This window comes from Natranaerovirga pectinivora, from assembly GCF_004342165.1.
Lineage (GTDB): Bacteria > Bacillota > Clostridia > Lachnospirales > DSM-24629 > Natranaerovirga > Natranaerovirga pectinivora.
In genome coordinates, this window is sequence record NZ_SMAL01000001.1 from 461,373 (window position 1) to 517,412 (window position 56,040).

The 56,040-nt window shown below is 29.9% G+C and carries 78 protein-coding genes and 1 pseudogene (2 of these 79 running past the window's edge); 40 read left to right on the plus strand and 39 right to left on the minus strand.

The genetic code is table 11. From position 1 onward, the window contains the following. From EDC18_RS02210 to EDC18_RS02310, 22 genes are all read left to right on the plus strand, one after another. A protein-coding gene (locus EDC18_RS02210; protein ID WP_132249811.1) for a glycosyl hydrolase family 18 protein crosses the window boundary here: on the plus strand, positions 1-44 show its end. Its footprint begins 1,237 nt before the window's first position; the window shows 44 of its 1,281 coding nt (coding positions 1,238-1,281); its start codon lies beyond the left edge, outside the window; the stop codon is at positions 42-44. A 282-nt stretch (positions 45-326) separates the two neighbouring features. After that, complete coding sequence (locus EDC18_RS02215; RefSeq protein ID WP_132249813.1) at positions 327-1,199, plus strand: metallophosphoesterase; 873 nt, start codon at positions 327-329, stop codon at positions 1,197-1,199. Positions 1,200-1,306: 107 nt separating this feature from the next. Beyond that, the gene (locus tag EDC18_RS02220; RefSeq protein ID WP_132249815.1) at positions 1,307-2,395 is read left to right on the plus strand and encodes a linear amide C-N hydrolase; all 1,089 of its coding nucleotides are present in this window, start codon (positions 1,307-1,309) and stop codon (positions 2,393-2,395) included. Positions 2,396-2,793: 398 nt separating this feature from the next. Next, on the plus strand, positions 2,794-3,618 hold the full coding sequence (locus EDC18_RS02225; RefSeq protein WP_165878433.1) for a PHP domain-containing protein: 825 nt from the start codon (positions 2,794-2,796) through the stop codon (positions 3,616-3,618). 25 nt (positions 3,619-3,643) lie between these two features. Then, positions 3,644-4,261: a zinc ribbon domain-containing protein gene (locus tag EDC18_RS02230; protein ID WP_132249819.1), complete on the plus strand. Its 618-nt coding sequence runs from the start codon at positions 3,644-3,646 to the stop codon at positions 4,259-4,261. Between the two features lie 54 nt (positions 4,262-4,315). Beyond that, a complete protein-coding gene (locus EDC18_RS14455; protein ID WP_165878434.1) occupies positions 4,316-4,930 on the plus strand; it encodes a hypothetical protein in 615 nt (204 codons plus the stop codon). Positions 4,931-4,956: 26 nt separating this feature from the next. Continuing rightward, positions 4,957-5,574: a hypothetical protein gene (locus EDC18_RS02240; RefSeq protein ID WP_132249823.1), complete on the plus strand. Its 618-nt coding sequence runs from the start codon at positions 4,957-4,959 to the stop codon at positions 5,572-5,574. 38 nt (positions 5,575-5,612) lie between these two features. Continuing rightward, positions 5,613-8,048 carry a beta-glucosidase gene (locus EDC18_RS02245; protein ID WP_243115038.1) on the plus strand — a complete coding sequence of 812 codons (2,436 nt, stop codon included), beginning with the start codon at positions 5,613-5,615 and terminating at the stop codon, positions 8,046-8,048. Positions 8,049-8,077: 29 nt separating this feature from the next. Next, complete coding sequence (locus EDC18_RS02250; protein WP_132249827.1) at positions 8,078-8,320, plus strand: hypothetical protein; 243 nt, start codon at positions 8,078-8,080, stop codon at positions 8,318-8,320. A gap of 60 nt (positions 8,321-8,380) precedes the next feature. Further along, on the plus strand, positions 8,381-9,784 hold the full coding sequence (locus EDC18_RS02255; protein WP_165878435.1) for a VanZ family protein: 1,404 nt from the start codon (positions 8,381-8,383) through the stop codon (positions 9,782-9,784). Between the two features lie 107 nt (positions 9,785-9,891). Beyond that, positions 9,892-10,173 (plus strand): SPASM domain-containing protein, encoded by a 282-nt coding sequence (locus EDC18_RS02260; RefSeq protein WP_279230892.1) that lies wholly within the window; start codon positions 9,892-9,894, stop codon positions 10,171-10,173. A 20-nt stretch (positions 10,174-10,193) separates the two neighbouring features. Continuing rightward, positions 10,194-10,331, plus strand: a complete 138-nt coding sequence (locus tag EDC18_RS14460) for a hypothetical protein (protein ID WP_165878437.1) — start codon at positions 10,194-10,196, stop codon at positions 10,329-10,331. 110 nt (positions 10,332-10,441) lie between these two features. Further along, positions 10,442-10,867 (plus strand): C-GCAxxG-C-C family protein, encoded by a 426-nt coding sequence (locus EDC18_RS02265; RefSeq protein ID WP_132249833.1) that lies wholly within the window; start codon positions 10,442-10,444, stop codon positions 10,865-10,867. A 261-nt stretch (positions 10,868-11,128) separates the two neighbouring features. Next, positions 11,129-11,890 (plus strand): HAD family hydrolase, encoded by a 762-nt coding sequence (locus EDC18_RS02270; RefSeq protein WP_132249835.1) that lies wholly within the window; start codon positions 11,129-11,131, stop codon positions 11,888-11,890. A 24-nt stretch (positions 11,891-11,914) separates the two neighbouring features. Continuing rightward, complete coding sequence (locus tag EDC18_RS02275) at positions 11,915-12,526, plus strand: nucleoside/nucleotide kinase family protein (RefSeq protein WP_132249837.1); 612 nt, start codon at positions 11,915-11,917, stop codon at positions 12,524-12,526. Between the two features lie 63 nt (positions 12,527-12,589). Continuing rightward, positions 12,590-13,042, plus strand: a complete 453-nt coding sequence (locus EDC18_RS02280) for a GNAT family N-acetyltransferase (RefSeq protein ID WP_132249839.1) — start codon at positions 12,590-12,592, stop codon at positions 13,040-13,042. Positions 13,043-13,058: 16 nt separating this feature from the next. Beyond that, positions 13,059-13,556: a hypothetical protein gene (locus tag EDC18_RS02285; RefSeq protein ID WP_132249841.1), complete on the plus strand. Its 498-nt coding sequence runs from the start codon at positions 13,059-13,061 to the stop codon at positions 13,554-13,556. A 27-nt stretch (positions 13,557-13,583) separates the two neighbouring features. Further along, positions 13,584-14,045: a hypothetical protein gene (locus EDC18_RS02290; RefSeq protein ID WP_132249843.1), complete on the plus strand. Its 462-nt coding sequence runs from the start codon at positions 13,584-13,586 to the stop codon at positions 14,043-14,045. Positions 14,046-14,190: 145 nt separating this feature from the next. Next, positions 14,191-14,682: an NUDIX hydrolase gene (locus EDC18_RS02295; protein WP_132249845.1), complete on the plus strand. Its 492-nt coding sequence runs from the start codon at positions 14,191-14,193 to the stop codon at positions 14,680-14,682. A gap of 25 nt (positions 14,683-14,707) precedes the next feature. Next, entirely contained in the window at positions 14,708-15,397 is a 690-nt protein-coding gene (locus tag EDC18_RS02300; protein ID WP_132249847.1) for a hypothetical protein, read from the plus strand. Positions 15,398-15,419: 22 nt separating this feature from the next. Then, positions 15,420-15,911, plus strand: a complete 492-nt coding sequence (locus EDC18_RS02305; protein WP_132249849.1) for a hypothetical protein — start codon at positions 15,420-15,422, stop codon at positions 15,909-15,911. 131 nt (positions 15,912-16,042) lie between these two features. Next, on the plus strand, positions 16,043-17,212 hold the full coding sequence (locus EDC18_RS02310; protein WP_132249851.1) for an MFS transporter: 1,170 nt from the start codon (positions 16,043-16,045) through the stop codon (positions 17,210-17,212). A gap of 44 nt (positions 17,213-17,256) precedes the next feature. Here EDC18_RS02310 and EDC18_RS02315 read toward each other — a convergent pair whose 3' ends face one another. Further along, entirely contained in the window at positions 17,257-18,015 is a 759-nt protein-coding gene (locus EDC18_RS02315; RefSeq protein ID WP_132249853.1) for an exonuclease domain-containing protein, read from the minus strand. Positions 18,016-18,325: 310 nt separating this feature from the next. On the opposite strand from EDC18_RS02315, the gene EDC18_RS02320 reads away from it, so the two are divergent. From EDC18_RS02320 to EDC18_RS02330, 3 genes are all read left to right on the plus strand, one after another. Beyond that, entirely contained in the window at positions 18,326-18,892 is a 567-nt protein-coding gene (locus EDC18_RS02320; protein WP_132249855.1) for a sigma-70 family RNA polymerase sigma factor, read from the plus strand. After that, the gene (locus EDC18_RS02325) at positions 18,885-20,192 is read left to right on the plus strand and encodes a hypothetical protein (protein ID WP_132249857.1); all 1,308 of its coding nucleotides are present in this window, start codon (positions 18,885-18,887) and stop codon (positions 20,190-20,192) included. Before EDC18_RS02320 ends, EDC18_RS02325 begins: the two co-directional genes overlap by 8 nt. 142 nt (positions 20,193-20,334) lie before the next feature. After that, positions 20,335-20,664, plus strand: a complete 330-nt coding sequence (locus EDC18_RS02330; RefSeq protein WP_132249859.1) for a DUF6054 family protein — start codon at positions 20,335-20,337, stop codon at positions 20,662-20,664. 79 nt (positions 20,665-20,743) lie between these two features. Here the strand turns inward: EDC18_RS02330 and EDC18_RS02335 are convergent, their stop codons facing one another. Further along, positions 20,744-21,094 carry a PepSY domain-containing protein gene (locus EDC18_RS02335; RefSeq protein WP_132249861.1) on the minus strand — a complete coding sequence of 117 codons (351 nt, stop codon included), beginning with the start codon at positions 21,092-21,094 and terminating at the stop codon, positions 20,744-20,746. Positions 21,095-21,285: 191 nt separating this feature from the next. On the opposite strand from EDC18_RS02335, the gene EDC18_RS02340 reads away from it, so the two are divergent. From EDC18_RS02340 to EDC18_RS02355, 5 genes are all read left to right on the plus strand, one after another. Then, on the plus strand, positions 21,286-22,389 hold the full coding sequence (locus EDC18_RS02340; protein WP_132249863.1) for a serine hydrolase domain-containing protein: 1,104 nt from the start codon (positions 21,286-21,288) through the stop codon (positions 22,387-22,389). Positions 22,390-22,417: 28 nt separating this feature from the next. After that, entirely contained in the window at positions 22,418-22,585 is a 168-nt protein-coding gene (locus tag EDC18_RS14465; protein ID WP_165878438.1) for a hypothetical protein, read from the plus strand. A 26-nt stretch (positions 22,586-22,611) separates the two neighbouring features. After that, positions 22,612-22,800, plus strand: a complete 189-nt coding sequence (locus EDC18_RS02345; protein ID WP_132249865.1) for a hypothetical protein — start codon at positions 22,612-22,614, stop codon at positions 22,798-22,800. A gap of 143 nt (positions 22,801-22,943) precedes the next feature. Then, complete coding sequence (locus EDC18_RS02350) at positions 22,944-23,546, plus strand: hypothetical protein (RefSeq protein WP_132249867.1); 603 nt, start codon at positions 22,944-22,946, stop codon at positions 23,544-23,546. An 87-nt stretch (positions 23,547-23,633) separates the two neighbouring features. Further along, positions 23,634-24,503: an SPL family radical SAM protein gene (locus tag EDC18_RS02355; protein WP_132250004.1), complete on the plus strand. Its 870-nt coding sequence runs from the start codon at positions 23,634-23,636 to the stop codon at positions 24,501-24,503. Positions 24,504-24,551: 48 nt separating this feature from the next. On the opposite strand, the gene EDC18_RS02360 is transcribed toward EDC18_RS02355, so the two are convergent. Together EDC18_RS02360 and EDC18_RS02365 are read right to left on the minus strand one after the other, a co-directional pair. Further along, on the minus strand, positions 24,552-26,333 hold the full coding sequence (locus EDC18_RS02360) for an ABC transporter ATP-binding protein (protein WP_132249869.1): 1,782 nt from the start codon (positions 26,331-26,333) through the stop codon (positions 24,552-24,554). After that, complete coding sequence (locus EDC18_RS02365; protein WP_243115039.1) at positions 26,330-28,132, minus strand: ABC transporter ATP-binding protein; 1,803 nt, start codon at positions 28,130-28,132, stop codon at positions 26,330-26,332. Before EDC18_RS02365 ends, EDC18_RS02360 begins: the two co-directional genes overlap by 4 nt. 215 nt (positions 28,133-28,347) lie before the next feature. Between EDC18_RS02365 and EDC18_RS02370 the strand changes: the two genes are divergently transcribed. The 10 genes and pseudogenes from EDC18_RS02370 to EDC18_RS02415 all read left to right on the plus strand — a co-directional run bounded on the left by EDC18_RS02370 (position 28,348) and on the right by EDC18_RS02415 (position 34,395). Then, entirely contained in the window at positions 28,348-29,190 is an 843-nt protein-coding gene (locus EDC18_RS02370; protein WP_132249871.1) for an MBL fold metallo-hydrolase, read from the plus strand. A gap of 113 nt (positions 29,191-29,303) precedes the next feature. Then, positions 29,304-29,602: pseudogene (locus EDC18_RS14975) on the plus strand (NUDIX domain-containing protein); the annotation flags it as partial. Between the two features lie 95 nt (positions 29,603-29,697). After that, complete coding sequence (locus tag EDC18_RS02380) at positions 29,698-29,973, plus strand: GNAT family N-acetyltransferase (protein WP_132249873.1); 276 nt, start codon at positions 29,698-29,700, stop codon at positions 29,971-29,973. Positions 29,974-29,979: 6 nt separating this feature from the next. After that, the gene (locus EDC18_RS02385; RefSeq protein ID WP_132249875.1) at positions 29,980-30,399 is read left to right on the plus strand and encodes a nucleoside 2-deoxyribosyltransferase; all 420 of its coding nucleotides are present in this window, start codon (positions 29,980-29,982) and stop codon (positions 30,397-30,399) included. Positions 30,400-30,516: 117 nt separating this feature from the next. Then, positions 30,517-30,828, plus strand: coding sequence for a DUF3784 domain-containing protein (locus EDC18_RS02390; protein WP_243115040.1), 312 nt, complete (start codon positions 30,517-30,519; stop codon positions 30,826-30,828). An 83-nt stretch (positions 30,829-30,911) separates the two neighbouring features. Beyond that, the gene (locus EDC18_RS02395) at positions 30,912-31,448 is read left to right on the plus strand and encodes a GNAT family N-acetyltransferase (protein ID WP_132249877.1); all 537 of its coding nucleotides are present in this window, start codon (positions 30,912-30,914) and stop codon (positions 31,446-31,448) included. 93 nt (positions 31,449-31,541) lie between these two features. Next, the gene (locus EDC18_RS02400) at positions 31,542-32,456 is read left to right on the plus strand and encodes an aminoglycoside phosphotransferase family protein (RefSeq protein WP_132249879.1); all 915 of its coding nucleotides are present in this window, start codon (positions 31,542-31,544) and stop codon (positions 32,454-32,456) included. Between the two features lie 155 nt (positions 32,457-32,611). Next, positions 32,612-33,313, plus strand: coding sequence for a lysophospholipid acyltransferase family protein (locus EDC18_RS02405; RefSeq protein ID WP_132249881.1), 702 nt, complete (start codon positions 32,612-32,614; stop codon positions 33,311-33,313). Positions 33,314-33,559: 246 nt separating this feature from the next. Then, on the plus strand, positions 33,560-34,132 hold the full coding sequence (locus EDC18_RS02410; RefSeq protein WP_132249883.1) for a GNAT family N-acetyltransferase: 573 nt from the start codon (positions 33,560-33,562) through the stop codon (positions 34,130-34,132). A gap of 38 nt (positions 34,133-34,170) precedes the next feature. Then, positions 34,171-34,395: a hypothetical protein gene (locus EDC18_RS02415; RefSeq protein ID WP_132249885.1), complete on the plus strand. Its 225-nt coding sequence runs from the start codon at positions 34,171-34,173 to the stop codon at positions 34,393-34,395. 189 nt (positions 34,396-34,584) lie between these two features. Here the strand turns inward: EDC18_RS02415 and EDC18_RS14470 are convergent, their stop codons facing one another. The 35 genes from EDC18_RS14470 to EDC18_RS14985 all read right to left on the minus strand — a co-directional run. Further along, a complete protein-coding gene (locus EDC18_RS14470; RefSeq protein ID WP_165878439.1) occupies positions 34,585-34,947 on the minus strand; it encodes a hypothetical protein in 363 nt (120 codons plus the stop codon). 179 nt (positions 34,948-35,126) lie between these two features. Next, positions 35,127-35,792 carry a hypothetical protein gene (locus EDC18_RS02420; RefSeq protein ID WP_132249887.1) on the minus strand — a complete coding sequence of 222 codons (666 nt, stop codon included), beginning with the start codon at positions 35,790-35,792 and terminating at the stop codon, positions 35,127-35,129. A gap of 185 nt (positions 35,793-35,977) precedes the next feature. Further along, positions 35,978-36,409: a GNAT family N-acetyltransferase gene (locus tag EDC18_RS02425; protein WP_132249889.1), complete on the minus strand. Its 432-nt coding sequence runs from the start codon at positions 36,407-36,409 to the stop codon at positions 35,978-35,980. 46 nt (positions 36,410-36,455) lie between these two features. Then, entirely contained in the window at positions 36,456-36,659 is a 204-nt protein-coding gene (locus EDC18_RS02430; protein ID WP_132249891.1) for a hypothetical protein, read from the minus strand. Continuing rightward, positions 36,656-37,066: an NUDIX hydrolase gene (locus EDC18_RS02435; protein WP_132249893.1), complete on the minus strand. Its 411-nt coding sequence runs from the start codon at positions 37,064-37,066 to the stop codon at positions 36,656-36,658. Before EDC18_RS02435 ends, EDC18_RS02430 begins: the two co-directional genes overlap by 4 nt. A gap of 37 nt (positions 37,067-37,103) precedes the next feature. After that, positions 37,104-37,463: a hypothetical protein gene (locus EDC18_RS02440; protein ID WP_132249895.1), complete on the minus strand. Its 360-nt coding sequence runs from the start codon at positions 37,461-37,463 to the stop codon at positions 37,104-37,106. A gap of 144 nt (positions 37,464-37,607) precedes the next feature. After that, positions 37,608-38,156, minus strand: a complete 549-nt coding sequence (locus EDC18_RS02445) for a hypothetical protein (protein ID WP_132249897.1) — start codon at positions 38,154-38,156, stop codon at positions 37,608-37,610. Between the two features lie 104 nt (positions 38,157-38,260). Then, a complete protein-coding gene (locus EDC18_RS02450; RefSeq protein WP_132249899.1) occupies positions 38,261-38,914 on the minus strand; it encodes a hypothetical protein in 654 nt (217 codons plus the stop codon). 98 nt (positions 38,915-39,012) lie between these two features. Further along, positions 39,013-39,738, minus strand: a complete 726-nt coding sequence (locus tag EDC18_RS02455; protein WP_132249901.1) for a DUF4085 family protein — start codon at positions 39,736-39,738, stop codon at positions 39,013-39,015. 28 nt (positions 39,739-39,766) lie between these two features. Further along, complete coding sequence (locus EDC18_RS02460; RefSeq protein ID WP_132249903.1) at positions 39,767-40,864, minus strand: alpha/beta hydrolase; 1,098 nt, start codon at positions 40,862-40,864, stop codon at positions 39,767-39,769. 42 nt (positions 40,865-40,906) lie between these two features. Continuing rightward, positions 40,907-41,692, minus strand: coding sequence for an HAD-IIA family hydrolase (locus tag EDC18_RS02465; RefSeq protein WP_132249905.1), 786 nt, complete (start codon positions 41,690-41,692; stop codon positions 40,907-40,909). Between the two features lie 62 nt (positions 41,693-41,754). Then, complete coding sequence (locus tag EDC18_RS02470) at positions 41,755-42,018, minus strand: hypothetical protein (RefSeq protein ID WP_132249907.1); 264 nt, start codon at positions 42,016-42,018, stop codon at positions 41,755-41,757. 66 nt (positions 42,019-42,084) lie between these two features. Further along, positions 42,085-42,762 (minus strand): HAD family hydrolase, encoded by a 678-nt coding sequence (locus EDC18_RS02475; RefSeq protein ID WP_132249909.1) that lies wholly within the window; start codon positions 42,760-42,762, stop codon positions 42,085-42,087. 239 nt (positions 42,763-43,001) lie between these two features. Beyond that, complete coding sequence (locus EDC18_RS02480; protein ID WP_132249911.1) at positions 43,002-43,466, minus strand: hypothetical protein; 465 nt, start codon at positions 43,464-43,466, stop codon at positions 43,002-43,004. 75 nt (positions 43,467-43,541) lie between these two features. Beyond that, entirely contained in the window at positions 43,542-44,027 is a 486-nt protein-coding gene (locus EDC18_RS02485; protein WP_132249913.1) for an NUDIX domain-containing protein, read from the minus strand. Positions 44,028-44,063: 36 nt separating this feature from the next. Beyond that, the gene (locus EDC18_RS02490) at positions 44,064-44,477 is read right to left on the minus strand and encodes a hypothetical protein (protein WP_132249915.1); all 414 of its coding nucleotides are present in this window, start codon (positions 44,475-44,477) and stop codon (positions 44,064-44,066) included. Further along, the gene (locus EDC18_RS02495; RefSeq protein ID WP_132249917.1) at positions 44,474-44,716 is read right to left on the minus strand and encodes a hypothetical protein; all 243 of its coding nucleotides are present in this window, start codon (positions 44,714-44,716) and stop codon (positions 44,474-44,476) included. Before EDC18_RS02495 ends, EDC18_RS02490 begins: the two co-directional genes overlap by 4 nt. 37 nt (positions 44,717-44,753) lie before the next feature. Continuing rightward, positions 44,754-45,362, minus strand: a complete 609-nt coding sequence (locus tag EDC18_RS02500; RefSeq protein WP_132249919.1) for a DUF3137 domain-containing protein — start codon at positions 45,360-45,362, stop codon at positions 44,754-44,756. 207 nt (positions 45,363-45,569) lie between these two features. Further along, positions 45,570-46,034: a class I SAM-dependent methyltransferase gene (locus EDC18_RS02505; RefSeq protein WP_132249921.1), complete on the minus strand. Its 465-nt coding sequence runs from the start codon at positions 46,032-46,034 to the stop codon at positions 45,570-45,572. Positions 46,035-46,140: 106 nt separating this feature from the next. Further along, positions 46,141-46,725 (minus strand): hypothetical protein, encoded by a 585-nt coding sequence (locus EDC18_RS02510; protein WP_132249923.1) that lies wholly within the window; start codon positions 46,723-46,725, stop codon positions 46,141-46,143. Positions 46,726-46,804: 79 nt separating this feature from the next. Further along, on the minus strand, positions 46,805-47,341 hold the full coding sequence (locus EDC18_RS02515; protein ID WP_132249925.1) for a CDP-alcohol phosphatidyltransferase family protein: 537 nt from the start codon (positions 47,339-47,341) through the stop codon (positions 46,805-46,807). Positions 47,342-47,406: 65 nt separating this feature from the next. Then, positions 47,407-47,931 carry a hypothetical protein gene (locus tag EDC18_RS02520; protein WP_132249927.1) on the minus strand — a complete coding sequence of 175 codons (525 nt, stop codon included), beginning with the start codon at positions 47,929-47,931 and terminating at the stop codon, positions 47,407-47,409. Between the two features lie 159 nt (positions 47,932-48,090). Further along, positions 48,091-48,330, minus strand: coding sequence for a hypothetical protein (locus EDC18_RS02525; RefSeq protein ID WP_132249929.1), 240 nt, complete (start codon positions 48,328-48,330; stop codon positions 48,091-48,093). A 71-nt stretch (positions 48,331-48,401) separates the two neighbouring features. Next, positions 48,402-48,755: an HDIG domain-containing metalloprotein gene (locus EDC18_RS02530; RefSeq protein WP_132249931.1), complete on the minus strand. Its 354-nt coding sequence runs from the start codon at positions 48,753-48,755 to the stop codon at positions 48,402-48,404. Positions 48,756-48,772: 17 nt separating this feature from the next. Beyond that, positions 48,773-49,384, minus strand: coding sequence for a transglutaminase-like domain-containing protein (locus EDC18_RS02535; RefSeq protein ID WP_243115041.1), 612 nt, complete (start codon positions 49,382-49,384; stop codon positions 48,773-48,775). Positions 49,385-49,566: 182 nt separating this feature from the next. After that, positions 49,567-50,208 carry a histidine phosphatase family protein gene (locus EDC18_RS02540; protein WP_132249933.1) on the minus strand — a complete coding sequence of 214 codons (642 nt, stop codon included), beginning with the start codon at positions 50,206-50,208 and terminating at the stop codon, positions 49,567-49,569. 304 nt (positions 50,209-50,512) lie between these two features. Then, positions 50,513-51,307 (minus strand): alpha/beta fold hydrolase, encoded by a 795-nt coding sequence (locus EDC18_RS02545; protein WP_132249934.1) that lies wholly within the window; start codon positions 51,305-51,307, stop codon positions 50,513-50,515. Positions 51,308-52,079: 772 nt separating this feature from the next. Beyond that, on the minus strand, positions 52,080-52,685 hold the full coding sequence (locus EDC18_RS02555; RefSeq protein ID WP_132249938.1) for a hypothetical protein: 606 nt from the start codon (positions 52,683-52,685) through the stop codon (positions 52,080-52,082). A 348-nt stretch (positions 52,686-53,033) separates the two neighbouring features. Further along, a complete protein-coding gene (locus tag EDC18_RS02560) occupies positions 53,034-53,540 on the minus strand; it encodes a GNAT family N-acetyltransferase (protein WP_132249940.1) in 507 nt (168 codons plus the stop codon). A gap of 67 nt (positions 53,541-53,607) precedes the next feature. Further along, entirely contained in the window at positions 53,608-53,778 is a 171-nt protein-coding gene (locus tag EDC18_RS14475; RefSeq protein WP_165878440.1) for a hypothetical protein, read from the minus strand. A 145-nt stretch (positions 53,779-53,923) separates the two neighbouring features. Continuing rightward, positions 53,924-54,376, minus strand: a complete 453-nt coding sequence (locus tag EDC18_RS02565; protein ID WP_132249942.1) for a GNAT family N-acetyltransferase — start codon at positions 54,374-54,376, stop codon at positions 53,924-53,926. An 81-nt stretch (positions 54,377-54,457) separates the two neighbouring features. Then, on the minus strand, positions 54,458-54,583 hold the full coding sequence (locus tag EDC18_RS14825) for a hypothetical protein (RefSeq protein WP_279230889.1): 126 nt from the start codon (positions 54,581-54,583) through the stop codon (positions 54,458-54,460). Between the two features lie 202 nt (positions 54,584-54,785). Continuing rightward, the gene (locus EDC18_RS02570; RefSeq protein WP_132249944.1) at positions 54,786-55,268 is read right to left on the minus strand and encodes a hypothetical protein; all 483 of its coding nucleotides are present in this window, start codon (positions 55,266-55,268) and stop codon (positions 54,786-54,788) included. Between the two features lie 385 nt (positions 55,269-55,653). Next, on the minus strand, positions 55,654-55,890 hold the full coding sequence (locus EDC18_RS14980; RefSeq protein ID WP_442929338.1) for a methyltransferase family protein: 237 nt from the start codon (positions 55,888-55,890) through the stop codon (positions 55,654-55,656). A 141-nt stretch (positions 55,891-56,031) separates the two neighbouring features. After that, positions 56,032-56,040, minus strand: the end of a protein-coding gene (locus tag EDC18_RS14985; RefSeq protein WP_442929339.1) for a hypothetical protein. It continues 132 nt past the right edge of the window; the window shows 9 of its 141 coding nt (coding positions 133-141); its start codon lies beyond the right edge, outside the window — the gene reads right to left on this strand; the stop codon is at positions 56,032-56,034.

The window sequence follows — 56,040 nt, forward strand, 5'->3', positions numbered from 1 at the left end:
GGTTGTTAGTTGATGAAAATTTTATCGTTCGTAAAAACGTTTAGTTGTACCGATAAAATAAATAATCCAAAAAAACATGTGCTACCCGTAGTCTAGTATTACGGGGCTTATGAATATTAAAGGTGGACAAGATAACTTTGTGATGGCATCTGTCATAAGGGTTTTACTTGACTTTTACCAAACAATATTTTTATTAATCTAATGTTTTGAAATACTTTTAAAATTGCATTTATATATGGTACAATATTATGTGTTTTAATTTTATAATAACATTTTTTTGTAATCCTAAAATATTTGTATCAATATAAAGATAAGAGGTCAATTATATGGTTTTAAGAATGAACAAGAACAATACAAAAAAGGCTATACTAAGCATTTTATTAGTATTTATATTACTAATATTCTTTTTTATCTGGCAAAATAATTCTATTGTTATAACCCATATAAATTATACCAATATAAAAATACCAACAGAATTTTATGAGTATACCATTGTCCAAATTTCTGATTTGCATAACAAGAATTTTGGAAAAAATCAAATCAAGTTACTTAATAAAATTAAAGAAATAGGTCCAGATATCATTGTAGTAACAGGGGATATAATTGATGCTAGACATACTGATATAGATATAGCAATGACTTTTATTTATGGTGGGGTAAAAATTGCACCAATTTACTATGTATCAGGAAACCATGAAGCCAGATCTGGTGTTTACAATACCTTAAGAGAACAGTTAGAAGATGCGGGGGTTACTATTCTAGATGATAACGCCCTAGAGTTAGTATTAAATGATTCATCTATTCAATTACTAGGCCTATCTGATCCAGCATTTATTCCATTTAGTTATATGGATAATCCTATTAATGATGTTATTGGTCGAAGATTAAATGAGCTAAATAGCCCTAGTGAAAACAATACATTTAAAATACTGCTTTCTCACAGACCTGAATTATTAGAGATATATGTAGATAACAAGGTAGATTTAGTATTCACAGGACACGCTCATGGAGGACAATTTAGACTGCCTTTTATAGGTGGATTATTTGCACCAAATCAAGGATTTTTCCCAAAATACACAAGTGGGGCTCATAGTGTAGAAGAAACAACAATGATTGTTAGTAGAGGGTTAGGGAATAGTATTTTTCCCTTGAGAATTTTTAATAGACCAGAGATAATTGTTGTAAAATTAAATAATTGATATACCAATTGTAATTGATGTTTTTTAGCTACTAAGACGATTGACAACTATGTATTACTGTTGTAATATATAAGTAGTATTACAAATGTAGTTTTAAGGGGGATTTTATGAGCAAGGATATTAGGTTAAATTCGAATAACAAGAAAAAAGTGTTTAAACGAACCATTATAACTACTGTAAGTCTAATATTAGTAATAGTATTATTAATAGGTGTACTATTTCATAATGAAATTGCAACGATTGCATCCATAAAAAAAATTAATGATCGTCCAGTGTATGAAATGACCTATTATGGTGATTATGCTTTTGACAAATTCCTTGAAACAGGAGCATCCAGTGCAGAAGAATTAGAATTATTTTTAAGAAAAAGCCTTGCCCGTGGGATAATGAGTATTGGTATAAAGGAAAACCCGGATAGAGGTTGTTCAGCCTTCATTGCTAAAACACCTGAGGGTGATGTAATATTTGCAAGAAATTTAGACTATAGCTATACCGTCCCAATGATCTTAGAAACAAAAGCAAAGTCCAGTTATAGATCACTCTCTATAGCTAATATTTTGCATACTGAGAATGCTGAGTGGATTAATGATAAGTATGAATTTAAAATGACCCCTACTTTGAGACTGAAATCCCTGGCGTTACCTTATTTAATTTTCGATGGCATGAATGAACACGGATTGGCTGTAGCAGTGTTTGCATTAATTGGATCAAAATCTACAATAGAAGAAAATAAAACTACACTTTATGACACAACCGTAATAAGGTTAATGCTGGATAAAGCTAAAAATGTAGAAGAAGCTATAAATTTAATATCGCAGTACAATGTGGCCTTTATTCCTAAATCAGAAGTACATTTTATGTTTGCAGATGCTGATGGTAATTCAGCCATAGTTGAATATATCAGAGGAGAAGAAGTTGTTATACCTAAAGAGGGAGACTATCAAATTATTAGTAATTTCAGAATCCATGAAAACCGGAGTTTACAAGGTTTCGGAAGTGATCGATATTTAGCTTATGATGCTGTTCTTTCTGAATCTGGAGGCATTATTACTACTGAAGATGCTCTAAAATTATTGCAAGAAAATACCATTCCAGGAGATGAACAATGGTCTGTGGTATACAATTTAACTCAAAAAACAGTTTCTCTAACTATATATGACGATTATGATACATTATATTTTTATGAATTAGATTAATATAAAAGACAAATCTGCAAACTTGCTAGCAAGGATTTGGAGATTTGTCTTTCAACAAAGCTTGTGTCTCTTACGAAGGAAGAGTCATCGGCTTCGTTAATACGATTTAATATTTGTAAACAGATTAAGAAACCAATTAATCTGTTTTTTTATTTTTCGAAATAATGTTCCAATTGTAGGCAATTATGGTATAATAATCATACTACTGTGTTAAATATTATAATTTGTAATAAAATAGGAGAGATTTATTAGAGTACTTCACTGAAGATATACTTAAGGGTAAATTTGGTGATATGCCATATGTGTATATTGATGGGAATTTAATATTTAACAAAAGGGCCTTTGAAGAATGGTTATATGAACTAGCCATTGAAGAAAAATAAGAAAGAGTGATTATCTTGAATTTGAACAATCTAAAAATAGACTTGCACATACACACCAATGCTTCTGATGGCACTTGGTCAAATGTAGAACTACTAAAAAATATTTATGAGAAAAACATAAAAATCTTTTCCATTACGGATCACGATACCATTACAAATAGTATAAAAATGATCTCTATGGTGCCTGATGACCTTTATTTTATTGTAGGTGTAGAGATCACCTGTACTTTAGATGGTAAGGAGTTTCATATTCTAGGTTATGATTTTGATATTCATAACAAAGCATTAAATAATTTATTAGTCTTTAACCGAATACAACGAGAAGAATCTAATAAAAAAGTGATTCAATATGCTTATGATACGAATATGTTAGATACCATAGAAAATTATAGTACCTATGAATATGACAAAGCTCGTGGTGGTTGGGAATCTTTAAATTACCTATATGACAATAAGGTTATTAGCAATTTAAAAGATTACTTCCAATTGGCCAAATCATCAAATGAATTTTTGGTTTTAAAGGAGCCACAAGAAGTTATTGAGATTATTAAAGATGCAGGGGGTTATGCCTTTTTAGCCCATCCTAGTGGGTATACGAATGGCAGTAATTTATCTATAGAATGCCTAGAAAGGTTTAAGAATTTTGGCATTTCTGGGATAGAGTGTTACTCTCCATATCTAAAGAGTTTAGAGGATGCAGCTTATTATATTAATTTTTGCAAAGAAAATGATTTGATGATCTCTGCTGGTTCCGATTGTCATGGGGGATTTACCAATAGAGACTTGGGTAGTCCAGAAGTTAACTTAAATCAATTGGATTTAAGATTTATAAAAATATAAATTTATTTAAAAGGGGTTTTTTAAAATGAATGGAAAGATGGATCAAGATCATCTTAAAAAGAGAGCTATATTAAGAACTGTAGGGCCAATAGTGCTTATAATTGGCATAATTTTTTTGATAATAGGAATAGCAGATTTCTTCTCAGTTCCTAAATCACCCTTTGGGGGTTCAATCTCTCAGACACCTTTTGGTGGAAGTAATGATTTCTTTTCATCCACTCAAAACTTTGGTGGGGGACCTGATTTGTTTTGGTGCTTTTTTATTGCATTTCCTTTAATAGCAATTGGTATTGGTATGACATCCGCTGGTTATATGGGTGCAATGGCTAGGTATCAAGCTAATGAGATTGCACCAGTAGGCAAAGATGTATTTAATTATATGGCAGATGGTACAAGTGAAGGTGTTAAGAATATTTCTAAAGCAATTCATAGCGGTGTTACTGAAAGCAAGAATGGCATTAGAAAAAATGAAATTAGTAAAAATGTTAAGTGTACCCACTGTAGTACACCCAATACAGATAATGCAAAATTCTGTAATAACTGTGGTCAAAAAATACGTCTTATCTCTACTTGTTATTCTTGTGGGCAAGAAAATGATGTGAATGCAAAGTTCTGTAACCATTGTGGTTCTTCATTGATTTAGAACTGGAAAGTAAAGGATAGGGATTAAATATTAGGAAATTATAGGTGATATTGTATGAAGAGTTTAATTAGGAGTTGGGAAAGTTGGTTGTTTTCAGCATTGTTTTATGCTTATTTTTTATTAGTTCACTGGAGTTTTAGAAATAATTTACCCCTTCAGCAGAATGACATTCTTTCACCACAATTATATAGATTTCTTGTTTTTGTCTACCTAGGTATATGGGTTTATTATATAAGTATTTTTGCACAAGAATATCTACTTTATAAAAGGATAAATTCTGAGCCTTATAGGAAATTGTATACACCCAAAAAGAGTCTCTTTATATTTAGAATAATTATTATGGTAATCTGTCATATAATTTGTTGGTTTGTATTTTACTCTTGGAACTATTATATATGGATGCCATTAGTTATTATAATAGCGGCATTTGCCCCACCAAAAGTCATAGAACCCTCTATATATGAAACAGATCATTATATAATTTGCTCAGGTTACAAGATATATTTTAATGACATAGAATCTTTTAGAGATGAATTTGGCTATAAAATTGATTTAATAATAAAAGGAAAGCCTTTTACACTTAAGTGTGGTAATGGAAAGAAGTACGATATTGTACTTAAAAGGCTAGAGTATTGGCTAAATTCGAGAGAAAATACTGTGTTGAAGTAGTTTAATTATAAAAAGGAGACTAAAGTATGATTAAAATAATAGAAAGTGAAACAAATAAAGGTAAATTAATCATATATAGACTTAAAGAATATAAAAACCAATTAGAACCCTTTGAAGTTTTTATTAACAATAATAAGGAAGTATTAATTTATGAAGGTATGCAAATAGACATTTCCCTACAAGAAGGAGAATATCAAATATATATTAAATGTAATGATTATATTACTCCTGCTATCACTGTTAACATTAAAAAGAATAAAGAAAGTACAATTGTAACAAAATCAAATAAAGCTATATTTTCTAAACAACATGTTTTTTTGTACGACAACTATAATCTTTCTCCAAAAGAGAAGAGAGAATGTATTAATCCTAAAACGAATCCTTTAAAATCAATAGAAATTGTACCCTTATTATATTCCTCTGTTTTAGCTGGATTAAAATATTTCACACCTGTTTTTTTAGTTGTCTCATTAGTTATACGATTGATTCGGGGACCAGAACCTTTTTCCTTATCGTTGCTTTTTAGTGTTATTCCTCTTAGTATAGCAACAGGTATATTATGGGGTATTTATAATACTATACTTTGTTATACAACACTAAATAAAGAGTTGAAGAAGTATCAAACTGTAATTAAAAATAAATAAGCAGATATAAGAAATACAGATTGTAAAGAGGGATTAATATGAATATAAAAGAACTTATAAAATCTATGACTTTAGAAGAAAAGGCCGCCCTTTGTTCAGGGAAGAATTTTTGGAGTCTTGAATCAATAGAGAGATTAAATATTCCTTCAATTATGATGACGGATGGTCCTCATGGCCTTAGAAAACAAGCCAGTAACGCAGATCATATGGGATTGAATAAAAGTGTTCCTGCTACATGTTTTCCAACGGCTGTAACAACAGCAAGTTCTTGGGATAGAGAGCTATTACAAGAAATAGGAGAGGCACTAGGAGAAGAATGTTTGCAAGAAGGGGTTTCGGTTATATTAGGTCCTGGAGCAAATATAAAACGATCACCTCTATGTGGCAGAAATTTCGAATACATATCAGAAGACCCTTATCTTACAGGTGAAATGGCTGCTGCTATGATTACCGGTATTCAGTCAAAAGGTATTGGAACTTCTTTAAAGCATTATGCCGTTAACAATCAAGAAAAAAGACGAATGGTAATAGATTCAATTGTTGATGAACGTACACTAAGAGAGATTTATTTATCAGGCTTTGAGACCGCTGTAAAAAAATCACAACCCTGGACAGTTATGGGTGCCTATAATAAGCTATACGGTACCTATTGTTGTGAAAACAAGAAATTATTAAAGGATGTTCTTAGAGATGAATGGGGCTATGATGGTTTGGTACTTACTGACTGGGGCGCTTGTAATGATAGAGTAGAAGGTTTAAAAGTAGGTCTTGACTTGGAAATGCCTTCTTCTAACGGCTTATACGATAAGCAAATAACTCAAGCTGTTAAAAATAGTCAATTAGATGAAAAGATACTTAATAGAACTGTAGAGCGTATTCTCAATTTAATATTCAAATGTATAGAAAACAAATATACTAATTATAAGTATGATAGTGACGCACATCATACACTTGCTATAAAAGCAGCAGCTCAATCTATGGTTTTACTTAAGAACGATGACAGTATTTTACCTCTATCGAAAGATTGTAAGCTGGCTATAATAGGCGAATTTGCCAAATCTCCTAGATATCAAGGTGCAGGTAGTTCTCGTATCAATCCAACAAAGTTAGAGAATGTATTTGATGAACTTACGCATAGAGGCATTAATTTTGCCTATTCAAAAGGATATGACTGTCAGGAAGATACACCTAATGAAGAACTTATAAATGAAGCTTGCAAGGTTGCAGCGGAAGCCAGTACAGTTGTCATATTTGCAGGCTTAACAGATAGATACGAATCTGAAGGCTTTGATCGAGAGCATATGAGAATGCCAGAATCTCATAATCACCTTATCAAAAGGATTGCTAAAGAGAATCAAAATGTCATTGTGGTTTTATCTGGAGGATCGCCTGTTGAAATGCCGTGGTTTGAAGATATTCAAGGACTAGTTAACACCTATTTATCAGGCCAAGGTGGTGCATCAGCAGTCCTAGATGTTCTATTTGGTGATGTGAATCCATCAGGAAAGCTGGCTGAAACGTATCCTATAAATTTATCGGATACTCCTTCCTACCATTATTTTGCAAAAGGCAGAAAAACTGCTGAGTATCGTGAAAGTATCTATGTAGGGTATAGGTATTATGATACAGCGTATAAGGATGTACTTTTCCCCTTCGGCTTTGGATTAAGTTATACTCAATTCCAATACTCAGATATGACTATATCAAAAGATACAATGATTGATACTGAAGGAGTTACCCTAAGTCTTAAAGTGAAAAATGTAGGGAAGGTAGCTGGTGCAGAGGTTATACAACTATATATAAAAGACCAAGAATCAACCATTTTTAGACCTGAAAAAGAACTTAAAGGTTTTGTAAAAGTCTATCTAGAACCAGGTATGGATAAAACAATTCACTTTGTACTTAATAAGAGGTCATTTGCTTACTATAACATAAACATTAAGGACTGGCATGTAGAAGAAGGTTTCTTTGATATTCTAATAGGTGCATCCTCAAGAGATATTAGATTAAAGGAAAAGATTTTTGTTAGGTCAAGTCAACCAAATGTTCTAATACCTGATTATAGAAGTAGTGCAAGCGTTTATTATAATCTAAAAAACAAAGATCTAGAAATTTCACATACTGACTTTGAATCTCTTTACGGTAAACCATTGCCACCATCTGACTTGACTGAAGGGGAATATACCATTAATTCTAGTTTAGAAGATGTTAGCGAAACTTTTTTTGGTAAAATCTTAGTTAGAAGTATAAAAAGAAAAATCAAAGAAGTAGCCAATACAAAAGATGAGAATGACGTTACTTTTAGAATGATGTGGCTTTCAATCTTTGAATCACCCCTTAGAACAATGGTGCAAATGGGCGACGGAGCTTTGTCTATGGATCTATTAAATGGCCTTTTAAAACTTATAAATAGAAAATATTTCAAAGGTTTTTTTATGCTATTATGCGCCTCATTTAAAAAAAATGGACTATGAATCACTATTTTTAAGGAGGTAATGATGAGATGTCATATATTGATTTTTTATTAATGCTTTTATATTTAACATTATTACCTTTAGGGGTCTTAGGAATTTTATATGTAGATGTCATTATAACAACAATGAATAAAGTATATGAAAAGTTCAATCTATTTAACGTACCACTGCAACCTTATTGGTGGTCTAAAACAGTTTATTTAATCATGAGTTTAATTAGTATATTAATAGGAACTGTTGCTTTACTGTCAGTTGTATTATATTTTATATAGTGTTTATAAAATTTTAATGTTTAAGAATAAATTCAAATAATAAAAATGGGGGGATATAAAATGAGTTTACAAGAGATAACAGGAATACTTAGAAATTATTTTCATCTAGGGATTATAAGACTGGTTTTATTAGGTCTAATCATATGTTTTAGTTACTTTGTAGTATATAAGAAAATTTTAGGGGGCAATAAAAAACCTTCAAAAAAACAAATTGTGGTTGGTGGCTTATTGATTATATATCTTATTATGGTTCTTGGCGTTACCTTTTTAAGCCGTGGACATTACTACCAAGGGAATATGAATCTTCACTTTTTATACTCCTACAGACAAGCATGGAATACATTTAACATTAGAAACTGGCAATTTGTTATACTGAATATCTTTATGTTTGTACCTTTAGGATTTCTTCTTCCACTTTACCATGATAAATTCCTTAAAAAGCGATGGACTTTAGGTGCTGGTTTGTTATTTACTTTAACCATTGAAACACTTCAGCTTATTACAGGCCGTGGTCTTTTTGTTTTAGACGATATTTTTAATAATTTTCTTGGTGCAGTAATTGGTTATGGGCTTATTATGGGATTGAAAACCTTATTCAATAGTCGTAGAAAAAGAGTAGCCCTTTCGGTGGCATATTTTTCACCATTATTGATTGTCATATTGGTTTTTGTAAGTATATTTGCTTATTATCATTCTAAGGAATTTGGCAATTTACATCTAAATTATAATTACAAGATAAATATGAAAAATACAACAACTGTTTTAAATGCCAAATTAAATGACCAAAGAAAATCTTTTCCTATATATCAAGCACCTACTTATACAAAAACTACTGCAACTGATTTCGCAAAAGATTTTTTTAGCAATATCCAAGTAGATATAGAAGAATTAGAAGTTATACCATACAGTATTGCCGCCGTTTATAGGGTAAGAGACCATTATAACACTTATAATATGCGAGTAAATTTCTTAGATGGTTCTTATAGTTTTACAGATTTTTCTATGCATGAACCAGACCTCATCCCTATGGAAACTGAAGAAGCTGTATTAATTCAGTCTCTTGATAATTTTGGTATTATTATTCCAGAAGGTGCATCATTTTTTGGATATGGGAACGGAAACTATGCTTGGAATGCAACAGAATACAGTGATGACTTTATAATAGATGGTAGTTTGAATGTAGTCTACTATAATGATAATACCATTAAACATATAAGTAATAGTCTGGTAACCTATAAAAAGGTAAGAGATGTTCTACTTAAAAGTGAAGAAGAGGCTTATAAGGAAATCTTAGCTGGAAAATTTCAATATTTATACTTTGGTAACACTATTAATTCTATTGCCATTCATGGTGTAGAGTTAAGTTATCAATTAGACTCTAAAGGGTTTTACCAACCTGTTTATATGTTTAAGTGTACTATTAATGATATGGAAACAAGAATTTATATTCCTGCTTTATTATAATTTGTAAAATAAGAATGTTAGAAGGAGTTCATTATGAATAAATATATTGATTTAAACCGTTTAGAATTCTTTGTAACAAACAAATGCAATTCAAATTGCAAACATTGATGCCTTATACGGAACCCCTTGATTCTATTCGTTCAGTTAGTATTAAACCTAATGGGGAGGTTATGGTCTGTAAAGATTTTTCTATAGGTAACATAAAAGAAAGTGATATTTTAGAAATTATAAACAACTATGACCCATATAATAATTTATATATGGATATAATTTTAAAAGATGGTATACAAGGCTTATTAAAAAAGGCTGAAGACAAAGGTGTCTTTATAGAAGAAAAAGAATTTTTTTCCACTTGTGATATGTGTGTCTATTTAAGAAAAATTGTATAATGATTTAGGAGGTGTTATTTATGACAATCTTTGATATACTTTTTGATATTTCAGAAGCTGTAATTAAGAACTGGGAAAAACATAAAAAGAAAGTTAAATACCCATTATTTGCTGTTGCAGTTGGGAGTATAATCGCTTTTTTTCACTTTGCAAAGTAGTATACCACTAAAGCCGATTGGGTGACTTATAGAATCATACAATCGGCTTTTTTTGCATAATAAATATATAGTCAACAGAAATTTAAGCAATCATTATAAGGGGGAATTGTATGGGCGATAGAGTAAAAGAAGCCATAGAATTATTTGAAAAGGGTTTTAGTTGTTCACAATCTGTTTTTACAGCATATTCTGATTTGTTTGGATTGGATAAAGATATAGCCCTTAAATTAAGCAATGGATTTGGTGGTGGGATAGCAAGACGGCAAGAAATTTGTGGCGCTGTAACAGGGGCGGTAATGCTCATTGGCCTAAAAGAAGGAAAAATCATACCTTCTGATACCGTAGCCCATGAAAAAACATATGAAATGATCAATTGCTTTTGCCAAAAGTTTATAGAAAAAAATAACAGCCTCAACTGTTCTGAACTATTAGGGTGTGATCTTGCTCTAGCAAGTGAAAAAAGACTATTTGCAACTATGTGTAAAGGATATGTTCAAGATGCTGCAGAAATCATTAATAATCTATTAGACGAGTGATTAATACATAAGAGTAAAATCGATAGTGGTCGTAAGATTACATATCGATTTTTTTATCTGAAAAATGCTTATCTATTTTATGTAAATTCAATACAATTAATAATGTTTATGGTATAATTATCCTAATTAATTTATTTCTTTTGAATCAAATACTTAATAATTAGAAAAAAGCACACCTATCCCAAAATAGACCATAGATATATTTTCATTTAAACCAAAAGATAAGCGATAGAAAAACAAACAAAAGGACGTGTACAAAAAATGAACACTATAATACTAGACTTAGACGGAACTTTCTTAAGAAGTGACAAGACCATATCACAACAGAATATTAATACAATCAAAAAATTAATAGATTTAAATAAAGATATTATTATTGCAACGGCTAGACCTCCAAGAAGAGTGTATAATCAACTTCCTTGTGAACTACATAATAATAAAATCATTTTCTTAAATGGGGCTGTAATTCATCACAATGGCAAACCCATTTTTAATAAACATATTGCTGTAGATGATTTTACGACCATTTATAACTTAGTAAGAAAATACCCTGATAAAGGGGTAATTGCTGTTGAGTATGATCAATTGTATGCCATGGGCAATTTTGAATCTCATATTCCTAAAGTGTTTTATACTGAAGTAGATGAATTAGAGTATAAAGAAACACCTAAAATTCTTGTCAAAGTTTTAGATGATACCTTTAGAGAAGAATTGCTTTATCATTTACCACCAAACTGTAATATCGTTTTTACTGATAATGGTACTTTGGCTCATATAATGCATCAATCTGTTTCAAAAAGAAATGCTGTTCAATATTTATTTGACACCTACGGCGGTCATTTTAAGAATACCATTTGTTTTGGTGATGATTATAACGATATGGAACTGTTTAAAGAGTGTAAGGTAAGTGTTGCAATGAAGAATGCCATAAGTGAATTAAAAGAAATTTCTACCCATATAACCAGTTCCAACGATGAAGATGGTGTAAGTGAATTTATAAATACTTATTACAGTCTTATATAAAACTCTGTTTAAGAAGGTGTTCAATTGGATTTTTTAATCTCTGACATACAAAAGAATCTTATCGCTAATAAAAATAATATCATTGGCATAGATGGTGGTACTGGCGCAGGAAAATCTACTATTTTAACAGAATTACAATTAAAGCTAGAATCTTTAGGGTTAAGGGTTATTCCTTTAAGCATAGATGATTTCATTCATAAAAGAGCCATTCGATATGATACATCACAAGAGGAGTGGTACTGTTTTTACAAATTACAATGGCGTTACAATTATTTGATAAATGAAATACTAGCTCCTGCTAAAGCTCAGGAAAAACTTGATAAACAAATTGAACTTTATGACAAAGAAAAGGATCAATACAATATGGTTCCTCTTAATGCTAACACGCCATATATTATTTTATTAGAGGGTATGTTCCTCCAGCGGAATACATTGAAAAGATATTTTGATTACATTAGCTTTATGGATGTACCAAAAGAAGACAGAGTTGAAAGGGTTTTAAGACGGGATACCTATATTGGAAATGAAGCTGAGATTTATAATAAATATGAAAGTAGATACTTCCCTGCCGAGGACTATTACTTTAAAAGGTATACACCACTAAAAAAAGCGCATTCTGTCATAAGATCTGAATAAAATTACTATGTGACGCCAGTGGATTTATTCAATTAACTTGGTAATTATAAGGGGGTTCAAAACTTGAACACTGATGTAAAAATAAGATTAATCACAAAAGATGAATTAAATCAATTAATAAATTTATACAAACATTTACATACGGACGACCCTGATATTGAAAACACTGAATCTATTCAAGAACTATGGTATAGCATATACAATGATCCAAGCATATATTGCATAGTAGCAGAACAAAAAGGCCTTCTTATTTCAACTTGTAATATTACAATCATTAAAAACTTAACCAGAAATGCACGGCCTTATGGATTAATCGAAAATGTTGTAACCCACTCTGATTATAGAAATCTTGGTCTTGGGAAAAAGGTATTACAAAAAGCCATTGATATTGCAAAAGAAAATAACTGTTATAAAGTAATGTTGCTCACTGGTTCTAAAAAAGAGGAAACCCTTCATTTCTATAGAAGTGTAGGCTTTAAAGACGATATAAAAAAAGGATTTATTATAAATTTTTAATCTAACGGGGGGCGTTATGTGTACAGAAAATGAAATTTACAAACTCATACGAGTTTCAAATATAAAAAGAGTTATTCATTTGGTTATAGCGATACTAAATATATTTGTTGCCTTTTCCCTTATTTTTTTAAAATATAGAGAGTATCTATTTGTACTTAGAATACAGTTGATTCAACTGATAATACCTGCTTTATTTGGTTTATTATTTTACTTTTATAAAAAAGCGCACCAAAAAGGAAGCACCTATAAGATTAATGGGCCATATTTACAATATATTAATTTCGATACAAACCAATTTTATCGAATAAGTTATTCGGATATTAGTGAAATAAGACAAAAAAACGATACACTAGAAATATATTTGATAGAAAAGCCGTTGTATACTATTTGGAATAAAAAACGAAAAAACAAATTGATTGTCTCATCTGATTCTAGTGCTATTTATTCAGATCTTAAAGACTTATATGGATGGGATTCTAAACTTAAAGTTAATACAGTCTTAAATAGCAGTTAATAAAGTTTTTAGGTCCAAGGAGGTATTATGAATACTCAAGAAATGATTCAGCAGATTAAATATTTAAAAGCAATAGAAGCTAAGAGCAAGCGTAAAAATTATGATTTCGACTTACTTGAAAGAATGATTATTAAGCTAGTTTCTTTCACGGATTGTAATGAATGCAAAGAATTGTTAGGTGAATTAACACCCGTTCTTAAAGAAATAGAAAATAGTGTAATAACGAAAACAAATAAAGCGTACTCGACAATTATAGATAAATTAAAAACCCATCTAAGAGAGCAACATAACTTAGTTACCCCTAATTACTATGCAGAAACTTATATGTTGTATGGCCTTTCATTTGGATCGGCTATTGGTATAATAATTTCCATGAGTCTTAATCAAATGGCATTTATAGGTTTTGGTTTACCTATTGGTATGCTCTTTGGGCAATCAATTGGTGCAATACAAGATGAAAAAGCTAAAAAAGATGGGACTGTCATTTAATACCCTATAGAAATATACTATTTATTTTATCCGGATGAAATATCGGAGTATTTGAGAGATAATATGCATAAAATGAGTAGAACTAAAAAACCTAGAAACAATACAAATCATACTTTTTATATATACTTTTACTAAGGAGACTGCTATGGAATTATGGGATATACTTGATAAAGACAGAAATAAAACAGGAAAACTCATTGAACGGGGTCAGCATTTGAAAACAGGTGAGTATCATCTCGTGGTATTTGCTTTTATAAAAAACTCAAAAGGAGAATTGCTTATTTCTAAACGCACACCCAATAAGACTTATCCTAATACCTGGGAGATAACAGGGGGAGCTGCTGTAACAGGAGATACTAGCTTAACTGCAATTATTAGGGAAGCAAAAGAAGAACTAGGCATTAATTTAGAGATTGATAAAGGGAAAATCATAAAAAGTTTTAGATGTGATGTCAATCATTCTTACTTTGCTGATGTTTGGTTATTCGAGCAAGATATCAATTTTGATAATATCGTCTGTCAACCTGAAGAAGTAAGTGAAGCAGCATTGGTGACTAAAGAAGAACTTATTGCACTAATAAAGAACAATATGTTTATTCAAAATGATTATGTTCTAGAATGTTTAGAGTTACTATGAAACTGAGAATTTAAAGGTGGTTATAATGAATAAAGAAAGTAAAAAATTATTGAAGAGTTTAGGATTTATATTTATAGGGTTATTATTAACAACAAAGCTCCCCTATGATTCTTATTCCATAATCCAATATGTAATTAGACCTCTAACTTATAACAATACAACTCTTTACTTGTCAGGTATTGTGCCTTTTTTTTTAATTATAGTTGGATTGACGCGGTTATTTGAAGTAGAGTACTTTTCACAAGTTAATAAAATTGCAATATTTTTATTAATGGTAATTATTATAATGCCCACGATGAATAGCACCATCAACACCGTTAGAGCTTCTATTTTTCGTGTAATCAATGATGAACTAAAATCCCTAGATTTAGTTGAAAGCAATCTAAGTATAAATTCTGGGAATGCAAGTGATTCAATTCATTTTATAGTTAAATTAAAAATTATTGATTATAGTAACTTTCCTAGCAATTTTAACATTAGAATGCATATACCTAAAAATTTAAAACCCTATTTTGATACGGATTATCTGGAATTTGATGACAGCTACCAAACATACGGGAACAAACAAATATTAACTATCCACCAAAGGTTTACCTTACCAGCTGAAAGAGTATATGGAAGAGATAATAACTTTGATAACTATTGGAAAGAATCATTTGAATTGGAATTATATAATGAAAATGGTAGCGTAATTTTATTGCATCGAGGACGTTAATATAAATGGGAGGATTAAATAAATGAAAGCTTCTATAATCAAACTATTGCTTCTTATAGTAATTGTTTTTTCACTAGTTGGTTGTGAAGAACAGGGAAAAACAAGTAAAGGCGAAGTAAGAATTAAATCTTACTATGAAAAACCAGCCTCTCTAGATGACGAAAGCACAATTTTAATTAAAGGCTTATTAGAAGGCGAGGAGTATATAGAAATTATTATTAATGGTGAAATAAGGGACTTTGAACAGTATTCATTAATATGGTCTGGTAACGATATTGAGGAAGATGAATTAATAACCCATTATGAACGCATACAAGACAAAATAGTCGTTATTAAAACTTATCAACCAGAAGGTATTCCTATGGAGAAAATCAAATGGAAAAATATATTAGGGGATGAATATGAATACATCATTCAAGAGAGAGCTCTAGGACCTAATAGTAACACGACATTAATATATGATTTAGAAAACAATGAAAACATTAGTGAAGAAATAGAGACCATACAGGATTGAGCATATAATTGAATACAATTATTTAAGAGAAAGCGCGTAAAACTGCTTTCTCTTGCATTTTGTCTTGAATAATAGTATTATAACTTAGTATGCCATCTGGCAAACAAAAAACAAACTCGAGGTAGATTAAAGTGAATCCAAAAAATAAAGTTATATCACAAACATTTTATACCTTCTTCGTAAATGGACTTATGGCCCTTATGATTGGATCTGTTATGCCATTTATCATTGAAGAATATGTACTTAGTTACGCCGTTGCAGGACTTTTAATTTCATTGCATTCCTTTGGGAATCTATCAGCTAGTTTTATAGCAGGTTTTAGCATTTATCGTTTTGGTAGAAAAAAATCCATTGTATGTTTATCATCCCTTATTGCCATCGCATTTACTGGCATTATTCTAACCAATAATATTCCACTTCTATATGTTTTGTTTTATTTAACAGGACTGGGTAGAGGTAGTATAAGTAATGTAAACAATGGTATTATAAATGATATTGCCGTTGGAAAATCAGGAATGCTTAACTTATTACATACGTTTTTTGCCGTTGGGGCTTTTATCACGCCCATAGTTGCATCATTTATTACTGGAATGGGTTATAGCTGGAAATATGTGGTTATAATGGGTGTGTTTTTTGCTGTTTCAAGTGTGATTGTATATTCTATAATGAGAATGGAACTTATTAATGAAACTGACAAAGAATCAGAAGAAGAGGTGGTGGAGAGTAATCCCGTTCCTTTTTATAAGAACTTTGATTTTTATTTAGCTGGCGCATTGGTATTCTTTTATCTTGGAGCAGAGAATTCCGTAAATGGTTGGTTAGTAACCTACTTTAGCGATATTGGTATTATGAGTACTGCTTATGCTCAAAGGTTATTGTCTCTATTATGGGTCGTTATTATAATAGGTAGATTAACAACAGCTTACTTATCAAGAAACTTAAAAGCCAAAAGCTTAATTCTTATAAACTCTATTGGCGCTACAGTATTCTTTATTATTTTAGTTCTAAGTAGAGACCTTTTAATCATTACTGTTTCTCTTATAGCCTTTGGATTCTTTTTGGCAGGGGTTTATCCTACGACTATATCATCAGTAGGTAGAATCGTTAAAGGATCTAGTGCAGGAATCGCTGTTCTTCTTGCCTTTGCTGGCGTTGGTGGAACTATTTTACCAGCTCTTACAGGTGCAGTTGCAGAGAAATTTGGAATGGCAGGCGGTATGATATTAATTGCAGTTGATATTATTCTTATGCTAATTTTAGCAGTTATGATTAGATTAAGAGGGAATAAAGTTATTGTATAATATAACAAAAGAAGAAGTTGTGATTGCTCATAGCTTCCTCTTTTTTATTTTGGTTTATCAATTTTTTGAAATTGTCCTGTCATACCCATCTTAAAAGCAAGTATAATTATTGCTTTTTCTTCCTCAGAAATTTCTCGGTCATACATTTTTTCAAATTGAGCAATAAGCCCTTTGTAATTGATTTTCTTTTTTGGTTTTCTTTTAATAGTTGTTTTAGTTAAATTATAACTATAAATCTTTGGCTTCATTTTATTAATTTCTAATATTTTAAAAACTTCTTTTGTAAAATAGGCATCATTAAACGCATCATGTAATGATTTATCAATTGGTATATTTAAAAATTCAACGGCATTTCTTAGCCCAATTAAGTTGCCTGAAGGTAATTGAAAATGTTTAGAAGCATATCTTTGAATATTAATGTATCTTTCAATATGGAATTCCTTCTTAAAGCCATGAAAAATAACATTTCTATACAATTCTTTTAAATCCCCCATACCCCAAACACAATAAATATTCTCTGTATCACCAATAAACTCTAAAAAGTCTTGAAAAATTTCCTTAAACGGCTTTGCCATATCCAGTTGTTCTTGTTTTATATTTGTTAGCTCCCCAATAAATGGATGCATTTTAGGGTATAATGTAGGCTTGATAATGGCATCAAATGTACCTACTTCCTGTAGAGCCTCATCAAGTTTATAAGCACCAATTTGAATGATTTCAAAAGGACACTTTTCATTTTTAGGATTTTTAAGAGCCTCACCAAAAGCTTGATTAAACTCTAGATCAAATATTAGATAGTACATATTTTCAGCTCCGTTCCTTTAGTGTTCAAGTAACTCAGCTTACGGCTCTTACTACTTATTAGCACAAGCTTTATTTGAATGTAGTATGCTCAAATCCTTACAGCAAAACTTAAGAATACTACTCTCATAATATATATTATATAGTTAAGTATTGAATATATCCATTTATTTAAATAATTTTATAATAATTTTTGATAAAATAAAAGGTTGCAATTAAGTATTATGTTATTATATATATAAATTTGGGAGATAATTCATCTTTTGGTTGTAGTAATAGATGAGGAGATTATTTTAATAAAGGAGGTATTAAATGGAGCCTGATATTAGCAAACTCATTCTTTTAATCAAGAAGAAAAAACCTAGTGCTTTAGAAAAAATTATGAACTTGTATATGAACTCTGTTTACGGCATAGCAAAAAGTATTATAGGGACCATTGGGTCAGAAGAAGATATTGAAGAATGTGTTCAAGATGTTTTTATAGATGTATGGGATAACATAGATAAATACGACGCAGAGAGAGGCGCCTTTAAGACTTGGATTTTTATTTTATGTAAGTATAAAGCCTTGAATAAGAAAAAATCAATTGAACCCACTTTACAAACCGTAGCCATAAATGAAACACATTTTAGTTCTGACTCATTAGAAAAAAGTCTTTTATCCAAAGAAGCAAAAAGCGAAATAATTGATGCAATCAAATCACTTGGAAAAATTGATAGAGAAGTATTTGTAAGAAGATTTCTATTAGAAGAAAGCATTAATGAGATTTGTGAATTTATGAATCTAAGCAGACAGGCCGTAGACAATCGATTATGGAGAGGTAAGAAACTAATTAGAGCGATTTTGAATTCTAAGGAAAGGGGACATTTTTATGGATAAAAATGATAAAGAAATTCTCAATATCCTTAAAGAATTTTCTCAAGAAGAGTGTGTTCACCTAATGGAAAACTTATTCGAGGACGGTATGGATATTAATGATTTGCAACAACGAAGAATGGGAAAAAAAGTTTTAAAAAGCATTAAGCCCACAAAACCAATTTATCAGAAAAAATTTATCGCCGCATTATGTATGAGTTTTATTATATTATTTATGACCTTAACGTCTTTCGGTCAAAAAATCATTGCTGAAATAGGCAAACGTTTTTATTTTATACCAGGCATAGGTACCTTAGTAGAAACAGATTTAGATAACATTTATATTCTTTCAAGACCAGTTGTAAGTAAAAAAGGAGATACTGAAATTACTGTTATATCGGCCCAAAAAGAAGGAAATCGATTAATACTTTTTCTTAGAGGAAAAGGTATTGGATACTCATTTGCAAGAGAAATATATATTGTTAAAGAAAATGGCGAGAAAATACCAAATGACCATTTTATTTGGGGTAGCGGTGATAAAACCTCAAGTGGTTATTTTACTTATTATAATCTACCTAATGACTTAACGACATTTGATCTGCAAATTAATGATTTTATAATTCCAATAGAACTAGAAACGGGTGCTGGATATCAAGATTACTCCAGTATGGGGCCTACAGATATAAACAATGGTTTAGGGATTACTTTAGTTCCAGTTAAAATCAATAATATGATTCATTTTTCTCTAGTAGATCATATTTATGATGGAAGGTCCATCTATCTTTACGGAAAAGTAGATAAAAATCATAATAGTGATACAAATATATTAATAGAGGATGAACATAATGTATCTTATTCTTATAATGAAACTCCTGATATTTGGCCAAAATCTAATTTTGAGTTCCAACCCTCAGTGACTGGAAAGAACTATCATATTACAATTCCTGAAGTGACATTACAGTATAAAGTTAATCACGAAGTAAGTATTCCTGTTCCAACTGAAGGAGAAACAAAGATTAATAAAAAAGTTAGGCTTTTAGATTTTGAATTTGAGATTATTAAATCAATCAGAAACGAAGACACCATAAGAGTTTTTATAAATACCAAATATAATGAAAACAAATCAGAAAACTTAAGCTTGCTACATTTTAACACGTATCCAATTGACGGTGGATATGGATGGACTTTTGATGACACTACATCAGTTGAGTACTATGATATACCTATACTTTCTGATGAGAGTGAAATAATAATACAATTTACAAGCATAATAACAAATTTAGAAGGTCCTTGGGCCTTTGAGATAGATATTGATACTCTATAAATAAATTATGTGAAGCAACTATTAAATTCTCTTAATAGTTTTGTTTCACATAATTTTTTTATTTCTTACTATTATGTATGGAATATGATATAATATTAATGAATTTTTAAAGCAAATAATATTCTTAAAAGGAATGGTATCTATGAGTTCTTATAATTTTAAAGTCAAGCAAACACCTTTAGAAGCATTAAATTTTCTAAAAGAGGGTATGGATTATGATTTAATTCACGAAAAAGTACATACCTTAGACAACGGTATGTATTCTATTATTGTGGTATACGAAAAATACTTTATGAGAAATAGCAGTAGAGCTGCATTAACTGTGACCATTAATAACTTTTATGGTGATACTGAGATTGAATCTGTTTCAGCAGGAGCATCCCAAGGGATGTTTTTTAGAATCGACTGGGGCGCAAATGATGAGTTTGCTAATTCTGTGAAATATTTATTCAGAGAGCATATTATAAATTAACAAGAAAAAATAAATAAGTATTCAAATATTAACAAGGTATTTGAATACTTATTTATTAACAGTGGATAACTAATGAATTTTACATTTGGATATTTTCAATATTTTGAACGTCTAAAATAACGCCGGTAGTAGCATTAATATCAACAATATACACCTCGTAAGGCGTAAGTACAATAACTTCATAAATGAACATATCCTCATCAGGGAATAATTCAGCCTTGAATACTTGACCTTGGACATGGTCTCTAGCAATTTGAATGGCTCTTTCAATAGATATTATATCATTGTCTAGATCCCAATTGTTATTGTCGTCCCAGTCATTATCCCAATTTTCGTTATTGTTCCAAATATTGTTGTTGTCCCAGTCGTTATTATCTTCCCAGTTATTATTGTTCCAATTATCATTGTTATTCCAGTTGTTGTCTGCCATTATCATTCACTCCTTCTTTTACTATTTCATTATATGTAAGAAGGAAGGAGAATGTTATTACTAAGGGATTATAATATCAATAGGCGTTTATTATTATTGAATAGTTGATATAGTAAATCATTAATTAAAGAGGGCGTAATAGAGTGCTAAATTCATTTAATAAAAAAATTAACTAATTATAGGAGAAGTCTATGAAAAAGAATAGAAAAATAATAACAATCATTATTTCTATATTTGCCATTATGGCTTTAGGAATAGGTGCATTTGCTTTAATCATTTCATATAGAATGAGTTTAATACCTTCTATGACTTTTGAAGAGATGCTTAACTACACCACTAAAGATAATGAAGATGCAATTATAACAGTAGGCATTATGAAGAATGGTGAGATAGATTTTACTGTGTACGGTGAAAATTCAACAATTCTACCTCAAAATGAATTCCAATATGAAATAGGTTCTCTAACAAAAACTTTTACTAGTTCTTTATTATGTAAAGCAATTGATGAAGGTAATATTACCCTTTCAGATTCAATTGATCAATATATGGATCTTCCAGCAAAAGATTATTACCCTAATTTGAAAGACCTTGTGACGCATACTTCAGGGTATAAAAATTACTACTTTCATTGGAAGATGGCAACTAACTTTCTAAAAAGAGAAAAGAACGATTATTATAGCATCAGCACTGAAAGCCTTAATAACAAATTAGGAAAAGAATCTATTAAAGAAAAAGAACACCCTTTTAAATACTCTAATTTTGGTATATCGGTTGTAGGAAGTGTTTTAGCTGAAGCATATGACAGTGATTTTACAACACTTATGACTGAATTTATTCAAACTGAGTTAAATCTTGAAAACACAACAATATCAAAGGGTGTAGGAGATATGAATGGATACTGGAATTGGCGAGATGATGATGCTTATATTCCTGCGGGTGGTATTATTTCTACCATTACCGATATGATGACATACCTAAATATACATATGACAGAAGAATTGCCCTACCTATCATTAGGACACGAACCACTAGCTCAAGTTTTAGCCACTACAAAGCAGTATGAAAAAATGGGAATCCGAATAGACGCTGTTGGTATAAGTTGGATGATTGATGCTGAGAATAATCTTATTTGGCACAATGGTGGTACCAGTAATTTCAATAGTTATATGGCTTTTGACAAAGAGCTTCAGGTTGGCGTGGTAATTCTTTCGAACTTACCTCCAAAATATAGAATTCCAGCCACTGTAATGGGTGTAAAATTGATTACAAGCTTACAAAATGATGATGATAACTAAAATAAATAATTTAGGGAGGGAGTAGTCTATGGAAGCAATTGCATTTCTATTTATTGGTGGTTTAGCTTTGTTCATTATAATCCTTCTTGCAGTTAAGATGGCTATGAAAGAAGCGTTACAAGAATTTAAAGATGAAATCATAAAAGAATTTAATTTAAAGAAAGAAGTAGAAGATAGTGACAACAGCCCGATATAAAAATACAAATCAGGAGAATATTTTCTATGAAAGAGAAGGAATTCATACAATACATAGGTGACTATAGGGTGCATGATGGGGTTATAAAAGAAATAATCGAGATAGAAGAATCTGTAGAGGTTTTAATAAAAAGTCTTGATAATGAATTATTTAAACTAATTTTTAATGGTGTTAAAGAAATTAAAGCAAATAAAGCTAAGGGAAGGATGAACTAGAGGATGCTTACTTTGAGATCATTGGAAAAAGTTATACACTACAAGAGATTTCGCATAAGATTTAATGAAACAGGTTAAGCGTATTAAGGCTAGTTTTTAACAAGACTCCATAGCATTAATTTAAGGGGAAATGGGGAATAATAATGAAATTTATGCCATTACGTGTACTATATATGTTCTTAGGGTTATTCATAATATCATTACTTCTATTATACAGATGGAATAAAATACCACCATCGATGGATATCAATAATATTCAAATTACCTGTGTAGTGGAACAAGATAATGATATTCTAGATACATATTTTAAAACATGGGACCATTATAAGTATGGGTATACCTTCTCCATACAACTTAACAGTGATCAACCAATTATTGGAGATACCTATAATACTGATATATATTTACTCATTAAAGATTATCCAGCAAATCTAATTTGGTTTAAAGGAGAAGTTCCAAAAGGAATCAGTAGAGGAATTAATCTAAGAGACTTTAAATATGCCATAGAAAAATTATATGATGAAAGAGTAATTTCATTAGAAGAAAAAGAAAATAATTTAGCAGGATATTATTATCAAGGATTTTCTTTTGTTAGAGATGAATTTCCAGTAAATATGCGACTACTTTCTATATCAGAAAAGGAGATAATTTTTAATGAAGCATATATAGTAATATCATATTATGAGAAGAAGCCACTCAAGGAATTTCAAATTACTAAAACTATTCCAATTGACATTGATTTTTAATCGTATCACTAAAATTCCACTATGAAGGATGGACTTTTAAATAAGAGTTTGTGAAAATTTTTGGGTCACATAGAAAGGAAAAGAAACATGCATTATAAAGAAGCTAAGTCTATCTTGTCTCCAAGAAATGGCATGAATATATATCGTGGATGTACTCACGGTTGTATCTACTGCGACAGCAGGAGTACTTGTTACAATATGCAACACGATTTTGAGGATATTGAGGTAAAGAGGAACGCTCCTGAATTGTTAGAAGTCACACTTAGGAAAAAACGTAATAAGTGTATGATTGGTACAGGGGCCATGTGTGATCCCTATATGCATATTGAAGCGGATATTAACCATACGAGAAAGTGCCTTGAAATAATTAATAAATACGGTTTTGGACTTTCTATCCAAACAAAATCAAACCGTATTTTAAGCGATTTAGACCTACTTAAAAGTATCAATGAAAAAAGCAAATGTGTTGTTCAAATGACACTCACAACTTATGATGAGCATTTGTGTAAAATTATAGAACCAGCAGTTTCTACCACAAAAGAACGCTTTGAGGTATTAAAAATCATGCGTGATAATAATATCCCAACAGTTGTATGGCTAGACCCTATTTTGCCCTTTATTAATGATACAGAAGATAATCTAATGGGCATTCTGGATTACTGTACCAAGGCCAATGTATACGGTATAATTTGTTTCGGTATGTGCTTAACATTACGAGATGGCAATAGAGAATATTTTTATTCAAAGCTTGATGATCATTTTCCTGGACTTAAACAAAAGTATCAAAAGAAGTATGGTTACAGCTATGAACTAAAAAGTGACAACCATGAAAAGCTAATGAATCTATTTTATAGTGAGTGTAAAAAGCATAACATTCTCTGTGACAATAAAGAAATATTTAGATACCTTCATAGATTTGAAGAAAAAGAGCAACTAGAACAGTTAACTTTATTTTAATAAGTTTATAGGATATAAAAAAAGCCCAAATTTATGGGCTTTTTTTTATTACGCATACCATTTTGCTTGAAATTCATACATTGTCTTATAAAGTCCTTCTTTATCTATAAGTTCATCATGTGTTCCTATATCTATAATATTGCCATGGCTCATTACGATAATTCTATCCGCGATTTTAGCTGAGCCAAGTCTATGGGTTACAATTATAGAAGTTTTTCCCTTTGACATCTCTGCAAACTGAGTATAAATTCTAGTTTCTTCAATAGGGTCAATTGCAGCTGTCGGTTCATCTAATACAAGTAAATTATGAGTTCTGTAAAAACCTCTCCCAATGGCTATCTTTTGCCATTGTCCACCTGAAATATCTATACCACCAAATTCTCTAGATAGCATCGTATTAAGACCTTCTGTATAACTTCTATCAGATAAATCAATTTCAGACTTTTTAATAGCACTATTAAGATGTTCTTCATGATTGTCTCGATTGCTTTGGCTTATGATAAGATTATCTTTTAAGGGCATTTTATACTTTTGAAAACGTTGAAACACCCCTGAAATATGTTTGTATATAGAAGCAGGAGCAATGGTTTTAGTATCAATTCCATCAATAAAAATACTGCCTTCATCAGGAAGATATAGCCCAGTAATTAATTTAACTAGAGTTGATTTTCCAGAGCCATTTACACCTACAATTGCAAGAGTTTCTCCATCCTTTATATCCAAGTTAATATTATTTAATGACAGTTTGTTGGTGTTGGGATAAGAAAAAGAAACATTTTTAAGAGCTATTTCTTTAAGTTTTAAGTCTTGCTCCTTCCCAGTTCTTTCAGGTAACTCTAGAAAAAACATATAATTTTGTACCAATCCCATACCTTCAGTAATATTCATAACTCTACGACTTACAGCGTATTCCATAAAGTCAAATAGCTGATCCACAGTAGAAAAAACCGCGGCAAACATACCTATACTAATTTCTCCACGAATTAAGTAAATATAGGTTAAATAAATAGTACCTAAGTAACCTATAAGCAAAAAGAATCTAATTTTAAGTTCCATTAACTCTAAACGTCTATTGGTATTCCAAGTTGTTTTACAGGTAAGTTCAAGGGCTGTAGTGTATAATGTTCTAAAAAACCAAAAACCACCTATTAAACGGGTTTCCTTAGAATACTCTCTATCATTAATACATTGTTCGTAATATTCATATTTTCTACGCAAAGGGGCAACTTCATTTTCAAGATTGGCATATGCTTTGAATCGAATTATTTGACCAATAAAACTCGGCACAAAAGCGAATAAAATACATAGAATTAAGATTGGTTTCACATAGTATAGATAAATAGCCATAAAGATAAAATAAGGCACAGAATATACGACAATATTCAAAAAAGCACTATACATTAAACCAGCACTTTTAATGCCTTTATTTGCTTTATTAATTTTATCTAATATTGCTTTGTTTTCAAAACAAATAGGTTCAACTTTTGAAGCTTTTTCATTTAGATTCATACCCAAAGCACCTTGGAGCCTTAACATCAAATTGTTTTTCATAATATCAGACATTCCCATTAAAAATAGAACAACAACCATTACTATAGACATTAAAACACCATAAAACAAGGGGCTATTAATAGAGCCAGTAGAAGTGGTAGCTTGGTTAACTGAATCAAAGAACAGCTGTTTAAATAATGCAATGGCAGCAGTAGAAAACCCTGCAAGTGCGTTTATTAGGATTACAAAAGCAAAGTAGATAGGGAAATTCTTCCAAGATACTTCTGTAAAATGCTTAATCATTTTAGTAAATCCAGCTTTTGGAGGATTGTTTATCATTGATACCAACTCCTTTGACTTTCAAACATAGTATAATAAATCCCTTTTTGGTCAATTAATTTTTTATGTGAACCTTCTTCAGCGATTCTGCCTTTTTCTAAAACAAATATTTTGTCAGCAATCTTTGTTGATCCTAGTCTATGGCTAATAAAAATAGAGGTTTTACCTTTGCTAATTTTTTCAAACTCTTCATAAAGCTTACTTTCACTAATAGGATCGAGAGCAGCAGTAGGTTCATCTAGGATTTTAACAGGAGCAGGACTCATAAGGGCTCGACTCATTGCTATTCTTTGCCATTGCCCACCTGATAAATCAACACTTTCTTCATCTAGTTTTCCTAAAGGTGTTTGAAACCCTTTTGGAAGGGAAGATAAAGCTTCATAAATATCTAAATCCTTTGTAATATGTATCATTTTTTCTTTAGAATCATTATTATTTAAGCTATTTATATTTCCTATAAGAATATTTTCCTCAGCACTAATATGGTATTTTGCAAAATCTTGATAGATGCCTGAGAACATGGCTTTAAGTTCTTTTTGTTTATATGCTTTAATGGACTTTTCATTAATCAATATTTCGCCTTCAAAGTTAGTATATAGACCTGTGATTAATTTAGTAACTGTGGTTTTGCCAGCACCATTAGCACCAACAAACGCGTAATGAATACCATTTTCTAATACCATATTCATATCTTTTAATATATAGGTATCTGTACCAGGGTACTTAAAACTTACATTCTTAAACTCTAAGGTTTTAAAAACTTGTTGTTCTGTAGTAGGTAAATCCGTAACACCTTCAACTTCTTCAATGTTTGCAAGAATCGTAAACTCCTTTATGTACTCATTATATTTAGACAGTTGAGATACAACTCGTGTCATTTCTTCCCCCATAAGCTTTATAAGGTCATATACAGCAGTAGCAATTGCAATGAACATCCCTTGACTTAATTCACCTGAAACAGTAGGGAAAATTAGTGCTAAAATGATAACAGAGGATAAAATATTTGTGATAGCACTCCCACCATACATATTAAGGCTTCTTCTTATCTCTGCTTTTAAATTTATTATTCTAGACTGTTCAAACTGTTCATGCCAATACTGGTTTAAATGATTAGTAAAAGCAAATAGAGTTCTTTCATCAGCAGCTTCACGCCCAGATAGTACTTCGGAAATATACTGATAGCGCCTGTCGTATTGTGCAGCTGATTTAGTTGCAGTATAAGCAGTTTTACCACCTTTGAGTGAAATAGGAATTAAAGGAATGGTAAGAAGGGTTATAAGAATACCAACCCACCAAATCTGAGTAAAGATTATAAGTAGTACACCTGTGATTCTAATTAAATACAACATAAAATTAAAAGTTCTTTGGAGCATCTCACTAACATGGATCTCAATATTTTTACACACACGATTGACAAGATCCCAAGTTTCTGGATTTTCAACTTGGCTGTACACCATACGTGCCCGTTTATCTGTAAACTCCTTTGATAGTTGCTCTTCGACCCTTATTTGTATTTTTTTAACAAAGTACTTGCCAATGTTAAAAGAGACTCTTTTCCATCCAACCAAAGCCATTAATAAAGCAAGCCAAGGCAAAACTTCAGTAGAAGTAAGTTCACCCTGTGCAACAAGAATAGCTGAATCAATAAATTTGGCAATAACTAAAACTTGAAATACATTGGTAAGAGCAGTACATAATTTCTGAATGCCTAATGCTATTGTTCCTATTGGGTCGCATTGGTAAGGTATAATAATAAAGTGCTTCCAATTATACACTTGAGCTTTTAACTTGAATTTCAAAAAAATTCCCCCCGTTTTATATGAAATTGTATCTTCTGTCACAAAAAAAATAATAGATATAATTATATTACAAAGAAATATAATTATCAAATATTTTTTAAAATTAATACGGTATATTTCATAACTCTTTAAAATGTAGTATAATTAATTATTAAAGAAATCCGTTTAGTAAGTATAAGCGGTACAAGAATGAACACTTTTGGAGTTGATACAATTTGAAATTTCTTATATTAGGAAGTGGTGGATGTGTGGCATTACCTAAACCATTATGCCATTGTAAAATATGCAAAGAGGCAAGAGAAAAAGGTAAGCCATATTCAAGATTTGGTTGCAGCCTTTATTTAGAAGATATAGGCTTGTTAATAGATACTCCAGAAGATATTGTGCATGCACTTAATTACTCTAATGTTTCACAAGTTAATTCTGTAATGTTTAGTCATATGGATCCAGATCACACTCTTGGTATGCGCGTTTTTGAACATATGAGATTAAATTGGTTAAATGTTTCAGAAGGGATCGAATGCCAGGATCCCATAAATGTGTTTGCAATGGAACATGTTATGTGCGACATTAATTCTATAGGCTCTGTAAGGGGCTCCTTTCTAGATTACTATGAAGAAACTAGGAATTTAATAAGAAGAAATAGTGTAAGAGATCAGGTTTATTTAAATAATATAAAGATTACATTTATTAAAATTGATTCTTCTACAGTATTTGTTTTTGAAGATGGAAATAGTAAATTGATATATGCGCCTTGCGATACTAAACCTTTCCCACAAAATGATTTATTTAATAATGCAGACGTATTGATTATTGGAAATACTTTTGTTGGTGAAGTATTAAAAAATGATTATGTTTTAAGTGAAGAAAATATATTACGCAAAGAATTGTTTAGTATGGATGAAATCCAAGATTTAAAGAATAACTATAATATTTGCAAGGTCATTATAACTCATATCGAAGAAGACTGGGGAAAATCATACGATGATTATTTGCATTTGCAAAGTAACTATAATCAAATATATTTTGCATATGATGGTATGAAAGTTATAGTATAAATATAAAGATAATCTTTGATAAGTACAGTTGTATCTGACAAATTTTTACTACATTAAAATGCATAAAGAAGGGATAAAACAATGATACATGATATTGATCCAAGAATATTTAACAAAAAAAATACCCAACAATATCTCCTTGTGTAATTGTAGCTGTTCATGATGGAATCGCCTTCTATTACCTAAGTATGCAGGGCGAGCACATACAAATTATGCACTCATAGCTGGTTTTTTAGAAATAGGAGAGAGTTTTGAACAAGCTGTTTACAGAGAAGTAATGGAGGAAGTAGGACTAAAAGTTAAAAACTTAAAGTTCTATAAAAGTCAACCTTGGCCGTTCACAGATACAATCCTCGCAGGTTTTTACGCTGAACTTGATGGTCCAAATACCATAATACTTAAGGATCATAAAAAGAGTAGTAGTTTTATTTTAGAGTAATTAGAAAAGTAAGAAGTGTACATTGCAAAAGATGAAAATTAAAAGGACCGTAGGAATTATGAGGATTTATGAGGATTGATGATGTGTGTATGTTTTCAAAGTTTCCTTTATTGCGATTAATAGCAGTAAATAAAGCATACAGACGTAAAGGATTTGGTACAGAAATACTTAAGATTTATGAATCTAAATATAAAGGTAAAGTTGACAGAATTTTTTTGTGTGTCAGTAGCTTCAATGATAAAGCAAAAGCATTATATTTGTTAGTTGGTTTTAAAGAGGTTGGGAAAATAGATGGTTTATATCCATGCAAACGGGCCTCCCCGTTACATAATAAAAGGAGATAGGTATAAATGAAAGCTTATATTGCAATAAAATATCATATTAATCTAGAGAATAAAGAGTTAATTGAAGAAATATCAAACGCTCTTGAGGTAAATAAAATTAAATCCTGTTGTATAATAAGGGATAAAGAAGAGTGGGGTAGGAAAACATTTTCTGTTGAAGAATTAATGAGTATTTCTTTTAAAGAGATAGAAATAAGTGATTTTATAGTTGTTGATTTAAGCGAGAAAGGGGTAGGCCTTGGTATAGAAGCAGGATATGCATACGCAAAAGGAATCCCTATTATTACAATAGCCAAAGAAGGAAAAGATATATCAAACACTTTAAAAGGAATTTCTAAAAAAATATATACTTATGAAGAAAGCAGTGATTTAGTCAATTATTTTAAGCGCCTAAAAGAGACAAGTATAATCCACAATAGTATTTAATTGCGAAGTACTATAAATTAAAGAGGGATTGTGGGAAGTGGATTGTAAAAATTGACAAGAGATTTAACTATTTAACTATAGAGATTAAGGATTTATTTATTAAGGAGTGTGAAATCTGTGATTATATTAAGTTTGATGGCAATTTTGGGCATGATATTTATATTTATAGGTTGGCGTATATGGAAGAAGGAACAAATTTCACTTATACATTCGTATCATTATACAAGAGTTTCTGAAAATGATAAAAAACCGTATGCTGAAAAAATGGGTAAAGCATTTATTCTTATGGGTATAGGAATGATATTGACAGAAATAGTTAATTTTGTGACAAAGACAACTTATGGTTGGGTAATTTTTGTTATATCCTTTGTCTGGGGAACGGTAATGTTTTTTAAAGCACAAAAAAAATATAACAATGGGGTATTATAACTTTATAGATGCCCCGTTCGAAGGCATCTATAAAGTGAAAGTTATATGAAATTCCACATATAAGTAATACTAGGAGGAAGTATATGAAAATAGTCGTTGATAAAGACATAGTTTTAGAAACTTTAAAGGAAAAGGATGTTCAAGAGAGTTTTGAATTAGTAGATCGTAATAGAGGCTATTTGCGTGAATGGTTACATTGGGTTGATAAAACTAAAAGTGTAGAAGATAGGATGAAGTATATTAATTATGCTCTAAATAAACAAAACAATAACGAAGGTTTAGACTTTAAAATAAAGTATTGTGATACATTGATTGGATCCATTGGTTATGACTTAGGAGATTTTAAATCTGCAGAAATAGGATACTGGATAGAAAAACAATATTCCGGTAAAGGTATAGTAACTAAATGTTGCGAAAGGCTAATAGAATATTTATTTAAGGAATTAAAAGTACATAGAATCGTCATTAAAGTTGCTGAAAAAAATATAAAAAGCAGAAAAATACCCGAAAGATTAGGGTTTAAGCAGGAAGGCATTTTAAGAGATGTAGATATATTACATGGACAATATCATAGTGATGTAATATATGGTATTTTAGAAAATGAGTACAATAAGAAGTGACTTTTGACAGCCTAATCGATCACTCTAAAGTTCTGGAATATTGGAGATGCATAAGTTTGGTGACATTACACTAGGTACGAGAAAGGAATTCAGATGAACGATAAATTTAAAGATATAACTGGTTCAGATAATTGGAAGAATATTGTATTAATTGATAAAGGTTGGTCAAGTGACAAAAAGTACTATATTAATACTAATAATGGCGAACAGTTTTTACTTAGATTATCCAACATATCAGAGTATCATACTAAAAAAGATGATTATGAATTGCTAAAACAACTTGATGAACTTCCAGTGATAATGTCTAGACCATTAGCCTTCGATGTATGTAATGATGGTAATGACGTCTATACTTTATTTACCTGGGTAGATGGTAAAGATGCAGAACGTATTATTCCTATGCTAAGTGATATAGAACAGTATAAGATAGGGGTTCAGGCTGGGGAAATTTTAAGAAAGATTCATGAAACTAAAGTTCGGCATAACCTACCAGAGTGGTCACACCGCTTTAATAATAAAATTAATCGAAAAATAGCAGCATATGAGGCATGTTCTATAAAATTCGAGGGTTCTGATTCGATTATTAATTATATTAATGAAAACCGATTTCTTTTAGAAAATAGGCCCCAAGTTTTTCAACATGGAGACTATCATATTGGCAATATGACAATATCGGAAAAAGGTGATTTAGGCATAATAGATTTCAACAGACTTGATTTTGGAGATCCTTGGGAAGAATTTAATCGAATCACCTTTTGTGCTGGGGTTAGTAAGTTTTTTGCCTCTGGGCGCATTAATGGTTACTTTGATAATAATGTTCCAGACACTTTTTTTAGGTTGTTAGCGTTATACATAGGTTGTAATCAACTTAGTTCAATTCCTTGGGCTATACCATTTGGTCAAGATGATATTAATTATATGCTTAAACAAGCCATGAATGTCCTCGAGTGGTACAAGGGCTTTAAAACTTATATACCTAGTTGGTATATTTTTAATAATGAAATTTAATTATGTTATTCAAAGACTATTTCGTGCAAAGGAAAAGTACATGAAAGCATTTATTTTATATTAGTAGGTTGTTCTTTAGCAGGATAAAGTCTTACATAAAGTTAAAAACTTACAATATTTATTATGAATAAAAATTAATTGAGAGGAGTAAGCAAATGATATCCACTGCAACAGCAAAAATTATTAATATTTTACCGGATAGATTTGTCACATACATATCTAAAAAAGTTGTTAATAAACTCCTAAAAAAATATGCCACTATAAATATAGAGGGAAGTGAAAATTTAAAAGAAATTAAAACGCCAACTATTTTTATATGCAATCACTTAAGCAATTCTGATGGATTGGTTTTAGACAAGGCACTAAAAGAGATTGATCCAACTTTTGTAGCAGGTGTAAAGCTGTCCAATAATGCTGTTACAAGTATAGGGATTAATGCAATTAAGACTACAAACATAAAACCGAATACTGCTGATAATGAGGGTCTTAAGAAAATTATTAACCTTGTTAAACAAGGGGAAAGTTTATTGATTTTTCCAGAAGGAACTAGAAGTAGAGTTGGTAGTTTAATAGAAGCAAAGAGAGGAACCCTTCTAATTGCAAGGATGACAGGAGCTCCTATTGTACCTATTGGTTTATATGGTACAGAAAAACTCTTACCAATAAAAAAAGAAGGCGATATGAGTGGGGAAACCTTTAATCATGCCGATGTGTATATCAACATTGGAAAACAATTTGAATTTCCCAAGAGATCAAAAGAGCAAGACAAAAAAGAATACGATGACTTTACCACAAACTACATAATGAAAAAAATAGCAGAATTATTACCTGAGAATTATAGGGGGGTATATAAATAAGTCGACTGGAAACAATAATCGAACATAATTTATACTGTTATTATATAAAAATTTATTAATAGTTATAGGGAAGTAATTTACTCCTTTATTTCATTGCTGGGAGTAGACTAAGTAGATAACAAGGGGGAGCAGTTTAATGAAGTTAAATATTGAACAGAAATGGGATCAAATGGAGAAATAGAAGAGGCTGTTAACTTTCAAGAAAAATTTTTTAACAGCTGGATTGAAATGTAAAGGAGCATGAAAATGATTAAAGGTCAACAGATTATTTTAAAACCATCCAAACTAAGTGACAAAAGAAAAATATATGAATGGTTGTGTTTATCAGAAACAGCTAGAAGCCATATGGGTCCCCCTAATTTTGAGGATACACCTATACCAAGTTGGGAAGAATACTGTGAGGATTTTGAAGATTATTATTTTGACGGCTCAAAACCAGAGTGTGGTCAACTATGGATAATAAGCTACGAGAACGAAGAAATAGGCGCTATATGCTATTCTTCCTTTCATTTAAAAGGTAAGAGTGCAGAGCTTGATATATGGATGTCAACTGAAAAGCACTGTGGAAAAGGATTCGGATCTGAGTCTATTAAGGTTTTTTGTGACTATTTAATTCAAATTCTTGGTATTGAACGATTTATTATTAGACCATCAAAAAGAAATACACGGGCTGTTAGAGCATATGAAAAAGGCGGTTTTGTAAAAGTTTTAGATGAAGATAAGCAAAAAGTTGTAAAAGAATTTCTACTAGATGAATATTTAGACGTTTATGGACAGGGTGATTATGGAATAGGTGACGATGTTGTATTAATAATGTAAGCAACCATAGAATTTTTAGTGATTAAAGGAGGAATACAATGAATTGTAAAAATTGTAACAGTACCAGAATAGAGGACAGCATTGCAATAGGTCTTTCTGCTAAGACAGGTAATATTGGACCAAAGTCTACAAAAATTTTGGATTATGTGTCTCAAATGTACTGTGACATGTGCCTGGATTGTGGAGAAATTCTACGTTTCTATATCAAAGACGATACTAATAGAAAATGGATAAAAAAACCAGGTTCTTTTGGTACTAAATAGATGATTATTATTTATTAAGAGTGGAGTGCAATTTCTAGTAATCTAAGGAACATAAAATAAAAAACTATATTTTTTCTCATACATTCAACTATTCGCTAAACACAACTTTAACGAAAAGATAGTCGTAAATTCTACCTTTGAATCCAAAACGTATATTACGACTATCGATCATTTATTTCTATTTTAAAATTAATTTTTATTAATATTTTTAATCTCATTAAATAAATGTCTTCTTTTGTATATTCCAAGTACTAAAACACCATATGCAACAATGCTTAAAATAGTTGTTAAACTGGTTGATATATAGGTTGATAATGCAATTATTTCGCCCATTGATATTCTATTAAAAATCCGTAAATTTGACCAATTGTTAATTAATGGGTATAAAATCCTTGGGAAAATAAATATATAAATTTGCTGTATTATTATCAATATAAAAAAAACAATTCCTTCCATAAACGAACTTTTAATACATACAATTATACCTAATATAATTACACCAAATAAAATTAAATTCAAGCCTATAGAAAGCCACAGGTTAAACATCAACATCGTATCACTCCATTAATAAGTTTGTTTTACTTTTTTCTTTAATATTCCGTCAATTACAAGTAATGTAATTGCAGCTATAGTAACAGGTGCTGCTGTTAACCATATATTTTCTAATGAAAACTCAAATAACAGTGACAATATCAAAAGTGTCAATATGACCTAACTTATCGTTTATTTCACTACTCTACTTTTGTACTCTCACGTCTATTTCTATACAAAAGATATAATCTTGTAAACATCAGTGTAAAGAATAATGTTACAAATCTTTCAAAATATTTTACACTAACTATTACTACATTTTCCACAGTATTCATTTGTAACCCATTAGTCAAAGTCAATATGAAAGCAATTACTAAAATAATAATTATGTATAATACTAAATACTTAAACAAATCTTTTATATTTTTAGATACTAATTGTAGACTAGCCAGTATGGCTTCAAATCTCGTCTTTTTTTCTACAACGAATATTGGCCATACAAATATAAATAAACATTGGATAATTAACATAGGTATAATCGGAATTATTGTAAAAATAGTAGCAGCTAATATTAATAATTGAAGACCAACTATAATAAATACTTCTTTGTACTCTTTAAAAGACTTCCTTATTAAATCATTAAAATTACTATTTTCAGAGCTTATAACTATATGAACTACCATTAATTGTATAAATATTGTAAGTGGTAATATTAGCATACTTAAAATTCTACTAATATGATTACTTTTCATAAAATCATTTCCTTGTCCAATGATGAATAGTAACGTGATTAGAAACATAAATTTAATAAAATTATTTATAAATACCTCCCAAGATTTTTTTACTTCAACTTTTAAATTTGTCATCTCACAATCCCCTTCGTGTATATAATTAAGTAATATAAATTAATAAACTTTATTTTTATTTTATCTTTTTTAGTATAAATATTACATTATCAGTTACAGGAATTCCCAATCTTTGATTAATTAATTTCATCTCTGACGATATATTTCACCTTAATATTTCAATTTTAAAACTATTATGTGTCCTATTATAACATTTTTACAAATGCTAACTGACTCTTTTTCATCTTAAAGCCATTCTTCAAATAAAACATATGAGCATCTTCTCGCTCTGCTCCAGAGTTAAGTTTTATTCCAATACAATCATTATTCCTAGCCCATTCTGCCCCTGCCTGCATTAACAAACGTCCAATTCCTTTATTTCGCAGTGCTTCATCAACTACAATACCTAAAACTATGGCCATACGACCAATAATTAATGAATGGTATATACTCATATGGACCCAACCTACGATTTTGTCATCTTCAGAAACAGCCACAAAAATACCTGCACCATTGTTTTCAGTTATATTTAAATACTGTAGTTGAACTTCTTCATTGGTCACAATATATCCTAATTGGCTAATTAAAGAAGCAACTACCCTAGAATCACTTTCTTTCATCTTTCTAATACTAGCCATTGCTACCTTCCCCTTTATTAGATATTGTAAAAAAACATTTAAGAAATCAATAACTATTACCCTTTTTAATTATTAATAGCCTTCTCGTGATTATCTCTCTGCAAACTTCGTATACTACTCGCATAGGCACATATACAGAAAGAAATACCAATAAAGAATTTAAGGTTGATAGTACAAAAAGACCTTCAATCCTAAAAGCAATCATACATATTATCAACTCTGGAATTAATTTTAATATCTTTTTTTTCATATAATAAACCCTTTCACTTTCTCAAATATATGTGGTTGTATTTTATCATATGTAAGTTGGGCTGGTAGATTATCACCAAAAGAAATCTCTTCAATTTCATATTCTAAGTTACCTAATTTTGTAACTTCAGCATAGTACAAGCGTCCAAATGTTTTTATTTCTTTTATTTCAACTGAATAATCACAAACCGGAACTAAGTTAAAGTCTAATGCGCCTGTCTCTTCTTTCAGTTCTCTTTTTGCAGCCGCATCTACGTCTTCATTCTTTTCTATATGACCACCTGGCACTTCCCAGGTTGATCTATCTTTATGTCTTACAAATATCCATTGCCCTTGATATCTTGCTTGAATTACAACAAAACTTAATTTTTCAACCTTTTCATCTAATGGGTGAAATTCAACTTTCATATCCGACTCCTAACTATCTAAACTCACAAGATTTACTTTATAATAATACTACGACAAGTAGAATAATTACTATTATCGTAAGTGAAACTTGCATACCTTTAATCCTCATAGCAAGCATTTTTTGTTCTTTACGCAGATCAGATACTTGACTCCCTAAAGAACTTAGTAAATCAACCATCTTCATTTGAGTATAAATTGATATCTCCTGATCTGATGTTTCTTCGTATACTTTCTTATAAAATTTATCATCAATTAAAACCCAATCCATTTTCATTAGATAATTTGATTGTTCTTTTTTATTGCTTTTGGGAATTAATTGCATTTCATCTTTATTTAGCTCCTCTAAATAATACAAGTGATTTTTTATAAATTTCTCTTTATAGTTATCAGTTCTCATTAGAGCCTCCTTCATCTAATGTTGCTTTTCTTTTAAGAACTTTTATTTTATTCTATATATACTAAACCTTATAAAAATTAAATATGAAAGCGTCCAAATGTTTTTATCGAAAAATAAATTTGGACATATAGTCATAGTATTTTTCTATCTATCTGCATTAATATCAACAAGCTTCCACCCAGAAGGCGTCTCTATATATGTAAAAATAAGCACACTTCTCATAACATCATTCTCCATATTATCTGAGACACTAAAAACCTCGTAACCTGTAATAAATCTTTCCTCTTCATCCAAAAGAAAATATCTTTGCCTAAGTTTCTCAAAATCTAATGAATTAGAAAAAAATGGCATCTCATAATGATTGTTTGCAACCCTAATAAGTAGTCCATCTTCTTGAATTAGTATGTTATCTCCTAATAAAGCCTTTTCCTCTTCATTAAATACTCCTAAATTTAATGAAGAAATTATTTGCCTGGACTTTATATCTAATACGTTACGTAGATCATATGTCTTTTCATAATGTTCAACTTTAGCAGAAGTTTCATCAATTAATAACTCTAACTCTTTAACCTTAGCTCTAAGTTCTTGCTTCTCGAGTTCTAATACTTTTTCCTGAGAACACCCAGTAAGTAGACTGGTTATTATAAACATTAGAGCCATATATCTAAAAACCTTATTATTATTAACCTTCATTTTATCCTCCTAAATAAAATATCACCAAGATTTTGATCTCATTTTCCATTTTCCAATTCTAATTCTCTTTCTATTTCCGTCCAATTAATATCGTTATTATTGTCTTATAGTGGTATTTTTGTTACTGTTCCGTTTTCAAACAAAAGCATTTTAGTGATATATTCCATTCTTGAATTGTCATAGTACTTATAATAAATATCCCCCGTCTCAGTTATTCCTAAGAGGTTTGAATACCTACCACCACCACTTATATTAAGATAATCTACATTTTGAAGATTAACAATTTCAAGATTCTCTTTTATTCTATATAACCTATACTCATAAATGTTACTGCTTAAATATTGGCCTATTAAGAACTCATACTGACCATCATCATTATAATCATATGTTAAGATATCAAATTCAGTTTGGAACCTCATTTCTTCATTCCAATCAGTTAAATTAAACTCTGAGATCATAACATTATCTTTTGATAATACTAACTTGCAATCACCAACCCAATTATCGCCTTGAAAAGCACCAGGTGATTCATCATAATAGTACTTTCCGTTATACATTTGGAGTTCTAAAGTATACTCACTTAAGTCAGGCATTTGAACAATCCCTTTGCCTAGTACCTTATTATTAACACTATTAGTTGATTCAACTTCCAATGGCTTATTTTCTAAATTAATATTTCCAGCATCTCCACTAGTAGCGCGTTGACATCCTATACATAAACTTAAGCAAACTGTAATGATACAAAATAGTTTTTTCATTAAATTTCTCCCTTATTAATATTAAATTCTTAGATGTAAAGTTATTTAACTTTTTTAAATTTTAAACTATAACTATTAATGACGGGTACTGTCCTGTCTTAAACAAATGAAATATTTTCAGCTGATACAGTAAACTCAACCGTATTTATATTATCACTTTGAATAAATAAGACATGTAACTCATATTTGTTATCTACCCAATATATTTCTTCATATAACCAGCATAAATTCTCTAGTATTGGAAGCTCTTGTTTTAGAATCTTATAATTTTTTAAATGGAGTTCTTGAACATCAGTATACCCAGAAGGATATACAAATGTAATAATAAAAGAATCCTCTGTTTGTCTTGTTTCTTTAACTACACAATCGTGAAAATTAATATTCTTTATAATATTATTATCGATTACTGTTAACGCTTTTTTATAATAAGCTTGATACTTTCTCCTAACAGATTCTACCAATGTTTCATTTTCCTCACAAAATTGAGTAACTTCTTTAATCACTTCTTTAGACGCTTTATTTAAAGCAAAAACTCGTATATCTGGTATTTTATTTAATATTTCTTGAGATAAACATCTTTTAATTTGCTCTAGATTAAATATAAATGTATCTTCAAATTGCTTAGAAGTTTGATCTTGATCAAACTCTATCTGTTGTAATAATGCAACTTCTCTAAATATATTATAGAACTCTTCCAGTTTTTGTTTGTATAATCTTTGAAAATAGTCTTCAGAAAAAATTTCTGCATCTTTCTCTTCCACAAGAAGTATATGAAATCCCGTTTTTTGAAGCAAACCATACCATTCCTTTGTAAGATACTTCACTTATATTCCCCCTACGCTAATTGTTAAACTACTTTAAGCTCTCCAATAAAAATCTCTGTATTTCATTCATTAATTCTAAGTCTAAATCTTGGGCCAATGTTCTATCAATCCCTGAATAAAATTCTTGTTTCACTTCATACGGAATATTCTGTTCATAGTTTTCATAAATTTTACGGTACTCAGCATTAATTATATTTATGTATTCTATAGCATTCTCTGAACGAAAAAGGTTGTTATGTCCATTGCGATCTTGATTGCTAATTGATATGGCTTTTACATTAGGGTTTGTGATTTTATCACCCTTTGAAATTATAGAACTCCCATTATATTCTACCATTTCATCATCTGTACCATGTATAATTAAAACTGGAATATTTGATTCATTAATACCATTGACTGCGCTTAGAGAAGCCACATCACCAAATAGCATTCTTTGGTATAGCCATAAATAAGGGCGTTGAGAATAAATAAAAGAACCCATCATACGTTTACCCTGTTCCATAATAATTTCCAACGGACTGTTCACTCCAGAAACTGACACAACACCAGAAATATTATGGTCAAAATTCAGTATGTTGGTTACTGCATAACCACCCCAACTATGTCCAAACAAAAGAATCGGAAGATTATTGAACTGTGGTTGTTGGTCTATATGGCTTAATGCTGCATCAAGATCAATTAAGCCTTGTGGAAAACCTTTTGTTGTCTTTCCCTCACTGTCAAAGCTCCCTGTCGCATCATAAGCAAAAACTTGCCACCCTTGATCTACAAAATAGGCTATTTGAGGCAAGTAACTATCTGCACCACCTCCAAGACCATGAACTACCACTATAAGGCCTTGATCATTACTTTCTCCATACACATAGCCTTGTAAGCGATTATCTCCTGATTTAAAATCCACTAAGCGTCTTGGATACTCCTTCTGTATATCTGTATATCTTAGACTTGCTGTAATCGTTTCATCATGTCTATCATACCTTGGAAATTGACCATCATAGATAAATTTCACCACTATCATAGAAATGATAGAAAAAATAAATATAAACCCTATAATACTAAAGCATATAATCTTACTTACTTTCCTTCTATTAGGAATAAACCCTTTATCTTTTTTTATGTTAAACATAAAATTCACCTCTTTAAAATTAGTTAGTTTCTTGTTTTTGTCTTATTCAATTCCAATGTTTACTTTCTGTAAATAAGTTATTACATCCAGTAAACTTTCAACTACCTGATTAGGTTGTATTTTAGTCTCATCATTCTTTTTATACTTCCCACTTTTAACAAGTATTGAATAGTTGCCAATTTCATTTGCACCTTTAATATCTGTTAAAACATCATCTCCCACAGCAATAATCTTACTTGATTCAATATTCATTTGACTAATTGCTTCGTGGTAAATTTCACTAGAAGGTTTGCCTAATAAGATGGCATTACTTTTTGTTATATCCTCAAACATACTGCAAAATGCACCTGTATCTAGTTTAGGGCCATTCTTTGATAAGTAAAATTTTGACCTTGACATAGTTACTAACTTTGAACCTTTATGTACATAATTAAATATCTTATTAAGCAATTTATAATTACAATCAATATTTTCAAAATCACACAGTATTATATAATCAGGTATTTCATTATAATTTTCATCTATTCCTAACTGATTCTTTAAATTTTCCGACCCAATAAACCAAAAAGACTCTATATGTTTTTTAGTTAAAAATCCTCTTAAGGTTACCATCGGATTTATAAAATGATTCTCTGGAATATCAACACCTATACGCTTAAAATCTAAAGATAATTCTTTACATGATTTTGATACTGTATTAGTTATAATTCTAAATGGTATATTTTTTTCTCTTAAATATGCCAACAACTGAGTTGATCCTACTAATGCTTTACCATTGCTCATTAATGTTCCTTCTAAATCTAAAATTACCCCTATATTATTAGTCATTTAGCGCTCTCCTGTTTTAACTTTTTTTCTCTCTAGATAATCAAAATATAAAAATTGTTAATCTAGCTCTTTATACAATGCATATCCACTGAGTATAACTCAAAACCACCTACCAAAGATAATACAATACCAGCAGTTCGAAAGTTAGAAGTATTTTCATTAATAATCCTTTCATATTGACGTGTGTCCAAAGTACCACCATTATTATGGATTGCGTTACGTCCCCTTCTTTCACCAATAGAATTAGATGAAAAAATCAAAATAAATCCTATAATAAAAATAATGAACATAATACTTAATGACGTTTTTACCATTCTTACTTTCATAATTTTATCCTCCTTATATATAAATTCAATTCAATGCAATTGATAATTATAGTCACTTAAACATTTCTAAATAAATTCCCATATACCGTCTAGATTACTAGAGTAATTCTTGTAATTTGCCTTATTTTCTTGTCTAACCAAAATAGCTTCAAAGCCATAATTTAAAGCGCCTTGAATATCAGCAGAATAACTATCACCTATCATATAAACTTTTAAGTCCTTTTCAAAGTGTTTAGATACTTCTTCGAATATTAATTTATTTGGTTTTTCATAACCAACTACTGCTGAAGATATAATCTTCTTAAAGTACTTTTGTATCCCTAAACCTTCGATAATATCAATTAGTTCTGGTGTATGATTTGATAATATATAATTGGAATATTCTTCTGAAATAGACTTTTCTAAGGTCCTTACAGTATCTTCAAACAAGTACCATTTACTGATATCTAGATACTCATCTTTAAATTGCCTGGTCAACTCTATTGCGCTTTGCTTCTCAATACCAATCTTTAATAAAGCATTTAAGATTATTGTATTAACATATTCCCACCAACTAAGTCCATTAAAATAATCCTTATGTACTTCTTTATGTCTATGCCATGGAAAACCATCTTGAAAATGTGGTCGAATATCATCTTCTGACACTATAAAATCATTGCGTTTTAAAACTTCATACAATGATTTAGTCCACATACCATCTCTATAAGCTAATGTATTATCAAAATCCCAAATTAATATAGACATTAGACGCCCCCCTATATCTGTAAAATTTAATCCTTTTTCAATGTAAATCTTGCATTATCTGTTACTTGAATTCCAATTCTATCATCTATTAAACCCACATTTGAGGACATATTTTCTTTAAATATTACGTATCTTCATCTATTTCAAATACATACTTATGTTCTTGATCATATGTGATCATCGTTAATATATCCTCTTTTATTGTATATGTACCGGTTGGTAAATAACTACTAAGAACATCAAATTATATTCCCTTTTTCATCTACCACAAAAATGTCTGCACTAGAGTTTTTATATAGTTCAAAAGGCGTTTTTAGATTTTGACCGTAAGTAACATAATGATAATTGTTATTAAACCAAATAACATTTGTATCATTGACATTAAAGGTAAATTGAGCTATTAACTCATCATTATAAAAGAATTTGTAGTAGCTTATACTACCAATTCCAATATCTTTTTCATCAACCTTGTTACCAATAATACCACTATTGAAAGTTTTAACAAATGTTTCTATCTCGTCAGTATTTGTAATGATTTTGCTCTCTGCACCAAAGTCAGGATTACCCATAGCTGTAATCACTTGAATTTTATTTATACTGTTGCTATTTAACTGCTCGCTCATAAGTAGTTGCTGCTTAGAGCAACCAGTAAACACCACTAACACTATAAGAAATAGTGTAATAATCGTTATTACTTTTTTCATATTACTTCCCCCTAGTTATATCTAATTATATTTCTGACTCTTTGAGCAAGTTTGATAATCTTAGTATAATTATAACTACTTAAAATTGGCTTTTTCATATGTTGTCCCTAAATAAATGGGATAACTTGAGTTTAAGATAATAATTAAATTTTCTTTTACCTGTCTAGGTATTAGATATATCTTTGAAACTTTTTCAATTGGAATCCACTCACAACCAACTTGATTAGTATCGATATTTCCACAGGTCCCAATCACATTATCTTCTTCTATTAACTCTCCTTGAAAGATATGATGTATTCTATGTACATAATTGGGGTATTCTTTTCTCAGTTCTTTATCTTCAAAAATTTCTTCTGCAATAGCAGCAAATCTTTTTAATTTAATTTGGTAACCTGTTTCTTCAAGGAACTCACGTTTAGCGGTTTCTTCCATATTTTCAAATTGCTCTTGTCCCCCACCTGGGAGTCCATAATGTACAAATCCCTTTTCTGATATATATTTAATTAAAAGTATACATCCATCTTTAATAACAATTGTCTTAACTGCACTTCTTATTGCCATAACGCCATTCCCCTTACTCAAATTTATCTGGAGCCATTATCCTTCCCACTCAAATCGATATTTTCCCGTAGCATTCTTACCAATTACTCTTAATCTAAGTTTTTGTTTGTTTTTTAGTTCAACCTCACCACTATCTTCAATTGTCTCTCTGATTTCACCGTTTGACCAGATTTTCTTGGTTCCACTATATAATATAAATTTAATTTCTCCACTTTCTAATTCTAAGAAATATTGATAGTTTATTAAGTCAATATTTTCAGCATTTAAAGTATAGTAATCATTTCCGTTAAATTCTATAAACTCAGCTGCCTTAAAGCCGCTATCTCCAGTATTATTACTGTTAGATGAAAATAGAAAAGCACTTTTATGATAATTCCTTATTAGATAACTAAATCCAATTCCAATCGTTATTAATAATACTATTAGTAAAATTACTATCTTTTTTTTCACAGTTTATTCTCCTTTATTTTTGTTATAATTCTATTAGATACTACTAACAACAGGCCTATTATTAATAGAACAAAACTATAACTATAATAATCTATACCAAATTCTGCCGTTCCAAACAAAACTTTATTACGAGCATTGAGGTAGCCTTCCATAAATGCAGCAATTGATGAAACTATAAATAGTAATCCTCCCAAACCTAATAAAACCTTCCCCAAATTATTAATCACTTTACCCAACATTTGATATCATCTCCTATTCATCCTTATAACTTTTCCATCATTTATATAACTGCACACTTGGCGTATCTTCACTTATAACGCCCTGTAGTGCCATTTCATCTAATAGCACACTAAATAATTCAAAAATGATCTTTAACAATTGGACATCTTTAATTACTCCAGTTACTAAAAAATATAATTGGCTCTCATTGTCTTTAAAATTTGGACCAAATATCCCCTCATTATTTTTAGTCTCTAATTTAATTCTAGGTTGCAAATATATCAAATCCTTAACTCTTGTGTTTGACAAAATACTCTTTACAATACTCTCATTATTCCCTTGTATAATATACTTTTTGTCAAATTCACTATCTCCTATTTCGATATCTTGCATTCCTAAAGCCTTACCAATATCTGAAATGATTCCAAATCGTTCATATATTTTAAAATGAAAATCTCTATAATGAACAAAGGGTGCCCTCAATCGTGTATATGTGATTGATGATTTACCTGTCGAAACTGTATATGTATCTAGATATATCTTCCAGTTTTTATATTGTACTTCAACTCGACTTCCCTTCCAAAACCCTTCATTTATTAAAGTACCTTTGATTTCTTCACATAACTCTTTCCAAACTTCCTCTTTAGATGGACCAAACAAACCCATATAACCCCTCCTACCCATTATGCTGTTACACTAATATTCTGATTAATTATCCTCCATTATTATACTATACTTTTATTTGTTTGTGCAAAAATTTGGAATATTTTTTGGTATTCCTATCTAATATACCTATTTAAGTATAAAATTTAATAAAGAAGACATCTTTTTTACAAGAGTCTTCTTTTAGGATATCTAATGAATCTTAATAATCTAAACTTTTTGTGCAACAATAATAAAACGATGCTGTATTGCAGAAATATATCCCTTTTCTATCAAATCAGTTTGTAAATCACATAATTTATCAAAACATGTATCAACGGAAAAGCCTGGGAATTCCCATTCTATTATTTTTGCCAAGTATACTAATGCACCTAAATCGTAAAAAAATGTTTGAGTCAAGACTTCATTTTCAAAAACTATGTTGAATCCTTCGTTTATCAGCAATTCTTTCTGATGCTTTAAGTTATATTCTGGACATTGTGGTTGAAAATTATCTAGTAATTTTTTAGATAAATCATTATTATTTCTACTACCAACTTGCTGAGTTATAAAATATCCTCCATCTTTTAATATACGTCTCACTTCACCAGCATCAAAAGATTCGTGGCGATTGCTTATAATATCAAAAGTATTTGCATTAAATGGTAAATCTATATTATTAAAGACTTCCTTCACTTCAATGCCCAAAGGAGATAACTATAATTCCAATATAATCTTTAGTCATATAGTCTCCTTACCTTAAATCTTAAATAATCTCTTCATTTTTTATGGCACACTCACTTTAATTCCTTATACTTAATCTATAATAATTATTTTTAGGTTGTTTAAATGATTGATCATCCGAACAATATATTACTTTAGGTGTACCATTTCCATCTTCATCATAGTCAATTATCAATACGATTGTGTTCTTGCCTTCCGTATAGTCTTTAATAACTTCGTTACCCTCTAGCCTTTTACCCGTTAAGAAATTAAGTGTTTTTCTTTTAATTTTGTTTGTAATATCATAATACTCATAACTTCCACCGTTAGCTATTAATTCTATCTTTTCATTATTACTTTCTATTTCAATATATGCCTCTTTGTTAACTTCACTTTGATTGTACAAAACCTGACCGATCCGAACTATAAATTGTTCCTTCTTGCCTCCTGCAAAATCTGTTAACCAATCGTCATGGATTACATTCTCAGGTTCTGCAATATATCCATCTTCCATATAAACATTCTCATATATTTTTTCTACATGGTTAAATCTATATCGTTTTATATAATCGTTACCATAAATAATGCCTACTGATAATAATAATATTATTATTATTATTAATGCAATCAAAAGTCTAAAACCATTTCTCTTATATCTCCCCATAATTTACACCTCATTCTTTTATTGGTACTACGAATTTATAGGATTCATAATACTACCTCCATAAAACAGTTCTACTCAATTAATCTAGATATCTTACCTTATGTAATATACTTTTTCTATTCCCATTAAATTCCCTTGAAACTAAATTGATAAGGAGTTCTTCTATTGCAGAAATACTTGCAACAATACAAAGCAAATATATTAATGCATCCAATTGGATAATCAAAGGGAATAAGAATAACATAAAACCTGTAATTTTATTACCAGTTGTATGAATTATTCCAAAAGTTTTATGTTTTATTAATACTATGCCCATGGACATAACTCTGATTACTGCAATCCCAATAACCCAGTAAGAGATTGTAATAGGTATATCAATAATAGGATATAACCTAATTATTAAAACAGTAACCATAATTAAGTCTGCTATAGAATCAAGCTTTTCTCCAAATTTACTACCTGTATTGGTTTTTCTTGCAATGTAACCATCAAGGATATCACTAACACCGCAGATAAAATATATTACAAAAAATGATGTACTTAATGGCTCTATCAAAAAAAATGCAAATGCAAGAAATATCCTTATTAGTGATATACCATTTGGAATAGACTTCAAGACAACACCACCCGTATAATTTATTATTTTTATTCATTTTTTTCTGAATGCTCTAAATTCAATTCCTAATCTAGAATTTTATATTCCAAATGTTTTTTTAAGTTTTCTACGTTGAGTTCTTCATCTTCATATTTACAATTAATTTTAAGTCTTAAGCCATTCTCTTCTATATATACATATAAGATTCGATCATTTATTTTATCCCATTCAATACTCTTTATATCTTCCCATCTATGTATCCTAAAAAAGCACTTATGAATTCCATACTTAACTAGTCCTTTGTCAGTAACATAGTAACAACTTGGAAAATTCATTATATGCATACCACTAATAATAATCCAAAATAACGATTGAACGATAACTTTATACTCCTTCTTATTAATTACTGTAACTATCAATACAACGAACAAACTAATAATTATGAAGTAGAATATATATCTAAGCACTTTCAACGGTGTTACGTTTTTAAGTTTATAATAATGGACTATTTGGCCTGATTTTCTACTATTTATTATTTCAACTAGATTTATTGATACCAATAAAATTATAGAGACTGTAAACAAAACATCTAGGAAATTAATAACTATCACCCCTTTTAATTTTCCATCCCCTACTCATTACTAACAACAGGTCTACACCTATGACAGCAGATAACTTACCATTAATTACAATTTTCTTAGTTGTTGTTATGGTTTTAACTCCAGCATATACATCTTCATATGAACTAATATACGTTTCAGCTTGCTATTTTACTGACCTATTTTACTATTGCTCATAAAACCACCAAATATAATTCCAAAACCTATTATATAACTAAAGAAAACAAACCCATTTTCTAAACCTATCTCAAGTACAAAATTGCTAAAAAGAACTACCCCTATACCTAAGAGCATTACTTTAATACTATCTACCTGAGTTGTTTTTAATATTCCAAAAGTAATTACAGCAACTATAACTATAAAAAATATTATTACTATAATAACAAACACCTCCAATACTATAGAACAATTGCTTTTGAATTATTGCTTCAAATACTCTAAACTAATTGTTCTATCAATTACTAATCTAGAATTTTCATAACAGCTTCATATTTATCACGATATACTTCTTTGCTTTCATCTGATAATTTGTTGTAGCTCCTTATTAGTTTATTCCTGACAAATTCAATCCCTTCATCAACAGAGTAATGCCTTAGTTCTTCATAAAAATTATAATCAGTAATAGAAGCAATATCATGAAGCCAAGCACCAATTGTCGCAACCTCAATGTCGGCACCATAACTCTCAGCTAAGAAACTTGCGTTTTTAACAACAGCTTTTATATGATAATACCCTCCAAAACCAAAATAATTATCTTCACTCTCACACCTTCTTTTTACCTCATCTTTTAGTGAATCAATAATATCCTGTCTCAAGTATATGTCCTCCTAGATTAAATTTTTGTAGGCAAATTATATTTGTACATCTCTAGACAATTTTCATTACTATTCAACACTTCAATGGTTTTTTTATTTGGCTCCTTATATATCATTGTATAATCTTTTTCATCATAATAATGACGTACAGGAAAAGCCAATTGTTCTGTATCAATTGAAAACTGGGCGTTTATGCCCTCTTTATTTCCTCTTGTATCTAACCTAATCCATTTATTAATTTCTGATATATAAACGGCATTCAAAGCATGAATACAATATCCTGTTTCAGGGGTATTACCAATAGTAAGTCGTTGATAACAAAACCCAGCTGGTATATTGATAGAACGTAATAATGCAGCAAATAAATTAGATTTTGCATAACAAATACCTTCCTTATACATCATTGCTTCAGACGCTCTTTTTGTAATACGTGTACTTTGAATATCCCAAGAATGCGCAATCTCATCGCGAACAAATTCAAATGCTTTTTTAATTTTTGAAACTTCACTTTCACAATCTCGAAAAAGTTCCTTAACCTTTTCTCTAATAACTAAATGGCTAAAATCAACGTAATGATCCTCTGCCAAGTAATCTTTTAAATTTGATGACTCAAGGATTAGATCTATCATCTTTATCGAATCTCCATTTGCTATTCTCTTTTATTATACGTATATCTTTAATGCCTACTTCTTAATTGATTAACTAGCTGATTAGACTTTTTAAATGAACTCATTTTTTTATTTCTTTCATTTTCATATCCATAGCTCTCATTACCATTAGTATTTATTTGTTGTTTTTTTGAAATTTGGATTTAACAATTATTATTAGAATATAATCCTTCTTCAGTTGGATAATGTGATGTATCTCCTTGCAAAACAAACTTCCTACTATCATTTTTAATTTCCACTATATTTAAACAAGTAGAATTCATAAACTTCCCACTCCATAAATCTTTGATCTCTTTGTTTTCAAAATACGTGATAAGAGATTTTAATACAACTGCATGGGTAACAACTAAGATGTTTTTTCCTTGAAAATCTAAAAGTACTCTTTCTATTTCATTCGTTACTCTATCAAAAACTTGTTGAAATGTTTCTCCATCTTTTATCTTGTATAAATGAGGAAAATTCCAGAAATTCTTTTGTTCATCTGGAGAATGCTTTTCAATTTCTAGATGTAGCTGTCCCTCCCATTCTCCAAGATGTATCTCTCTTAAATTATCATTTGACATTATTTCTATATCTCTATTCCCACGAATTAATTCAGCTGTTTTCATTGCACGACCACTTGAACTAGATATAATTATGTCAATTTCTACATCTTTCAAGCTTTCTCCAAGCCAAATTGCTTGACTTTCACCTAACTCTGTTAATTTTGAATCTTTTTGACCTTGTAATCTTCCTTCAACATTCCACTCTGTTTGACCATGTCTCGTTATATATAACCTTGTCATTATATTTCTCCCTTTCTACATACTCTGAATCAATTCCTCTAAATCTTTTTAATAGATCAGTTAGATTTTGTACTGATATTCATTTTAAATATAAGAAAAAGATGAACTAAATTTCATTAAATACTATTTTTAAAAATTCATACGTTTCCAAGTTTTAATATTTCGTTCCATAACCCATCTTACGGTGAATTGATTTCGTAACCTATATGCCCTATCGATTGTAGGAAAGCACTATCGACTCTATGGCGAATTCTAAACACACTTACGACTTCATCTCTTTTATCAATAAGCCATTTTCACTCTTCTATACCTCATAATTTCCTTTTAGAAATATGATTAAGTTTTCATTAAATTCTTGGGGTGTATCCATATTAACAAGATGTCCTGCATTTTCAAATACTACCATTTTACTCTTCGGCTCGCTTTCATGCCACATATTAGCTGCTTTAATTGCCATAGGAATATCGTATTTACCACAACCTATTAAAATAGGATAAGTACGATTAGTTACTTTGAATTTATTAATAAGATTTTTTAATTCTGCCAAATACATGAATGACCTTTTCTTAAATCTAATATTCATATTATAAAATTTCTCTTGCCCTTCTGTTGTAAAAGCAGAAATAAGTTTATTACTTTTAGCAAACCACTTAATAGAAATAACAGCTTTTAACATCATTTTTACTTGTTCACCACTATTTTCTTTTTGTAATGCTGAATCAAAATTATTTATATTATACCCGCCTATACAACATAATGAAGCTACTTTGTCAGGAAATTTATTAGCAAAATCTTGTATTAAAAGCGCCCCGATAGAGATTCCTACAAGATGAATTTTATTTATTCCTTCAATTTCTAAAAGTTTATAAATATAGTCAGCAGTTTTGCTAATGTTATCACCTTTTTGAGTTTTAATTGATTTTCCATGTCCAATTAAATCTAAGGTAATTACCTGATATTCCTTTGCAAAAAACTCAATCTGTTCGTCAAAACTCGTATGATCTGCAAAAGCAGCATGAACAAACAAAATACTTTCCGCTAACTCTTTTTCCTTTATCCAATAATGGATAGGCGTCCCCGATAAGTGCTTTTCTATCATTTTGATTTCCCCTTTTTAAAATTATAAAATATGTCTAAAAGAGTAGTGTGCCTTTTTTATTAATATCACAACATAATAGGATATGCCTATTCGTCACATATTGGAATTCATCATCAAAATCACCAATAAAACTCTGTTAATCTATATCTTGATCCTATTGACTTCTTTTGTCTTTCTTGAAATAATGCAATAAATTATCATACATATTAAGGCAATAAGAATTAATATATGTAGTACAATGTGGTATAAGTCAGGTATATAAATACTCGGAGATGATATTAATTTTATCGTATCAGCAAAAAAATTCATTTTTCCCTGTGAGGGGCCAAATATGGTAAAATACCAATGGGATAAAACTTGGGCTAAAAACCAAATAAAAAGCCAACCTGTTAGTAAATATTTGCCTGACTTCTCTTTATAAACAAACCAGATTAATAATATTAAATATAAAACAAAAAATATGCCATCATCTTTATATGCCCTAGTAACTAATATATAACCATTAAAACTTACTCCCACCATATCTAAAAAAAACCATAACAGCAAACACAAATTTGAAACAAAACATATTTTCTTAATCATTTGATCCCCCATAATTTAATTATAAGTTTTTACAATCTATAACCTTATTAGTTTATTCCTGACAAAATCATTCCCTTCATCAACAGAGTAATGCCTTACCCCATATGCAAGTTGAAATAGTGATGGTAAGTATAATACGTATATCTTTATTGCCTACATCTTAATTGATTAACTTAGCTGATTTGACTTTTTAGATGGACTCATCTATATAGCTAAAAATTAAATCTAATACTTCATCAGATAAAGTAATAGGGTACACATAATAATTATTAGAAAATAACCCTTTTCTACTTCTATATTCTATAATATATACCTGCCTATCAAGTGTAATAAACAATTGATCTATATAACCATTTTCTAAAATATGATTCTCATTTAATGAAGGAGTGGAAAATGACATACGATAGTATTGAACATCACTTATTAATCTTAAGTAATTTAAATAACCTATACCTGTTAAATTCTGAAGCCTTTTTATTTTTAATGATGTGATTAATTCTTTAGTGATCTTTTCTATGTCACTGGATTGAATTTGAATTTCATTATTTAAAATTGAGTTGATTTTATCTTGCTCCAATTTACTTTCCCTTATATTCTTGTATAGCGATATTGATACAGGCAATTTAACATCTTCTATTACAATATGATTCTTTGGGATATTTACCAGATTGAAAAAGCTATGTAATATAAAAAAACACAAACCAACTTTTAAAAAACTTAATAACACCTTCCATAATTTGATCCTTTGATAGAATATCTCTCCCTTTAATTTGCAATCTTCGTAGGATTGAATCATTGACTCAACTCCTTGAATTACAAAAAGCGAAAGAAAAGATATACTACCCACCCAATATGTATTCTTCAATTCATAATTCTTTGAGAAAAAAATCATATAAAAAGAAACAACCGATAGAAGAAAAAGTAAAAACTTTATGAATGTGACTATAGCAAATCTATCATTATGAGTTAACAAAACAAATACTATAAAAATGAAACTAAAAAAATTTATGAATGAGACAATACCATTATAATCTACAATCGTAAATACAAATAAGAGTACAATATTAACTGCTAAAACATAAAGAACTAACTTATCAATTTTTTTTATTTCTCTATTTTCCAATCCTTTCATGGTTCACCTCTCTTAATTCTTAAAAAAGAATATATCGCCTAATGTACCATCTTCGTATTCAGTTCCTTGATAAGATTTTACAAGCCTATAATTGCCCTTTGTATAATCTCTAACAACTTTATCCCAAAAATATACAGAAGCTAAATTCTTAGGATGTCTTTTAAGTTGCCACCTGCCTTTGAACATGTCAAACACTTTATATGCTGCATACTTGCCAATACCACATCTGCGATACTTTAACATAATAAAAAATTCTGCCAATGTATAGTCTGTTTTTTCCTCTTGAACTTCAGGATAGTCATTAACCATTATAAACCCAGCTAAATGATCATCAACTACTATAAAAAAAGCCCACCGATTTTTCTCTGTCCAATAATTGTCTAAGTAGTCATAACCATAAAGACCAAGTTTGTTGACATCTCTATTATTATACTGAGAGAATTCATAGTTGTATTTTTCTAAAAGGTTTCTTAATACTTCTTTATCCTCTATTCCAACTTGAACAATATCAATATTCATATTTATTCCCCTCTAATCTAAAATTTTCATAACTGTATTATAATTTTCTAAATACACTTCTTTACTCTCATCTAATAATAATTCCCCCCAGAAATGCACTAGCTCCAGTTTCTGATCTTGAATTATTGTATTTATTCTCATCTAAAAAACTATTTTGATATAGCCTTACCTCACTATTAAATGGATGTACTGGTATTCCATTCTCTATAGTGTAGCTTAGATCAACTAAACCTTTCATTTATGCGTTCCTCCGAGGTAAAATTTTAAATCCCATAATATATCCCCCAACTATGTAATTTGTACATTACATTATGTTATGAATGGTTCCTTTGCATCGTTCTCTTTCTAAGCCTTGTATCAAGTTTGAATTTAATGCTTTCATATTATAAAGTTATTCCATAAATACGAGAGTTATCTCCCCAAGGATGGTATCCTGTGCCAATATATTGAAATCCATATTTTTCATAATATCCAATATGATCTGTACACAGATACAGATGCGGAAAGCCACCTTCTTTTGCATCTTTCTTTGCTTGCTCTAACAGAATAGAACCATATGCATTTCCTCTATATTCCTTTTCAATGTAAACAGCACAAACCCAAGGATACAAATCCATACGACTAATAAAATCATTTGTAATAAGACCGGCACAACCAATTATGTTGTCGTTATCCATCAATAAGTACCATTGTGGTAATGGATTAGAAGTAGTGATGCAATTTGTTATACAGTCTTCATATACTTTCATGCTATTTTTGCTTGCCCACTTGCTTTGAAAGTATTTAATTGCTCTGTCTTTATATTCAGGATGTTTTTTTATAGATATAACGTTCATTTCTTTCTTCCTTTCTCTCATTTACTGCTCTTTTAAGTTTTATTTTTAAATCTATCAAGCAATTTGACCAATAATTCAGTGTTATTTTTTATCAAATAATAAATGAATTACCTTATCGTAGTTAATCTCTTCTCCATTATCATCAATAAGTCGTATCTCTTTCTTTTGATATAAATCTTGAATTCTCAATCCAAGCTTTTTTTTCATCTCTTCCTTTCCCATGCTTGTACCACATGCCATACCAATAGCCATCCATATTAAAAAATTCAAAAATCATCAACCAGTCTTTCAATAAATAAATTGTTACTTATATCTACACACAATTGAACCTAACAAGACTTATTAATAGAATATAATCCTTCTTCATTTGAATATCATTGCACGTCCACTTGAACTAGATATAATTATGTCAGCTTGAAATACAACTGAAATTTTTCAAGATATACTCTCTAAAATACTCATAATAAATCTGTCCCCAAATAGGAGTGTTTCTATAAAAATATAAAACCTCTCTATTGAGATCATATAATATTGGCATCTCAAAGGCTGAGAAATGTTTAGTTGGTCTTCTTTGTACAAAATCTATGGCTTCTTTACTAATATCTTCACTTGCCAATAGAGCAAATGAAGTAAAGCCATTTTGTATACCTCTTGGAAGTCCTTTATAATTTTTCCTGGCATATTCAAAAGTTGTCTTCGAATATGCTTTAATAGTGTTTTCCTCAACAATACTGCTATAACTTATAAAACTGAACATTTTTAGTTTAGTAGCAAACCATTTCCATTCAAATTTTTCATCATATAATACATCAATTAAGTTTTCTTTTCCTTCTATGCTCTTTGAACCATTGTATCTACTTTTCACCTTTGTACTATACTCTAAATAATCCATTTTTACCTCTCCCCAATAACAGTAATTTAACTTCTTTATTTATTTCTTAATTATACTACGTTATAGAACTTTTGTGTGTATTTTAATATATAATTCTGCTTTTTCTATTAAATACTCTTCATGGTACCTTTTACCACTAATTTCTAGAAATTTACCTAACAAAAAAAGAAACTATTTTCTTTCAGTTTCTTTTTCTAACCTTTACAGCTCTTTTATATTCAACTTTAATCTCATTACCCTTTTAACTCAATATGCTCTTCTTCAATCCTTATAATCTCCACCATAGGATATTTTTCATTAATCAACTTACCTAAATTGTCTAATCCAAATATCTCAGTATATGTATGGCTTCCAACAATAAGATTTGGAGGGGGGAATTTCTTACCTAAATATAACGTCTCACTTTATTCATATATTTTATATACTCTTCTCCAAATTTTTCGATACACCATCTTTCTTCCGAAAGAATAACCCAGTGCGATGATATTTGGAACACTATTACTAACATAAGTAATATCCATGAATATGTAAGTAATACACACCCTATGAAACAGATGAAATATGCTATGTACATAGGATTGCGGGATACTCGATATAACCCATTTAGCTTTATCCCATTCATTTTAGGCTTAGCATAATTTATTATAGATACAATATATACAATAATTCCTAAACCATATATTATCAGACCTATATAAAACCAATCAGCGTCAGTTCTGATTTTCAGTAATAACAAATATAGTACAATAAGAACTGTTGTAATTTAATAAAT

What these genes read in the sequence shown, in the direction of transcription:
- EDC18_RS02215 (WP_132249813.1), top strand. Translation starts at nt 327, where the DNA reads ATGGTTTTAAGAATGAACAAGAACAATACAAAAAAGGCTATACTAAGC.
- EDC18_RS02220 (WP_132249815.1), top strand. Translation starts at nt 1,307, where the DNA reads ATGAGCAAGGATATTAGGTTAAATTCGAATAACAAGAAAAAAGTGTTT.
- EDC18_RS02230 (WP_132249819.1), top strand. Translation starts at nt 3,644, where the DNA reads ATGAATGGAAAGATGGATCAAGATCATCTTAAAAAGAGAGCTATATTA.
- EDC18_RS14455 (WP_165878434.1), top strand. Translation starts at nt 4,316, where the DNA reads ATGAAGAGTTTAATTAGGAGTTGGGAAAGTTGGTTGTTTTCAGCATTG.
- EDC18_RS02240 (WP_132249823.1), top strand. Translation starts at nt 4,957, where the DNA reads ATGATTAAAATAATAGAAAGTGAAACAAATAAAGGTAAATTAATCATA.
- EDC18_RS02245 (WP_243115038.1), top strand. Translation starts at nt 5,613, where the DNA reads ATGAATATAAAAGAACTTATAAAATCTATGACTTTAGAAGAAAAGGCC.
- EDC18_RS02250 (WP_132249827.1), top strand. Translation starts at nt 8,078, where the DNA reads ATGTCATATATTGATTTTTTATTAATGCTTTTATATTTAACATTATTA.
- EDC18_RS02255 (WP_165878435.1), top strand. Translation starts at nt 8,381, where the DNA reads ATGAGTTTACAAGAGATAACAGGAATACTTAGAAATTATTTTCATCTA.
- EDC18_RS02260 (WP_279230892.1), top strand. Translation starts at nt 9,892, where the DNA reads ATGCCTTATACGGAACCCCTTGATTCTATTCGTTCAGTTAGTATTAAA.
- EDC18_RS14460 (WP_165878437.1), top strand. Translation starts at nt 10,194, where the DNA reads ATGACAATCTTTGATATACTTTTTGATATTTCAGAAGCTGTAATTAAG.
- EDC18_RS02265 (WP_132249833.1), top strand. Translation starts at nt 10,442, where the DNA reads ATGGGCGATAGAGTAAAAGAAGCCATAGAATTATTTGAAAAGGGTTTT.
- EDC18_RS02270 (WP_132249835.1), top strand. Translation starts at nt 11,129, where the DNA reads ATGAACACTATAATACTAGACTTAGACGGAACTTTCTTAAGAAGTGAC.
- EDC18_RS02285 (WP_132249841.1), top strand. Translation starts at nt 13,059, where the DNA reads ATGTGTACAGAAAATGAAATTTACAAACTCATACGAGTTTCAAATATA.
- EDC18_RS02290 (WP_132249843.1), top strand. Translation starts at nt 13,584, where the DNA reads ATGAATACTCAAGAAATGATTCAGCAGATTAAATATTTAAAAGCAATA.
- EDC18_RS02295 (WP_132249845.1), top strand. Translation starts at nt 14,191, where the DNA reads ATGGAATTATGGGATATACTTGATAAAGACAGAAATAAAACAGGAAAA.
- EDC18_RS02300 (WP_132249847.1), top strand. Translation starts at nt 14,708, where the DNA reads ATGAATAAAGAAAGTAAAAAATTATTGAAGAGTTTAGGATTTATATTT.
- EDC18_RS02305 (WP_132249849.1), top strand. Translation starts at nt 15,420, where the DNA reads ATGAAAGCTTCTATAATCAAACTATTGCTTCTTATAGTAATTGTTTTT.
- EDC18_RS02315 (WP_132249853.1), bottom strand. Translation starts at nt 18,015, where the DNA reads ATGTACTATCTAATATTTGATCTAGAGTTTAATCAAGCTTTTGGTGAG.
- EDC18_RS02320 (WP_132249855.1), top strand. Translation starts at nt 18,326, where the DNA reads ATGGAGCCTGATATTAGCAAACTCATTCTTTTAATCAAGAAGAAAAAA.
- EDC18_RS02325 (WP_132249857.1), top strand. Translation starts at nt 18,885, where the DNA reads ATGGATAAAAATGATAAAGAAATTCTCAATATCCTTAAAGAATTTTCT.
- EDC18_RS02330 (WP_132249859.1), top strand. Translation starts at nt 20,335, where the DNA reads ATGAGTTCTTATAATTTTAAAGTCAAGCAAACACCTTTAGAAGCATTA.
- EDC18_RS02335 (WP_132249861.1), bottom strand. Translation starts at nt 21,094, where the DNA reads ATGGCAGACAACAACTGGAATAACAATGATAATTGGAACAATAATAAC.
- EDC18_RS02340 (WP_132249863.1), top strand. Translation starts at nt 21,286, where the DNA reads ATGAAAAAGAATAGAAAAATAATAACAATCATTATTTCTATATTTGCC.
- EDC18_RS14465 (WP_165878438.1), top strand. Translation starts at nt 22,418, where the DNA reads ATGGAAGCAATTGCATTTCTATTTATTGGTGGTTTAGCTTTGTTCATT.
- EDC18_RS02345 (WP_132249865.1), top strand. Translation starts at nt 22,612, where the DNA reads ATGAAAGAGAAGGAATTCATACAATACATAGGTGACTATAGGGTGCAT.
- EDC18_RS02350 (WP_132249867.1), top strand. Translation starts at nt 22,944, where the DNA reads ATGAAATTTATGCCATTACGTGTACTATATATGTTCTTAGGGTTATTC.
- EDC18_RS02355 (WP_132250004.1), top strand. Translation starts at nt 23,634, where the DNA reads ATGCATTATAAAGAAGCTAAGTCTATCTTGTCTCCAAGAAATGGCATG.
- EDC18_RS02360 (WP_132249869.1), bottom strand. Translation starts at nt 26,333, where the DNA reads ATGATAAACAATCCTCCAAAAGCTGGATTTACTAAAATGATTAAGCAT.
- EDC18_RS02380 (WP_132249873.1), top strand. Translation starts at nt 29,698, where the DNA reads ATGAGGATTGATGATGTGTGTATGTTTTCAAAGTTTCCTTTATTGCGA.
- EDC18_RS02385 (WP_132249875.1), top strand. Translation starts at nt 29,980, where the DNA reads ATGAAAGCTTATATTGCAATAAAATATCATATTAATCTAGAGAATAAA.
- EDC18_RS02395 (WP_132249877.1), top strand. Translation starts at nt 30,912, where the DNA reads ATGAAAATAGTCGTTGATAAAGACATAGTTTTAGAAACTTTAAAGGAA.
- EDC18_RS02400 (WP_132249879.1), top strand. Translation starts at nt 31,542, where the DNA reads ATGAACGATAAATTTAAAGATATAACTGGTTCAGATAATTGGAAGAAT.
- EDC18_RS02405 (WP_132249881.1), top strand. Translation starts at nt 32,612, where the DNA reads ATGATATCCACTGCAACAGCAAAAATTATTAATATTTTACCGGATAGA.
- EDC18_RS02410 (WP_132249883.1), top strand. Translation starts at nt 33,560, where the DNA reads ATGATTAAAGGTCAACAGATTATTTTAAAACCATCCAAACTAAGTGAC.
- EDC18_RS02415 (WP_132249885.1), top strand. Translation starts at nt 34,171, where the DNA reads ATGAATTGTAAAAATTGTAACAGTACCAGAATAGAGGACAGCATTGCA.
- EDC18_RS14470 (WP_165878439.1), bottom strand. Translation starts at nt 34,947, where the DNA reads ATGTTGATGTTTAACCTGTGGCTTTCTATAGGCTTGAATTTAATTTTA.
- EDC18_RS02420 (WP_132249887.1), bottom strand. Translation starts at nt 35,792, where the DNA reads ATGACAAATTTAAAAGTTGAAGTAAAAAAATCTTGGGAGGTATTTATA.
- EDC18_RS02425 (WP_132249889.1), bottom strand. Translation starts at nt 36,409, where the DNA reads ATGGCTAGTATTAGAAAGATGAAAGAAAGTGATTCTAGGGTAGTTGCT.
- EDC18_RS02430 (WP_132249891.1), bottom strand. Translation starts at nt 36,659, where the DNA reads ATGAAAAAAAAGATATTAAAATTAATTCCAGAGTTGATAATATGTATG.
- EDC18_RS02435 (WP_132249893.1), bottom strand. Translation starts at nt 37,066, where the DNA reads ATGAAAGTTGAATTTCACCCATTAGATGAAAAGGTTGAAAAATTAAGT.
- EDC18_RS02440 (WP_132249895.1), bottom strand. Translation starts at nt 37,463, where the DNA reads ATGAGAACTGATAACTATAAAGAGAAATTTATAAAAAATCACTTGTAT.
- EDC18_RS02445 (WP_132249897.1), bottom strand. Translation starts at nt 38,156, where the DNA reads ATGAAGGTTAATAATAATAAGGTTTTTAGATATATGGCTCTAATGTTT.
- EDC18_RS02450 (WP_132249899.1), bottom strand. Translation starts at nt 38,914, where the DNA reads ATGAAAAAACTATTTTGTATCATTACAGTTTGCTTAAGTTTATGTATA.
- EDC18_RS02460 (WP_132249903.1), bottom strand. Translation starts at nt 40,864, where the DNA reads ATGTTTAACATAAAAAAAGATAAAGGGTTTATTCCTAATAGAAGGAAA.
- EDC18_RS02465 (WP_132249905.1), bottom strand. Translation starts at nt 41,692, where the DNA reads ATGACTAATAATATAGGGGTAATTTTAGATTTAGAAGGAACATTAATG.
- EDC18_RS02470 (WP_132249907.1), bottom strand. Translation starts at nt 42,018, where the DNA reads ATGAAAGTAAGAATGGTAAAAACGTCATTAAGTATTATGTTCATTATT.
- EDC18_RS02475 (WP_132249909.1), bottom strand. Translation starts at nt 42,762, where the DNA reads ATGTCTATATTAATTTGGGATTTTGATAATACATTAGCTTATAGAGAT.
- EDC18_RS02480 (WP_132249911.1), bottom strand. Translation starts at nt 43,466, where the DNA reads ATGAAAAAAGTAATAACGATTATTACACTATTTCTTATAGTGTTAGTG.
- EDC18_RS02485 (WP_132249913.1), bottom strand. Translation starts at nt 44,027, where the DNA reads ATGGCAATAAGAAGTGCAGTTAAGACAATTGTTATTAAAGATGGATGT.
- EDC18_RS02495 (WP_132249917.1), bottom strand. Translation starts at nt 44,716, where the DNA reads ATGTTGGGTAAAGTGATTAATAATTTGGGGAAGGTTTTATTAGGTTTG.
- EDC18_RS02500 (WP_132249919.1), bottom strand. Translation starts at nt 45,362, where the DNA reads ATGGGTTTGTTTGGTCCATCTAAAGAGGAAGTTTGGAAAGAGTTATGT.
- EDC18_RS02510 (WP_132249923.1), bottom strand. Translation starts at nt 46,725, where the DNA reads ATGGGGAGATATAAGAGAAATGGTTTTAGACTTTTGATTGCATTAATA.
- EDC18_RS02535 (WP_243115041.1), bottom strand. Translation starts at nt 49,384, where the DNA reads ATGATAGATCTAATCCTTGAGTCATCAAATTTAAAAGATTACTTGGCA.
- EDC18_RS02540 (WP_132249933.1), bottom strand. Translation starts at nt 50,208, where the DNA reads ATGACAAGGTTATATATAACGAGACATGGTCAAACAGAGTGGAATGTT.
- EDC18_RS02545 (WP_132249934.1), bottom strand. Translation starts at nt 51,307, where the DNA reads ATGATAGAAAAGCACTTATCGGGGACGCCTATCCATTATTGGATAAAG.
- EDC18_RS02555 (WP_132249938.1), bottom strand. Translation starts at nt 52,685, where the DNA reads ATGATTCAATCCTACGAAGATTGCAAATTAAAGGGAGAGATATTCTAT.
- EDC18_RS02560 (WP_132249940.1), bottom strand. Translation starts at nt 53,540, where the DNA reads ATGAATATTGATATTGTTCAAGTTGGAATAGAGGATAAAGAAGTATTA.
- EDC18_RS14475 (WP_165878440.1), bottom strand. Translation starts at nt 53,778, where the DNA reads ATGAAAGGTTTAGTTGATCTAAGCTACACTATAGAGAATGGAATACCA.
- EDC18_RS02565 (WP_132249942.1), bottom strand. Translation starts at nt 54,376, where the DNA reads ATGAACGTTATATCTATAAAAAAACATCCTGAATATAAAGACAGAGCA.
- EDC18_RS14825 (WP_279230889.1), bottom strand. Translation starts at nt 54,583, where the DNA reads ATGAAAAAAAAGCTTGGATTGAGAATTCAAGATTTATATCAAAAGAAA.
- EDC18_RS02570 (WP_132249944.1), bottom strand. Translation starts at nt 55,268, where the DNA reads ATGGATTATTTAGAGTATAGTACAAAGGTGAAAAGTAGATACAATGGT.
- EDC18_RS14980 (WP_442929338.1), bottom strand. Translation starts at nt 55,890, where the DNA reads ATGAATGGGATAAAGCTAAATGGGTTATATCGAGTATCCCGCAATCCT.